Genomic DNA, 56,491 nt, shown 5'->3' with positions numbered 1-56,491 from the left:
GCCGGTGTGAGGCGGGTCTGTGGGCTGCGTTCAGCCAGGCTGGCACGCTGTTCAGGGTGAATGCTGCAGCCGTAGTCGTCCAGCACACCTGCGCGGCCAAGGAACCAAGCGCCGTTCCACAAACCGCCCAACGCCACGCCATGGGCCGCGCAGTCGCCCAGCATGCGGTCGAGTTCAGGGTATTTGAGTGGCGTGCGCAAGCCGCCGCAGATCACCAGCAGGTCCAGCTCCTTCAGGCTGGCTGCATCGAGTTCGCTGGCCACCAGCTCCAGGCCCAGGTCGCTGAGCACCCGGTCGCCCTTGGGTGAGAGCGGGTTGAAGCGGAAGCTGTCGGCACGCAGCAGGTTGGCGGTGACCAGCACGTCCATCGCCACGGTAAAACTGGCCATGGAGAAGTGTTCGAGAAGGACGAAGTCGACTCGATAGGGCACCTGGCCGTTAGCGGAGGCGGATTTTAGCCGCAGCATGTTGCTGGTGCTGGTCTTCTGGCTGAACTGACGTGGCGTGGACACTGCTGACTCCGACTCCTGGCTGGCCCGATGAGTTTGCTGGGAGCGTGAGGGAAAGACAACTGGATCGCACACGCGGGCAGGATCGGACTGAACCCTGGCGGCTGGCTGGCACCCAAAGCACTACATGCCTATTGGGAGAGCGCTCATGGAAATCGGAACGATCTGGATCATTCTCGCAGCCATTCTGATCCTCTTGGAGATCTTCGCCATCTGGCACATCATCGGCAGCGACCGGCGCGCTGAACGGAAGATGCTATGGATCGTCTTCGTGGTCTACGTACCCTTGCCCGGCTTGATCGTCTGGGCCTGGATGGGACCTCGGGCCGTGAAGGGGCGGGCGGTGCTCGAGGAAAAATAGTGCACCAGGGGCTGATGCCTGTCAGTCAAGGACACGGAACGCTGCACGCCCTATCGCCGGCAAGCCGGCTACCACAGGTATAGCGCCGGCCTCCAAACTGACGTTCTACGTGTGTGCCGGTGCTTGCAGTCGATAAGGCTTGGTTGCCTGGCATTACAGGTTTCGCATCCTGGCACATCTCTTCTAGAATCCGCACAGTAAACCCGCCGACCGACCGGCCGTGCGGTTCCCGGCGCGAGTGTGCGCCACCGCCGAGAACGCCATGAGTGCCAGTACCCCGCTGTCCGGAGTCAACCAACCGCTGCGCGGCATCGCCCTGGTGGTGGTGGCGACTTTCCTGTTCGCCAGCCACGACGCCCTTTCCAAGTTCCTGGGCGGCCTGTACCCGATCATCATGGTGGTCTGGGCACGCTACCTGGTACATACCCTACTGATGGCCGGGATCTTCCTTCCCAAGGCCGGCATGGCCGTATTGCGCACTCGCCGCCCGGTCTTGCAGACGTTGCGTGCGCTGAGCCTGTTGAGCACGAGTTTGCTGTTCACCACAGGCCTGCAGTACCTGCCTTTGGCCGAAGCGACATCCGTCAACTTCCTCGCCCCGGTGCTGGTCACCGCGCTTTCGGTGCCGCTGCTCAAGGAGCGCGTCAGCGTCGGCCAGTGGGTAGCGGTGGTGATGGGCTTTATCGGCGTGCTGGTCGTGGTGCACCCTGGGGGGGCGATGTTCACCCCGGCGATCCTGTTCCCCTTTGGGTCGGCCCTGGGCTTTTGCTTCTACCAATTGCTGACCCGAAAGCTGGCCGTCTACGACAGCCCAACCACCAGCAACTTCTTCGCCGGGCTGTGCAATACCTTGATCCTGAGCGTGCTGGTGCCGTTCTTCTGGCACGCACCGCAATGGAACCACGTCGTCTTGATGCTGGCCCTCGGCGGTTGCGGCATGACCGCGCACCTGTTGCTGACCCAGGCCTTCCGCCTGGCTGCCCCGGCATTGCTGGCGCCGTTCAGCTATTGCCAGATCGTCTTCGCCGGTTTGCTGGGGCTGCTGATCTTCGGCCAGGTGCCGGACATCGCCAGCCTGGTGGGCATCGCCATCATCTGCCTGAGTGGTTTGGGGGCGGCCTGGATGCAACGCGGCAAGTGACAATGCTGCTGACAGTTTTGGCCTATCGACCCTAGTCAATTGCCCTATTAGAAACCTGGCTGCGCTCGGCTAGGCTTCACTCTGCCCCAAGAAAACGGCATGCAGGCATGGGCAGGGACACCCCTGATGCCTGTTCCACTTCCGTGCGAAAGGTACACGCAGATGTCGAACGAATCGAAATGCCCGTTTCATCAGACCGCCGGTGGCGGCACGAACAACCGTGACTGGTGGCCTGACCAGTTGAACCTGCGGATCCTCCATCAACATTCGTCCAAGTCCGACCCGATGGACCCGGACTTCGACTACGCCAAGGCGTTCAAACAACTCGATTTTCAGGCCCTCAAGCAAGACCTGCGAGCCTTGATGACCGACTCCCAGGACTGGTGGCCCGCGGACTTCGGCCACTATGGCCCGCTGTTCATCCGCATGGCCTGGCACAGTGCTGGCACCTACCGTATCGGCGACGGCCGGGGTGGCGCAGGCTCCGGCCAGCAGCGTTTCGCCCCGCTCAACAGCTGGCCGGACAACGTCAGCCTGGACAAGGCCCGGCGCTTGCTGTGGCCGATCAAACAGAAGTACGGGCGCAACATTTCCTGGGCCGATCTGATCGTGTTGACGGGCAACGTGGCCCTGGAATCCATGGGTTTCAAGACCTTCGGCTTCTCCGGTGGGCGCGCCGATGTGTGGGAGCCGGATGAAGATGTGTATTGGGGCTCGGAAAAGGTCTGGCTGGGCGGTGACACCCGTTACGGCAAGGCGCAACCCCCGGGCAAGGGCGACCTGGTGGCCGAACCGCAGAAGCATGAAGAAGAACAAGGGCGCGCCCTGGGCGGCGAGCGAAACCTGGAAAACCCCTTGGCTGCCGTGCAGATGGGGCTGATCTACGTCAACCCGGAAGGCCCCGAGGGTAACCCCGACCCGGTGGCTTCCGGCAAGGACATCCGTGAGACCTTCGGCCGCATGGCCATGAATGACGAGGAAACCGTGGCCCTGATCGCCGGCGGCCATGCATTCGGCAAGACCCACGGTGCAGGCCCTGCCGACAACGTCGGACCCGAGCCGGAAGCGGCAGGCCTGGAATTGCAGGGGCTGGGTTGGCAAAACAGCTACGGCACCGGCAAGGGCGGCGACACCATCACCAGCGGCCTGGAAGTGACCTGGACCTCGACCCCGACGAAGTGGAGCAACGAGTACCTGGAGAACCTGTTCAACTACGACTGGGAACTGACCAAAAGCCCCGCCGGCGCCCACCAGTGGCGGCCGAAGAACGGTGCCGGAGCAGGGCGGATTCCCGACGCCCATGACCCTGGCAAACGCCATGCGCCATCGATGCTCACCTCTGACCTGGCCCTGCGTTTCGACCCTATCTACGAGCCCATCGCCCGTCGCTTCAAGGAACACCCCGAGCAGCTGGCCGATGCCTTCGCCCGTGCCTGGTACAAGCTCATCCACCGGGACATGGGCCCTTTGGCGCGTTATCTGGGGCCGGAGATGCCCGAAGAAGAGCTGCTCTGGCAGGATCCGATCCCGAAAGTCGACCACCCGCTGGTGAACGAGCAGGACATCGCCACCCTCAAGGGCAAGGTCCTGGCATCGGGGCTCAGCGTGGCGGAGCTGGTGTCCACCGCCTGGGCCGCAGCTTCGACCTTCCGTGGCTCGGACAAGCGCGGCGGCGCCAACGGCGGGCGACTGCGCCTGGCACCGCAGAAGTTCTGGGCCGCCAACCAGCCCGAGCAATTGAACACGGTGTTGCAGGTACTGGAGAGGATCCAGGGCGAATTCAATGCCTCGGGCAAGCGGGTTTCCCTGGCCGATCTGATCGTGCTCGCAGGTAGCGCCGCAGTTGAAAAAGCCGCCAGGGACGCCGGGCATGACGTCAACGTGCCGTTCAGGCCCGGGCGCATGGATGCCTCCCAGGCGCAGACCGACGTTGAATCCTTCGGCGTACTCGAGCCGTTGGCCGATGGTTTTCGCAATTTCTCCAAGGCGCGCTACAGCGTCAAGGCCGAGAAGCTGTTGTTGGACAAGGCCCAGTTGCTGACCCTCACCGCCCCTGAAATGACCGTGCTGGTTGGCGGCCTGCGGGTGCTGGGGGCCAATACCGGTGGCAGCGCGCATGGCGTGTTCACCGACAGGCCTGGCACGCTGAGCAATGACTTCTTCTGCAACCTGCTGGACATGGGGGTGGAGTGGAAACCCACCTCGGCGGACAACGAGACCTTCGAGGGCCGTGACCGCAAGACCGGCCAACTGAAATGGACGGGCACCCGGGTCGACCTGGTGTTCGGTTCCCATGCCCAGCTGCGCGCCCTGGCCGAGGTGTACGGCAGCAGCGATGGAGGGGGCAAGTTCGTCAAGGACTTCGTCGCGGCATGGGTCAAGGTCATGGAGCTCGATCGCTTCGACCTGAGGTGATCGCGGCAAGTGCGCCAACGAGCGACGCGATCGCGGGGTTGCCCTGCGATCGCGCTGCGCGCAGAACAGCTCTAGCCCACCGTCGCGGTACGGCCCGCCAGGCGCAGCCGACGCCACAGCCAGTGGTCCAGGCTCAGGCGGCCTGCGCCCTTGAGCAGCAGTGGCAGCAAGGCCACGAGGTAGATCAGCGGCAGCTTGAAGTTGCCGTAGCCCTGATCGGTGATCACATAGCCCCGGGCCAGCTCGGCGAGGGTCGACCAATGCTCCGGCCAATGCACGGCGGCTATCGCCACCACGGTGACCACCATCAGCACCGCCGAGGCCAGGCGAGTGCCCAGGCCAAGCAATAGCAACAGCGGGCAGATCAGCTCCGCCCACAGCGAGAGCTGCCAGTTCAAGCCCGCAGGCAGCTCGTTGAATGGAAACGGAAAGCTCGACTGCAGGTCGGTGAACCAGTTGGCGCCATTGAATTTCTCAAGGCCCGACTCGAAGAACTCCCAGGCCAGGAACAGGCGCAGGGGCAGGTCAGCGCCCCAGCTGGCGACGCGATCGAGCAGGGTGAGTGGTTTCCAGCCTGAGGGGTGGGCGAGGGTGTTCATCAGCAGGTCTCCCGAATATGCAGTGTGTGTACGCAAGTGTGCTGGAGCGGCGTATCTGCAATGTGTCGGGCGGGCAGTGCTTATGTATCTTCGTGTAGATCGGCGCCGCTCAGGGCGCCTCACGTCAACTCGATTTGCGCGCACAACCCACCTGCCGGGCGATTGGTCAAGGTCAGGCGCCCACCCATGGCCTGGGTCAGCTGATGGGCGATGGCCAACCCCAGGCCGGTCCCGCCAGTGCTGCGGTTGCGCGAGCCCTCGACGCGGTAGAAGGGCTTGAGTACCTCATCGAGCTCTGCAGCCGGAATGCCGGGGCCTTCGTCCAGAACGCGAATGAAGGTACGGGTGCCGGCGTGCTCGACCTCAAGCTGTGCCGCCCCAGCGAACTTCAGGGCGTTGTCCACCAGGTTCACCAATACCCGGCGCAGGGCATGGGGGCGGGTCTGCAGGGTGACGTTGGTGGCACCGAGGCATTCGACCTTCGCGCCGCTGTCTTGGTAGTCGAACACCAGGCTGTCGAGAAAGGCGTCGAGCTTGACCCGGCAGGGCGCCTCGGTGCTGCTGTCCATGCTGCGGGCATAGGCGACGCCTTCGCGCACCAGGTGCTCCATGGCCGTCAGGTCGCTCCACAGCTTGTCCTTCTCCGTGCCATCGTCCATGACCTCGACGCGCAATTTCATGCGCGTGATCGGGGTTTGCAGGTCATGGGAAATGGCCGCCAGCAACTGCATGCGCTCCTTGAGGTAGGCGGCGATGCGAGCCTGTAGCGCATTGAACGCCACGGCGGCATAGCGCACCTCCCGCGGGCCGCTTTCGTCCAGTTGCGGGCCTGGCTTGTCCGGGTCCAGGTCGTCCACTGCCCGGGCCAGGCGGGTCAGAGGGCGGATGGCCAGGCGCACCGCGAGCCAGGTGCAGACCAACAACACCGCCAGCTGGATCAACAGCACCACAGGCAACCACTTGGCCACCGGCACGCCGGAAGGCGTGACGTCGAGGGTCAGGGGGGCGCCGTCGGCCAGGCGCAGGTGTACCTGGAAATGTGGAGTAGGGCCTGGGATCTCGAGGAAGGTCAGGCGGTAGTCCCGGCCGATCGCTTTGACGATGGACTCGGCGGCCATGGGTGGGTCTTCGCTGGGCATGGCCTGGCCGCCGAGGCCTTGGCCCAACTGGTAGCGATAGCTGTGGCGCTGCAGGCGGGGCAGCCAGGCGGCACGTTCCTCAGCCGGTAGGCGGTCGAGGATGGCCACCGACGTGGCGACGTCCTGCTCCAGGTTGCTCAGCATCATCGAGCGGCTGCTGACATAGCGCTCGTAGAACTGCAGGCTGAACGACAGGCCATAGGCCAGCACCAGGCCGGTGAGGAAGATCAGGGCCAGGCGCGACGCCAGGGTATGCGGCCACCTCATGTGGGTGACTCGAGCAATTGCACGGGCAGGGAGAACACATAGCCTTCGCTGCGCACGGTCTTGATGCAGTTGGGCTCGCGGGCGTCGTCGCCCAGGCGCTGGCGCAGGCGGCTGACCAGCAGGTCGATGGAGCGGTCGAAGATGTCCGCTTCACGGCCCTGGGTGAGGTTGAGCAATTGCTCGCGGCTGAGCACCCGCTGCGGGTGGTCGAGGAATACCCGCAGCAGGCGGTATTCGGCGCCGCTCAGGGCCACCAGCGTGCCATCGCTGTCGAGCAGGTGGCGGGCTGTGGTGTCCAGCCGCCATTGACCGAAGCCGATCAGCCGGCTGCTTTCGCTGATGGTCAGATTCGGCGGCAGCATGCGGGTACGGCGCAGCACGGCGTTGATCCGGGCCAGCAGCTCACGGGCCGAGAAGGGTTTGGTCAGGTAGTCGTCGGCGCCCATCTCGAGGCCGATGATGCGGTCGGTCTCGTCGTTGCGGGCGGTCAACATCAGCACCGGGGTGTTGCGGTGCTTGCCGGCGCGCAGTTCGCGGCACAGCAGCAGGCCGTCGTCGCCCGGCATCATGATGTCGAGCACCACCAGGTCGACGGTATTGTTCTCCAGGAAGGCACGCATTTGTCGGCCATCGGCAACGATGCTGGTACGCAGGCCGTTCTTCTTCAGGTAGTTGCCGACCAGTTCGCGGATCTCGCGGTCGTCGTCGACGATCAGGATGTGATCGACGTGTTCCATCGCAGGGTTCCTTACGAGTAAAGATGCAGGCAAGTGTACCGAGCGTCGCAGTGCTTGCCTGCCGGGGTTTGTATTGCAGTGTATCTGCCTATGACAGAGATACAGGAAAATGCACACCTGGCCCTGTGCAGACACATCCGCGATACCCAGCAGGCTTGTAATGGCTCTCGACCGGGGAACCAACTCCCCATTTGCACAGGAGAGATGCCATGACCTTCAAGACTTTTGCCAATGCAGCCCTGTTCGCGTTGTTCGGCGTTGCCGCCATTTCCGCCCAGGCCAGCAGCGAACCGATGAGCGACAGCGTGATGCAGTATCGCTATGGCGACCGGCTGGACGTGCAGAAAGTGCTGTCGATCAAGGATGACCAGAGCAATGCCTGCGGCGTGGTGAATACGCGCATGGACTACCTCGATTCCCATGGCCGTAGACAAAGCCTGGAGTATCGTACTTACGCCACCGGTGGCTGCCATGACAACTGACCGACGCCGGTGGCTGAAGGTTGCTGGGTGGGTGCTGGGCCTGCTGGGGCTTGGCCTGGCGGGCTACCTGGCGGCCCAGGGCAGGGAGAAGCCCATGCCCTCGCTGGCCGGCGCCAGCCAATGGCTCAATTCGCCGCCGCTGGACGATGCCGCCCTCAAGGGCAAGGTGGTGCTGGTGGATTTCTGGACCTGGGATTGCGTGAACTGCCAGCGCAGCCTGCCTCACGTCAATGACTGGGCCCGGCGCTACGCCGACCAGGGCTTGGTGGTGGTAGGGGTGCACACCCCGGAGTACGACTATGAGCATGACCTGGGCACCCTGCGCGAGAAGGTGGCCAGGCTCGGCATCGGCTACCCGGTCGCGGTGGACAACGACTACCGGGTCTGGAACGCCTGGGGCAACCAGTTCTGGCCTGCGCACTATTTCGTCGATCGCCAGGGGCAGGTGCGCCATGTGCATTTCGGTGAGGGTGACTATGCCGGACAGGAGCGCGTGATCCAGGCACTGCTGGCGGAATGACCTCGTCGGGTAGGCGGTGGCCTTTCGACTGCAATCGCGGGGCAAGCCCCACACAGCGTAAGCCCGGAGTTACGCGATCCTGTGTGGGGCTTGTCCTGCGATTGGGCCGGAGCAGCCAACCGATCAGCCTGGCGCTTTCTTTCAAAATTGTAATGTTCATGCCACCGCGACGATAAGCGCCCCGCCCTAGAGTCCCTCGCCAAGCTTTCCGACGCTTGTCGACGAGGACCTCACCGTGCCGTGCAACCGTGCCACACCCCGCAATGCTGCCTTGTTTGGCCTGCTACTGGCTGTGCTTGCCATGCCGCAGCTACAGGCAGCGCAAGGCTTGAGCCTGTCCCAGGCGCTCGACGCCGCCTTCGCCCAGAACCCCGAACTGGCCGCCGCTGGCCGTGAAATCGGTATCGCCGAGGGCGAGCGGCGCCAGGCCGGGCTGATCCCCAACCCTGAACTGTCCTGGGAGGTCGAAGACACCCGCCGCGACACCAGCACCACCACCGTGACCCTCAGTCAGGCCCTGGAGCTCGGCGGCAAGCGTGGTGCACGGATCGAGCTGGCCAGCGCCGGCCAGAGCGTGGCGCAGCTCGAACTCGAGCGCCAGCGCAACGGCCTGCGCGCCGATGTGGTCCAGGCCTTCCATGCCGCGCTGCGGGCGCAGACCGCGCTGGAGCTGGCACAGCAGTCCCAGGCCTTGACCGAGCGCGGCCTGCAGGTAGTGCAGGGGCGGGTCAAGGCCGGCCAGTCCTCACCGGTCGAGGTCACCCGCGCCCAGGTGCAGTTGGCTCAGGCACGTGCCCAGGTGCGCCGTGCCGAGTCCCAGCGTACGGTCGCCTACCAGGCCTTGGCGCGCCTGACTGGAAACCCGTTGGCCTCCTTCGACCGCCTCGATGCCAGCCACCTGTCGCCAGGGCCTGCGCCCCGTGCCGAGGCCTTGCTCGACAAGATTGCGCGAACCGCCGAATGGCGCCTGGCGCAGGCGCAGATCCAGCGGGGCGAGGCGGCTCTGGGCTCGGAGAAGGCCCGGCGCATACCCGACCTCACTGTGAGCCTGGGCAGCCAGTACAGCCGCGAAGATCGCGAACGGGTGAATGTGGTTGGCCTGTCGATGCCGCTGCCTTTGTTCGATCGCAACCAGGGCAACGTGCTGGCTGCTGCCCGGCGTGCCGACCAGGCCCGCGACCTGCGCAACGCCGTCGAACTGCGCCTGCGCAGCGACACCCGTAGCGCCGTCAGCCAGTGGGCCGCCGCCATGGCGGAGGTGCAGGCCTACGACCGCACCATCCTGCCGTCGGCCCAGCAGGCGGTCGACACCGCCACGCGAGGGTTCGAAATGGGCAAGTTCGGCTTCCTCGACGTGCTCGACGCCCAGCGCACGCTGATCGAGGCGCGCGGGCTGTACCTGGACGCCCTGGCCTCGGCCACCGATGCCAGGGCGCAGGTGGAACGTATCTATGGCGATCTGGGTGAGGGGTTCTGATTGGAGCTGCGTTGCAGCCCCAGGTCCCCAGAACGGCCCATCTTTTCAGGAGTAACGATGAATAACACCCGCAAGATAGCCCTCCTGGCCGCCGCCATCGCCGTGTTCGGCCTTGGCGGCCTGGCCTGGACCAACACCGCTGGCAAGGTCCGCGATGACCGTGGCGAACACACCCACGCCCATGATGGCAAGCAGGATGAGGGCCATGGCGAGGAGGGTGGCGAGGCACACGCCGAGCAGACCGGTAGCCTGCACCTCAGCGCCGCCCAGATCGAAGCCGCCGGCGTGCAGTTGGTCGTTGCCGGGCCAATGACATTGGGCACGGCCATCAGCTTCCCAGGCGAAATCCGCTTTGACGAAGACCACACCGCCCATGTGGTGCCAAGGGTGCCTGGGGTGGTCGAGGCGGTACAAGCCGAACTGGGCCAGGCGGTCAAGCGCGGCCAGGTGCTGGCGGTAGTCGCCAGCCAGCAGATCTCCGAGTTGCGCAGCGAACAACAGGCCGCCCAACGGCGCCTGGAGTTGGCGCGGTTGACCTTCAAGCGCGAACAACAGTTGTGGCAGGAGCGCATCAGCGCCGAGCAGGACTATCTGCAAGCTCGCCAGGCATTGCAGGAAGCCGAGATCGCCCTGGCCAACGCCCGGCAGAAAGTCGCTGCCGTGGCGCCGGCAGGGGCCGGCAACCGCTATGAACTGCGCGCACCGTTCGATGCAGTGGTGGTGGAAAAGCACCTGACCGTAGGTGAGGTGGTCGATGAAACCAGCAACGCCTTCACGCTCTCGGACCTCAGCCGGGTATGGGCGACCTTCGCCGTCACGCCTGGCGACCTGGGCCGGGTGACCACCGGGCGGAACGTGACCGTCAGTGCACCGGACCTGGGCGCCGAAGTGCAAGGCAAGGTCAACTATGTTGGCAACCTGCTCGGCGAGCAGAACCGCGCCGCCACCGCCCGAGCCACTCTGGCCAACCCTGACGGCGCCTGGCGCCCAGGGCTGTTCGTGACGATCGCGGTGAACATCGAGCGCTTCGACGCCGCCGTGGTGGTGCCGGAAGCGGCCCTGCAGACCTGGGAGGAGCAGACGGTGGTCTTCGCCCGTACCGAGGAGGGCTTCGAGGCCCGCCCGGTCAAGACCGGCCGGCGCGATGCCGGCCAGGTGGAAATCACCGAAGGGCTGGCCGCCGGCACCCAGGTGGCGGCCGCCGGCAGCTTCGTCCTCAAGTCCGAGCTCGGCAAGGGCTCGGCCGAGCACAGCCACTGACCCAGGAACGTATCCATGTTCGAACGCCTGATCCAATTCGCCATCGAGCAGCGCCTGGTGGTCATGCTCGCGGTGGTGCTGATGGCCGCCGTGGGCATCAACAGCTATCAGAAACTGCCTATCGACGCGGTACCGGACATCACCAACGTCCAGGTACAGATCAACACCGCCGCGCCCGGCTATTCGCCGCTGGAAACCGAGCAGCGCATCACCTTCGCCATCGAGACGGCCATGGCCGGCCTGCCTGGGCTCAAGCAGACCCGCTCGTTGTCGCGCTCGGGCTTGTCCCAGGTGACGGTCATCTTCGATGACGGCACCGATATCTTTTTCGCCCGGCAACTGGTGAACGAGCGCCTGCAAGTGGCTCGCGAGCAACTGCCTGAGGGCATCGAGGCGGCCATGGGGCCGATTTCCACGGGCCTGGGCGAGATCTTCCTATGGACCGTCGAGGCCGAGCCGGGAGCACGCAAGGAGGACGGTACGCCCTACACCGCCACTGACTTGCGGGTGATCCAGGACTGGATCATCAAGCCGCAATTGCGCAACGTGCCCGGTGTGGCGGAGGTCAACACCATCGGTGGACATGCCAAGCAGTACCTGATTGCGCCGGACCCCAAGCGCCTGGCGGCCTACAAGCTCACGCTCAATGACCTGATCGGCGCCCTGGAAAGCAACAACGCCAACGTGGGGGCCGGCTACATCGAGCGCAACGGCGAGCAGCTGCTGATTCGCGCTCCGGGCCAGGTGGCGTCGGCCCAGGATATCGCCAATATCGTCATCTCCAGTACCGATGGCGCGCCCATCCGGGTCAGCCATGTCGCCCGGGTCGGGTTGGGCCAGGAGCTGCGTTCGGGCGCGGCCACCGAAAATGGCCGCGAGGTGGTGCTGGGCACGGTGTTCATGCTGATCGGCGAAAACAGCCGCACGGTGTCCCAGGCCGTGGCCGCCAAGCTCGCCGAGGTCAACCGCAGCCTGCCCGAGGGGGTGGTAGCCGTGACGGTGTACGACCGCACCAACCTGGTTGAAAAGGCCATCGCCACGGTGAAGAAGAACCTGGTGGAGGGCGCGATCCTGGTGATTGCCGTGCTGTTCCTGTTCCTGGGCAATATCCGTGCGGCATTGATCACGGCCATGGTCATCCCGCTGTCGATGCTGTTCACCTTCACCGGCATGTTCAGCAACAAAGTCAGCGCCAACTTGATGAGCCTGGGAGCCCTGGACTTCGGCATCATCGTCGATGGCGCAGTGGTGATCGTCGAGAACGCCATCCGCCGGTTGGCCCATGCGCAGCAGCGCCATGGGCGCATGCTGACCCGCAGCGAGCGCTTCCACGAAGTGTTCGCCGCTGCTCGCGAGGCGCGCAGGCCCTTGGTCTACGGCCAGTTGATCATCATGGTCGTGTACCTGCCGATCTTTGCCCTGACCGGTGTCGAAGGCAAGATGTTCCACCCCATGGCCTTCACCGTGGTGATGGCCCTGCTGGGCGCGATGATCCTGTCGGTTACCTTCGTCCCGGCAGCCATCGCGCTGTTCGTCACCGGCAAGGTGAAGGAAGAAGAGGGCGTGGTGATGCGTACCGCACGCCAGCGCTACGCGCCGGTACTGGGCTGGGTGCTGAGCCATCGCAACCTGGCGTTCGCCGGGGCTGCAGCCCTGGTGCTGTTGTCGGGTGTGCTGGCCAACCGTATGGGCAGCGAGTTCATTCCCAGCCTCAGCGAAGGCGACTTCGCCCTGCAGGCCCTGCGCGTGCCGGGTACCAGCCTGAGCCAGTCGGTGCAGATGCAGCAACAGCTGGAAACGGCCATCATCGCCCAGGTGCCCGAGGTGGAGCGGGTATTCGCCCGCACGGGTACCGCTGAGATCGCTTCCGACCCGATGCCGCCGAACATCTCCGATGCCTATGTGATGCTCAAACCGCGCGAACAATGGGCCGACCCGGACAAGCCGCGCGAAGCGCTGATCGCCGAGGTGCAGCGCGCCGCGGCCAGCGTACCGGGCAGCAACTACGAGTTGTCCCAGCCGATCCAGCTGCGTTTCAACGAGCTGATTTCCGGCGTGCGCAGCGATGTGGCGGTGAAGGTGTTCGGCGACGACATGGCAACACTCAACCGCACCGCCGCGCAGATCGCCGCCACCTTGCAACAGGTGCCGGGAGCTTCGGAGGTGAAGGTCGAACAGACTACCGGGCTGCCGGTGCTGACCATCGATATCGACCGCGATAAGGCCGCCCGCCATGGCTTGAACGTCGGTGATGTGCAAGATGCCATCGCCATTGCCGTCGGCGGGCGAACGGCCGGTACCCTGTACGAAGGCGACCGGCGTTTCGACATGGTGGTGCGCCTGCCCGAGGCCCTGCGTACCGATGTCGACGGGCTTTCGAACCTGCTCATCCCGGTGCCGGCCAGCGCAGCGGCAGGGACAACGCAGATCGGTTTCATCCCGCTGTCCCAGGTGGCCACGCTCAACCTGCAACTGGGCCCGAACCAGGTCAGCCGTGAGGATGGCAAGCGGGTGGTGGTGGTCAGTGCCAACGTGCGTGGGCGCGACCTGGGTTCGTTCGTCGAAGAGGCCGAGCAGACCCTGATCGACCAGGTGCAGGTGCCGCCGGGCTATTGGACACGTTGGGGCGGCCAGTTCGAGCAACTGCAGTCGGCCGCCGAGCGTTTGCAGGTGGTGGTGCCGGTGGCGCTGCTGCTGGTGATGGCATTGCTGCTGATGATGTTCAACAACCTCAAGGATGGCCTGCTGGTGTTCACCGGCATTCCGTTCGCCCTGACCGGCGGGGTGCTGGCGCTGTGGCTGCGGGATATCCCGCTGTCGATCTCCGCCGGGGTCGGTTTCATCGCGTTGTCTGGGGTGGCGGTGCTCAATGGCTTGGTGATGATCGCCTTCATCCGCAACCTGCGCGAGGAGGGTCGGTCGCTGGGCACGGCCATCGAGGAAGGGGCGCTGACCCGGTTGCGGCCGGTGTTGATGACCGCGTTGGTGGCGTCGTTGGGGTTCATTCCGATGGCGCTGGCCACCGGTACCGGGGCGGAGGTGCAGCGGCCGCTGGCGACCGTGGTGATCGGGGGCATCCTTTCATCCACCGCGTTGACCTTGTTGGTACTGCCGGCGCTGTACCAGTGGGCGCACCGGCGGGAGGAGGGGGAGCCTGGTTGAGGGCTTGGGGCGCTGCACGTCCATCGCCGGCAAGCCGGCTCCTACAGGTAACGCGTCAGTCGTGACGATAGCACTGTTGCTGTGGGAGCCGGCTTGCCGGCGATAAGGCCCTTGAGTCTACGTCGCTTCAGCCTGACGCCCACCGATTTCATCATGCAACGAAATCCGCGAAGTTTCCGGCAGTGCCAAGCCACCGACCAACGCCACCAGAGCGATCGCCACCAGATAGAACGCTGGCGCCAGGCTGCTGCCGGTCTGGCTGATCAGCCAGGTCGCCACCAGCGGTGCGGTGCCTCCGAACAGGGTGTAGGCCACGTTGTAGGTGATCGCCGAGGCGGTATAGCGGGTGCGGGTCGGGAAGCTTTCCGAGAGCAGCGCGGCGGTGACTACGCCGCTGAGCAAGGCGCCGATCGCCAGCAGGATCACCCCCAGCAAGGCGCCTGACATCGACCCCGAGCTGGCCAGCCAGTAGGCCGGAAACACCGCCACCATCACCCACAGGCAGGTAAAGCCAATGGTCTTGCGCCGCCCGACGCGGTCGGAGAACGCACCGGCCAGGGGGCAGCCGACGGCAGCCACCAGCAGCGCCACGGTAGACACCAGCAGCGATTGGGCACGGGTCAGGTTGCCGACCATCTGCAGGTAGGTGGAGAAATAGGTGGTGAACATGTAAAACGACAGCGCGGTCAGGGAAATGAATGCCCCGAGGTTGCGGATTGCCCGGCCGTGATGGCGCAGGGTGTCCTTGAGCGGCGAATGGCTGTGTTCCTTGCCCTCTGCCATGGCCTCGCGGAAGGCTGGGGTTTCCTCCATGCGCCAGCGCAGGTATAGGCCCACCAGCCCCAGCGGTGCCGCGATCAGGAAGGGAACCCGCCAACCCCAGCTGCTCATCGCCTCGGGCGTCAGGCTGGCTTCCAGGGCATAGGCGATCACCGCTGCGCAGGCGAAGGCCGAAAAGGTCGACACCGGCACGAAGCTGCCGTAGAAGGCACGTTTGTCCTGGGGCGCATGCTCCATCAGGTAGGCGCAGGCGCCGGCATATTCGCCACCGGCCGAAAAGCCCTGCAGGCACCGGGCCAGGGTCAGCAGCAAGGGCGCTGCCAGGCCGATGCTGGCGTAGGTCGGCAGCAGGCCGATCAGGGTCGTGGAGCCGGCCATGAGCAGGATCGTCAGCGACAGGATGCGCTTGCGTCCCAGGCGATCGCCCAGGGCGCCGAACACGATGCCGCCCAACGGGCGCAGGGCGAACGCCACGGCGAACACGGCGAAGGTCTTGAGCAGGGCGATGCTCGAATCCTCGCCGGTGAAGAACAGGCTGGCGATCAGCGTGGCGAGGAAACCATAGACGGCGAAGTCGAACCATTCGACGAAGTTGCCAATGGCCGAGGCGGCGATCACCCGGCGCAGGGTGGCGGGGGATACCTCATGGGGTATGGGCATGGGGGTGTTCTCCGGTCTTCATGGGCAGCTTGGACGAAAGTGCCGCGGTCGGGCCGCGGCATCGTTGTTATGTGGCCCAGTAGAGCGGCAGGTGGGGCGAGGCGCTTTTTCATGGACGACATCGGGATACCTGATCTGGCCCTGTCGCGGGGCAAGCCCGCCCCCATCTGTTCTGCGCTGTTTTCAGAAGCATCGCCGTACCGGTGGTTGCTGGCTTGCCAGCGAGAGGGCCGGGGCAGTCCGCTGGCCAGGGCCGATTTTCGTACAGGCCCTAGAACCGCAGGTCCATCGCCACCTCGAACGTGCGCGGTGCGCCCATGTAGTACTGCGTGCCATACGCCTGCTTGGCATACAGCTCATCGGTCAGGTTACGCACCCGTGCGGTGATCGCGGTGTGTTCGTCCAGGCGATAGCGGGTGAACACACCGAACAGGGTATAGGCAGGAGCTTGGAGCGTATTGGCGTTGTCGGCGTACACCGAGTCGACATAGCGCATGTCCATCCCTGCGGTCCAGGCCGGGGTGAAGGCATAGGTGAGCCACAGGTTGGCGACGTTGGCCGGGACGTTGACCGGGGTGTTGCCCTTGCGCGATACCGACTTGCCGCCGACCGCTTCGTTGAATTCGTCATACCTGGCATCGACATAGGCATAGTTGGCCTCGGCCAACAGCCTAGGCGTGACCTGCAGCCGGCCGGACAGCTCGATGCCGCGCGAGGTCTGCTGGCCCGCCTGGACGGTCACGTTGGGGTCGTTGGCGTCGCGTACCGCGAAGTCCTTGCGCACGATCTGGTACACCGCCAGTGTCGCTGCGCCACGCCCGTCGAGGAAGTCGAACTTGCTGCCAGCTTCCCACTGCTCGCCCTTGGACAGGTCGAACAAACCCACGTTGGAGTAGGTGGCAGACGCCAAGGAACCGGCCGGCAGGTCGGCGGCGGTACTGTATTGCAGGTATACGCTGGCCGACGGCGTCAAGGCGTAGGTCAGGCCGACACGCCCACTCAGGGGCTCCCAGCGGCGTTCGAAGTAGGCCGGGCTGGTGGCCGAGACCGGGCCATAGTTGTGCACCTGCATGTCCAGGTAGTCGTAGCGCAAGCCGCTCAGCAGGGCCAGGCGCTCGGTGAGCTGCAGGCGGTTTTCGGCGAACAAGGCGCGGTTGGTCACTTCGTGGTGGCGTTGCTTGGTCAGACCATTATTCACGCCAGGGATGTCCCCGAAGCTACCGGGGTCGAAGTGGTCCGGGTCCACCATATCGCTCCAGTTGTTGGACGTAGGGTAGAGCGTCTGGCGCATGCGCGAATAGTCCAGGCCCAGCGCCCATTGGCTGACCAGGCCGAACAGCGCGTTGTCGTGGCGCAGTTCGATACGGTCGCCCAGCACCCGCTGTTCGTGGCGCTGCAGGTAGGGCCCGGAGCGCACGACGTTGCCGGCGTCGTTGTAGGCGTAGCGCTCCAGGTTGCGGTAGTCGCGCTGGGCTCGGTAGTGATACAGGGTGTTCTGCACGCTGGTGCTGTCGCTGAGCTGGTAATCCAGGATCGAGCGCAGCCAGCGTACGCGCTGCTCGTAACGGCCATCGGCGATGTTGTAGTTCTCGAAGCGCCGGTGCCGGTCGATCTTCATGGTGCTGCGTCCCGGCAGGATCGGCGCGCCCCAGTAGGGGCTGTCTTCCTTGTCCTGTTGGTATTCCAGGGCCAGGGTATGGGTCAGGTTGGGTGACAGGTCGCTGAGCAGCGAGAATGCAAGGCTGTCGGTCCAGCGCTCGTTACGATCGACATAGCCATTGCCGTGGCTACGGCTGAAGTCCAGGCGGGCGAAATGCCGGGCCTCGGCCGGGTTGCCGGCCAGGGCCTGGTTGATGCCGAAGGCGACTTCCGCGTCGTCGTAGCTGCCATAGCGCACCCGTGCATCGACGGTCTGCTCGTCGCGGCTGGCCAGCTTGGTGATGTAGTTGATCGACCCGCCCACGGCACCGGCGCCATGCAGGAACGACGAGGGCCCGCCAAGCAGCTCGACCCGGTCGATGGCCCAGGCGTCCACAGGGCGGGTGGCGCTGCTGTAGCCCAGGTTGATGCCGTTGTAGAGCTGGGTGATCTGGTTCTGGGTAAAGCCGCGGTAGGACACGTAGCCGCCATAGCCGGGGTTGGCCGAGGCATTGACGCCGGCCATGGCGTTGATCACATCCTGGGTGTCCTTGGCGCCGCGCTCCTCGATCACGCGGCGGTCCGAGACACTCACCGAGGCCGGGGTTTCCCGGGCGCTGAGGCCGAGCCGGGAGCCGGTGCGAATCGGCTCGTCCAGCTGAACCCCGGTGGGCGCCTGGCGTTCGCCATCGACGGTGGTGGCGGTCAGTTCGATAGGGGCGGTACCCGCCCAGGCGTAGCTGCAGGTGCCCATCAGGAGCACCAGGGAGGTCTTGCGAATCATGTTGTCAGGGCTTCCACGCAAAGGTCATGGCTGACCACCAGCGCGCACGGCTGGCGTCAGGCGAAGGTCGCTGCTGCGGGGAAGGCGATGGGAGAGGCGCGGGGGTTGAGGGCGGGGCGCAGGTAGCGTGGCGGCGGCTGTGCCCAACTGCGTGCGACGATGGGTGAGGGTGTGTTGCCCCTGGCCCGGAAAAGGGCCCAGCCGTGGCTGGCCAGCGGTACGGCCAGGGCGAAGGATGAGCACACCGGGCACTCGAGCTGGGCCATGTGTTGGTCGCTGCTGCTGTCGCCCAGGTCGATCGCTGGGCTGTGGTCGCTGGAGAGCGAACAGAAACCGCCTTCCAGCCCGGCCAGGCGCAGGCCGCTCATCTGGCCATGGTGCAAGCCGCACAACAATAGGCTGAACAGGACGCTGGCATAGAGCGCCCAGGCAGTCAGCGAACGTGTCTGGCGGGAGGTGTTCATGGTTGGCGAATCTACCATTCGAGTGGATGAACGGTATAACGCGCAGGTGTGGTGGAATGTCGCAGCAGTGCCGGTGGGCCTAATCGCGGGACAAGCCCAAATTGCCTTCGGTTGGTTTAATACTTCTCAGCCGTGCCAATACGGCCCAGGCTCCGCTTGCTTCATGGGAGCTGGCGGAGCCTGCGATGGGCTGTGAAGCAGCCCCAAATGCAGCCGATAACGCTTAACTGACTGGCATTAGGCTTGGGGCCGCTTTGCAGCCATCGCAGGCTGCCGCCACCCACCGAGATTGCGCCGCTCTAAAGACTTGCGAAATCACGGTGTGAGGCCTTGTGCCGGGCTCGAGGCAAAAGCCCTTCGATGCAGGCCGCCTAGAGCGAATCGTCGTTGCGCGGGGCCCCGCCACCTGGGCTGCCGGAATCATCCAGGTCGCCATTGTTGCCGGTGCCGGGCCCTGCCTCTCCGGGCTTGCCCTGGGCGGTGCCGTCGCCGCCGGTGTTGTCGGTGTCGTTGGCATCGGTACCTATACCCAGGCCATCGCCCGGTGTGCCGGAGCCCATTGGCCCCCCGTCACGGTCGATGGTGCCGGTGCCGGGTACCTGTTCGGTCGGGGTGCGCTGGGTGTTCGGCTCGTTCGCTGCCAGCGCCAGGGAGGCGCCGACGCCCAGGCTGAAGGCCAGGCCCAGGGAAAGGACACATGCGTGTTTCATCGGAAATCTCCCATCCAGGTGTCTTCTGCGTTCGAGTGTGCCTGGGTTTGCACGGTGCCGACGCCCTGACGGACGGAACAGGCCGCCCTTCAGCGGGCGAGCTGGGCAACCACTCGGTTGCGCCCGGCCTGCTTGGCCGTATACAGCACCTGGTCGGCACGGTTGAGCGCATCGGCCGGGGTTTCATCCCCTTGCGCGTCCCAGCGGGCGACCCCAAGCGAGAGGGTAATGGCACCCACCGGCTCGATCGGCGTGTCCTGCACGCCCTTGCGCAGGCGTTCGGCCACGGCTGTCGCCACTTCCAGGCTGGCCTTGGGCAACAGGATGAGGAACTCTTCGCCACCGGTTCGGCACAGCACATCGCCCTCACGGCAGCAGCGGCGCATCAATTCGGCCAGGCGCTTGAGCACCTGGTCGCCGATATCATGGCCGTGGCTGTCGTTGATCCGCTTGAAGTGGTCGATATCCAGGGCAACCACGCAAAAGCCGTGCGCCTCGGCCTCCATCAGCGCGAGGCTGAACTCCAAGCGCCGGCGGTTGCCCAGCCCCGTGAGCGGGTCGGTCTGGGCGTCGCGGTTGAGTCGGCCGATGCGTTCCTGCAGCAGGTTCAGGCCGAACAGCAGCGCTCGCTTGAGTTCGGCGGCCTCGAAGTACCAGGCTCGAACCTGGTGCAGGCGTTCCGCCGTGCCGGCCCTGTCCAGTGTGCGTGCGGCGGCTGCTAGCTGGCGCAGCGGGCGGGTGATGGCCAGGGCCAGCAACCAGAGCACCAGCGAGCCCACCAGGGCCAAGGGCACGGAGATCCCGACCACATCGAGAATCAGCCGCCGCAGTGGTATCACGGTCTGGGCCAGTGGCTGCTGGGCGACGATGCCCCAGCCGGTGCTGGGCACCGTGGCGAAGCCTGCAAGCATCTCCACGCCATGGCTATTGGTCACTTGCTGCGTGCCGTTGCCCAGGGTGGCGATCCGATCGACCAGGGCGTTGCCGCTGACCACTGTGCCCACCCGCTGGGTGTCAGGGTGGTAGAGCAGGCGGCGGTTACGGTCGACCACGTAGAGATAGGCGCCATTCGTGTAGAAGTGCTTGTCGAGTAGGCTGTTGAGGATGTTGTGCTCGCGCAGGTACAAGCTGCCGCCGACATAGCCCAGGTACTGACCGTCGGCGCTGAAGATCGGCTGCGACAGCATCACCACCAGATTGTTGGCGGTTGAAAGGAAGGGCGTCGAGATCAGCGTCTTGCGCGCTTGCAGTGCCTGCACCGCGCCCGGAGTGTGCAGGCGGGTGCCCAGCACCTTGCGCAGGGGCGCAGGGGAAATGGCCCGGAGCACGCCTTGGGCGTCGACCAGGTACACCGAGTTGAAGGCATGGCTCTGACGCAGCACACGTTCGGTCTCGGCTTGCGTCAGTTGCGCATCGCCCAGTTGCCGGGCCTGGACCGTAGCGCTGAAAGCCAGCTGCTGCAGGGCATTGCCAACGAACGTCTCGGTGATGGCCGCAAGCTTGGCGGCATACACTCTGTTGGCCTCCAGCGCATGATCGATCAGCAACTGGCGCTGCACACGATAGCTGGCGAAATAGCTGGTCAACAGCATCACCGTGGCGGTGAGCGCCGACAGGATGAGGATCAACGTGCGCAGATCCAGGCGCAGGCCTTTCTTGGCGTGTGGCAATCCTGACCTCAACAGCGGGAAAGAGTGACAACCTTACCTGTTCTGCACAGTGGTGGCCATGGGGCATCAGAAGCGGCAGCGCAGGGCGTTCACCGCTTGGTCTGTTCCAGTTCGAGCAGGTCCTGCTCGACCTGCTGCATGCGCTGTTCGGCCAGCGCCTGGGCTTTCTCATCGTTGGCACTTTCACGCATCAGGGCGGTGAGCTTTTCGCTCAACTGCCTGCCCTGTTCGGTTTCCTCCAGCGCCCTGGCCTTGGCGGGATCCTGGGTGGCGGTGACAATCAGGTCGAACTCGGCATCGTTGAAGTGCGTCTCGCTGTAGAGCTTGAACAGGTCCTGGCGTTGATCTTCGACGGTCAGGTGCTTGCGCACCACGGCCTGGATCTGTTCCTCGGACAGGCCGGGGTGCTTGGGTGCGAGCAGCGCGGCGATCTTGTCGATGTTGTGCTCGTAGGCCTCCTGCAGGGGCAGGTTGGCCAGGATCTTTTCTTCGCGGCTGGGCGCCTGGTCGCAAGCGGCAAGGGCTGCGAGCAGGAGCATCGGGAACAGGCGTCTGGGAGGGCGGGGCATCGATCGGGCCTTGGGTTGGTCTGGCGGTCAGTTTACTGAAGATCTCAGCGCCCGCCACCCAACGGGTATTCCACGGCCAGGCGTATCTGATCGGCATCCAGCTCCGCCTGGGCAGTATTGCCACGGTGGACGTCGTACCGTACCGAGAACGCCATGCCCTTGGCTGCGCCGTCCTGCACCACGTACCGCGCTTCCAGGTCTCGCTCCCAATGCCTGCCGCCCTTGCCGTAGCCCAGGTAGGCGTAGCCGCCGGCCGGGTCGGTGTGGCTGCCATCGATATCGAACCCGCGCACATACAAGGCCGCCAGGTTCAAGCCGGGGATGCCGAAGGTTGCCATGTTCAGGTCATAGCGCGCTTGCCACGACTTCTCGTTGGGTGCGTTGAAATCGGACAGCTGCACGGCATTGCCCAGGTAGATCGCGCCGCGGGTGACATAGTCGAACGGTGTATCGCCATCGACCTGCTGCCAGCCGAGGCTGAACGTGTGCGGGCCGTGGGTATAGCGTGAGAGCAGGTTCCAGGTGGTGTTGTCGATACGCCCGGACAAGGTCTTGCCGGTATCGGTGGTACGGTACAGGTTCAGTTCCAGGCTCAGGCTGCTGTGTTCATCCAGGGCATGGCTGAGGGTACTGCCCAGGTAATGTTGACGCCAGGTATCCGCGTAACGCGAGGTATAGAGGCTGGCGTTAACGGCGCTGTTCGGGGTCCACACCATGCCTGCCAGGTCGAAGCTGTCGCCCTGGCGTGCGTTCGAGTAGTTCACCGCGAAACCCTGGTCATGGCTCGAGGCATTGCGGTCGGTGTTTTCGTTGAAATGGCCGGCCACCAGCTTGAGCGTGTCGATCTCGCTGCTGGTGAAGAACAGGCCCGTGGCAGTCTCGGGCAGCAGGCGGCTATCGGAGGAACTGAACACCGGTGTCTTCACCCGTTGCTCACCGTAGGACAGCACGGTGTCGGCCAGCCGCAGCTTGAGCGCCGCGCCGCCACGGCTGTAGTTGCCCTTGGGGTGGCCGTCGTTGTCCAAGGCCAGCAGGCGCGCCTTGCCGGCACGGCCGCCACCGCTGTCCAGTTGTACGCCGAGGTAGGCGTGGGCATCGACACCGACGCCCAGCACCCCTTGGGTGAACCCGGACTGGAAGGTCCCCATCAGGCCATAGGCCCATTCCTCGGCTTTGCCGCTGCGCTCGCTGCGTGGCTTGTAGGCATTGCGGGCTGCACCGTTACGGCCGCCATGGCGATAGTCGCGCTGGTCGAACACGGTGCGGTTGAGCAAGCTCCAGGTGCTGTCTTCGATAAAGCCGTCGGACTGCGCCTGGGCCGATTCCGACAAGGCCACGGGCGAGGCGCCGAGCAGCGGCAGCAGCAGGGCGACGCGCAGCGACTGCCGAGGCCCGGAATTGATGCAGGCATGCATGGGGCTGGGCTCCTGCCGCCTTAGAAGTACTTGAGCCAGGCGATGTCGCGGCGGCGGGCCTTGAGCCGGGCGAATGCGCGCACCGGCAGGAACAATGCGATGGCGAGCACAAGCGCGCCAAGCCAGACCGCCCCGATGCCCTCGAAGCCGAAATAGTCCCCCTGGTTCAGGCCCCACAGCGCGACGCTGGCCAGGTACAACAGCTTCAGCACGTAAAGGTGCAACAGGTAGAAGAACATGGGCGCTGCGCCGAACACTGCCAGCACCCCGATCCAGCGTGCCTGCCCGGCCCGTTCGAAGGCTCGCAGCAACAGCAGGCCCAGGCCCAGGGTCAGGGCCAGGAACAACAGCGACGGTGGGTACTTGGTGATGTTGAAGAAGCTCATCAGGGTCTGGGTCGCGGTCGGGTAGCCGCTCCATGGTGCCTCGCCATAGCCGTTGAACAGGCGCAGGGCGAAGAACCCCAGCAGCACGCCGATACCGAGCAGCAGCAGGCGATGCTGGCGAGCCCCGGCATCGCTGCCCCGGGCGAACCAGGGGCCCAGGGCATAGCCCAGCACGATCACGCCGATCCATGGCAATACCGGATAGGAGGTGCGCAGGCGCAGATGTTCGTTGAGCTCCAGCCAGCCTCGGTCATGCAGGATCGCCCAAGGAACATGCAGGGCCGAACCGGGTTCGAAGTGCAACCCATCGAGCAGGTTGTGCCCGGCGACAAGGGTGATACCGACAGCCAGCAGCGCCGGGCGGGGGAGCCAGACCAGCAGCGACAGGGCGATCATGCTGACACCGATGGCCCAGATCACCTGTAGGTAGATCACGGTCGGCGGCAGTTGGAAGGTCCAGGCGAAATTCACAAGAGTAAATTCCAGCGCCACCAGGAACAGGCCGCGCTTGAACAGGAAGGCCGATACATCGCCGCGGCCCTGGTGCTTTTCGCCATAGAGCCACGCCGAGAGGCCGGTCAGCAGAACGAAGACCGGTGCGCACAGGTGGGCCAGGGTACGGCTGATGAACAGGGTGGGTTCGGTGGCATCGATGCTCATCGGGTCGCTGACCTGGCGATGCAGGAAGAAGGTTTCACGGACGTGGTCCAGGAGCATGAACAGGATCACCAGGCCGCGCAGGGCATCGATGCTCTGCAGGCGCTGGGTGAGTTGGGTGGGGGTGGGGCAGGCGCTTGTCATGATTGGAGGCGGGCGGGTCTGTCGTTGAATTGAAATGTTATCTTATAACTTTTTAGGCGCGGCAGCACAGTGCTTTTTTCTTGGCTTGCGTGTGTAGAGGGGTGTAAGCAGGAAGGTAGAGGAGCCTGTGAGATCGAGCGCCGCCCGCGCGGCGTCTCACAGGCTCCGAAGGTATCGCGTCGAACCTCAGGGCGCCCCGAGTATTCCCACGACCTTGTCCCGAAGCTGGTCGATCCCGAACGGCTTGCCGATCATGTGCATCCCCTCTGGCACATTCAGCGTTTCGGCATAACCGCTGGCAAACAGCACCGGCAGCGTTGGACGCAGTTCACGGGCCTTGGCAGCCAGGTCCTCGCCGCGCATGTCCGGCAGGCCCACGTCGGTCATCAGCAATGCCAGGTCCCGGCTCCGATCCTCGAGCACTGCCAAGGCGGCAGCGGCACTGTCGGCCTCGATCGCGGTATAGCCCAAGTCGCCGAGCACTTCGACTATCAGCATGCGTACGATGTCGTCGTCTTCGACTACCAGTAGCTGCATTGTGTGGATCCTGTTCATGGGGTGGTCTTTATTGGGTGCCCCGGCGGGCAGCAGAAGTTCCCCAGCATAACGGGCCCTGCACATCGATGGAACGATTGGTGCAAGTAGCCTTCAAATACTGGCTAAGTGCCCTGCCAGAGCCGGTAAAGCTGGTTAGACTCGCTATGAACCGGTGGCGCAGCGGCCACCCACCCAATGGATACTTTTCGCGCGGGCGTTTTCAAATGATTCAAGCAGCCTCTATGGACCAGCAGAGCTTTCGCAAGCTCTTGCGCCGCAATGTCGGCTTGCCCCTTGGCGTAGGCCTGCTGGGGGCCGTGGCGTTTGTCGCGGTGATCAACTATTTGCTCTCGGCCATGCAATGGGTCGAGCACACCGATCGGGTGATCGGCAATGCCAACGAGACAGCCAAGCTTGCGATCGACATGGAAACAGGTATGCGCGGCTTCCTGATTTCCGGGGAGGAACGTTTCCTCGATCCCTACGAGGTGGCCAAGCCGCGGATCTTCAACAGCCTCCAGGCGCTGCGCTCGATGGTGATGGACAACCCGCAACAGGTTGAGCGCATCGACCGTTTGATCGCCTTGCAACGGGCCTGGAACGACTTCGGTGCCGAGATGATTGCCTTGCGCCGTAACCAGGGCGATTACCAGATCGCCATCGCCGATGGCCGCGGCAAACGCCTGAGCGACGGGATCCGCAAGGAATACGACGACCTGATCGCAGCCGAACAGCAGCTGCGCATGGCCCGCAACGAAACCGTGAGTACCGTGACGGTGCTGCTCAGCAGCGCGTTCGTGCTGTTCATCGTGGCCCTGACAGCCCTGTTGGCCTATCTCGGCCGCCGCGACCTGCTCGCGCTGTCGGAGAGCTACGTGGCGAACCTGCAGGCCCAGCGACAGGCCACTGAACGCCTGGAACACCAAGCCTGGTTGCGCAACGGTCAGACCCAACTGGCGGAGCAGGTGCTTGGGCAACTGACCCTGCCCATGCTCGGCGACAACATCCTGCGCTTCTTCGCCGGGTACCTGGGCAGTGTGGTCGGCGCCTTCTATGTGCGCGACGAACAAGGGCAGCTGGTGCGTGTGGCCAGCTACGGCCTGGGCGCCGAGCAGCAAGCCCGCGGCGAGCGAGTGGCCAGCCATGACGGGTTGCTGGCGGAAGTGGTCCGCCAGGTCCGCCCGCTGCGCCTGGATGACCTGCCCGCCGATTACCTGCGCTTGAGTTCGGGCCTGGGCGATGGCCTGCCGCGCAGCGCGTTGCTGATGCCGACCAGTGATGACGGGCAGGTCAATGGTGTGCTCGAGCTGGGCTTTCTCAGACCCCTGCAGGAGCGTGATGCGGAGCTGTTGCAGCAGGTCGGCGGTAACCTGGGGATCTCCATCGAAAGCGCACGCAACCGCCAACGCCTTCAGGAAGTGCTGGCCGAGACCCAGCAGCTCAACGAAGAACTGCAGGTACAGCAGGAGGAGCTCAAGACCGCCAATGAGGAGCTTGAGGAGCAATCGCGTATCCTCAAGGAGTCCCAGGCGCATCTGGAGACCCAACAAGCGGAGCTGGAACAGACCAACGAGCAGTTGGCCGAGCGCACCGACGCCCTGGACCGCAAGAACGGCGAACTGAACTTGGCGCAGCTGGAACTGCAGGCTCGCGCAGAAGACCTGCAGCGCACCAACCGCTACAAATCCGAGTTCCTGGCCAACATGTCCCATGAACTGCGTACGCCGCTCAACAGCTCGCTGATCCTGGCCAAGCTTTTGGCGGAAAACGGCGAGGGCAACCTCAGCGATGAACAGGTGAAGTTCGCCGAGTCCATCTATTCGGCCGGCAACGACCTGCTCAACCTGATCAACGACATCCTCGATATCGCCAAGGTAGAGGCCGGCAAGCTCGATGTGCGCGCCCAGGTCACCCAGGTCGAGGGGCTGGTGGAGGGGGTGCGAGCCATGTTCGAGCCCTTGGCCCGGGACAAGGGCCTGGACTTTGCGGTGCAGGTCGAGCCGCAGGTGCCGGCGACCCTGTTCACCGACCGCCAACGCCTGGAGCAGATCCTCAAGAACCTGTTGTCCAATGCGATCAAGTTCACCGAGCATGGCCAGGTCAGCCTGACCATCGGCCACGAGGCCGGCCGGGGCGTGTGCTTCAGCGTGCGCGACAGCGGCATCGGCATTGCGGCCGACCAGCAACAGGCGATCTTCGAGGCGTTCCACCAGGTCGATGGCACCAGCAATCGACGCTACGGTGGTACCGGTCTGGGCTTGTCGATTTCCCGAGACCTGGCGCGCCTGCTGGGCGGGCAGATCACGGTGCAGAGCACGCCAGGGCAGGGCAGTACATTCAACCTGACCCTGCCTGAACAGTACGAAGGCGCACCGGCCGAGGCCCAGGTGCCGCAAGTTGCCAAACCGGTGGCCCAGGTTGCTGCGCCGGTGCCGCCGGCACCCCGGGGGCCAGCCTTCGCCGACGACCGCGAGCACGCGCCCTTTGCCAGCCGCTCCATCCTGGTGGTGGAGGACGAGCCGAACTTCGCCCGCATCCTCTTCGATCTGGCCCACGAGCTGGGCTACAGCTGCCTGGTGGCGCAAAGTGCGGACGAGGGCTACGAATTGGCCGCCCAGTACACGCCGGATGCCATCCTGCTGGACATGCGTCTGCCGGACCATTCGGGCCTGACGGTGCTGCAGCGGCTCAAGGAGCAGGCCGCTACCCGGCACATCCCGGTGCATGTCATCTCGGTGGAGGACCGCGTGGAGGCCGCCATGCACCTGGGTGCCGTGGGGTATGCAGTCAAGCCCACCAGCCGTGAGGAGCTCAAGGCGGTGTTCAGCCGGCTGGAGGCCAAGCTGACCCAGAAGCTCAAGCACATCCTGTTGGTGGAAGACGACGACCTGCAGCGAGAAAGCATCGCCCGGCTGATCGGCGACGACGACATCGAGATCACTGCCGTGGCCTTGGCCCAGGACGCCCTGACGCTGTTGCGCGAGAACATCTACGACTGCATGATCATCGACCTGAAGCTGCCGGACATGCTTGGCGACGAGCTGCTCAAGCGCATGACCTGCGAACAGATCCGTGCTTTCCCGCCGGTGATCGTCTACACCGGGCGCAACCTCACACGCGAGGAAGAGGCCGAGCTTCGCAAGTACTCCCACTCGATCATCATCAAGGGGGCTCGCTCGCCGGAGCGCCTGCTCGACGAAGTCACGCTGTTCCTGCACAAAGTCGAAGCGCAGCTGTCCCATGAACGCCAGCGCATGCTCAAGACCGCACGTAGCCGCGACAAGGTATTCGAAGGGCGCAAGATCCTCCTGGTCGACGACGATGTGCGCAACATCTTCGCCTTGACCAGTGCCCTCGAGCATAAAGGTGCCATTGTCGAGATCGGCCGTAACGGGCGCGAGGCCATCGAACGGCTGGAACAGCACGAGGATATCGACCTGGTGTTGATGGACGTGATGATGCCAGAGATGGATGGCTACGAGGCGACACGGCTGATTCGCCAGCAACCCCGCTGGCGCAAAGTGCCGATCATCGCCGTGACCGCCAAGGCCATGAAGGACGACCAGCAGCGCTGCCTGCAGGCCGGTGCCAACGATTACCTGGCCAAGCCGATCGAGCTGGAACGGCTGTTCTCGCTGATCCGTGTCTGGCTGCCACAACTGGAGCGAATTTGACTAGCGAACGTAGTACCGACATCGAGATCCGGCTGCTGATCGAGGCGATCTACCTCAAGTACAGCTACGATTTCCGCGACTATTCCGGCGCTTCGATCAAGCGCCGGATCCTGCATGCCGTGCGGCAATTCGACTGCCCCACGATCTCGGCGTTGCAGGAGCGGGTGTTGCACGACCCGAGCATGTTCATGCAACTGCTGCAGTACCTGACTATCCCGGTCAGCGAGATGTTCCGCGACCCTGGGCACTTCCTCGCCTTGCGTAATGAAGTGGTGCCGCTGTTGCGCACCTGGCCGTCGCTCAAGGTGTGGATCGCAGGCTGCAGTACGGGCGAGGAGGTGTATTCGATGGCCATTCTGCTACGCGAGGAAGGGTTGCTCGAGCGCACCATCCTCTATGCCACCGACATCAACCCGTACTCGCTGGAAAAGGCCAAGCAAGGCATCTATGCGATGCACGACATGCAGGCCTATGCCGAAAACTACCGCCAGGCCGGTGGCCGCCGGGATTTCGCCGAGTACTACACCGCAGCCTACGGCAACGCCATCATGGACAGCAGCCTGCGCGACAACGTGACCTTCGCCGACCATAGCCTGGCCACCGACAGCGTGTTCTCCGAGACGCAACTGGTGTCCTGCCGCAACGTGCTGATCTATTTCAACAAGCAGTTGCAGGATCGCGCCCTGGGTCTGTTCCATGAATCGTTGTGTCACCGTGGCTTTCTGGTCCTGGGCAGCAAGGAATCGGTGGATTTTTCCGTCTACAGCGACCGATTCGAGGCACTGATGCGGCCCGAACGGATCTACCGTAAGTCATGAACGGTGTACAGGCGGTGGTCATCGGCGCCTCGGCGGGTGGCGTCGCGGCGTTGTTCGCGGTGCTTGGCGCACTGCCGGAGCGCTTTGCCATCCCGGTGTTATGTGTCCTGCACCTGCCTGACGACCGCCACAGCCAACTGGCCGAGGTGCTGCAGCGGCGGCTGCGTCGGCCGGTATGCGAGGCCTGCGACAAAGCGCGTATCGAGCCTGGGTGGATCTATGTGGCCGGGCCGGGCTACCACCTGTCGGTGGAGCGCGACCGCAGCCTGTCGTTGAGCCAGGAGGAGGCAGTGCATTTCTCTCGTCCGGCGATCGATTTCCTGTTCCAGTCGGCGGCCGATGCCTACGGCCCTGGCCTGCTCGGCGTGCTGCTCACCGGGGCCAACGAAGATGGCGCCCAGGGGCTGCTTCATATCAAGAACAGCGGAGGCCGGACCGTGGTCCAGGACCCCCGCGACGCACAGGTCGCACTGATGCCGGAGGCCGCACTGGCCCTGCACCGGCCCGACCATATCCTTTCCCTGAGTGGTATCGGGCAACTGCTCGCGACCCTGGAACCCAGCGCATGCTAAGCAATATCATCGCCAAACTGCTGATCGTCGACGACCTGCCGGAAAACCTGCTGGCCCTCCGTGCCCTGATCCAGGGTGAGGACCGTGAAGTGCACCAGGCCCAGTCTGCCGAACAGGCGCTGTCGCTGTTGCTCGAGCATGAATTCGCCCTGGCCATCCTCGATGTGCAGATGCCGGGCATGAACGGTTTCGAGCTGGCCGAACTGATGCGTGGCACCGAGAAGACCAAGAACATCCCGATTGTGTTCGTCAGCGCCGCAGCCCGTGAAATGAACTATGCCTTCAAAGGGTATGAGAGCGGTGCGGTGGATTTTCTGCACAAGCCGCTCGATACCCTGGCGGTCAAGAGCAAGGTCTCGGTGTTCGTCGACTTGTTCCGCCAGCGCAAGGCCTTGGGACGTCAATTGGAGGCCCTTGAGCACAGCCGCCAGGAGCAGGCGCAATTGCTGGCCGAGCTCGAGGTGGCGCGGGGTGAGCTCGAGCGCGCGGTACGCATGCGTGACGACTTCATGTCGATCGTCTCACACGAGGTGCGCACGCCACTCAATGGCCTGATCCTCGAGACCCAGCTGCGCAAGATGCACCTGGCCAAGGGCAACCTCGACGCCTTTACCCCGGATCGCCTGCAGGCCATGGTCGAGCGTGACGAGCGCCAGATCAACAGCCTGATCCGCCTGATCGAGGACATGCTCGATGTTTCGCGCATCCGCACCGGCAAGTTGTCGATACGGCCCAAGGCTTTCGACCTCGGTCAGTTGGTGCGGGGGCTGGTGGAGAACTTCACCGCTCAGGCCGCAGCCTTCGACACCCATATCGAACTGGAGCGCTGTGAGGCGTTACCGGGAGAGTGGGATGAATTTCGTATCGAGCAGGTGGTGGCGAATCTGCTGTCCAATGCGCTGCGCTATGGTGAACGGCGACCGGTGCGAGTTCGTGTGTTCGAGCAGGGTGGTAGGGCTTGGGTACAGGTCCAGGACCAGGGGATCGGCATCAGTGCCGCCAATCAGCAGCGGATCTTCCAACAGTTCGAACGGGTCGCGGCGCAGCAGGCCAGTGGGGGGCTGGGGTTGGGGCTGTATATTTCCGAGCAGATCGTCCAGGCCCATGGTGGGCATATCCGGGTCGACAGTGAGGAAGGCAAGGGTGCAACCTTCAGCCTGTGCCTGCCGTTGGCGGCTGCACGACTGCAAAGCGACCAGGCGCAGGCAACCTCTGCCTGAGCCTGGGGTCTGATGGCCAACCTATTGAATTCCAAGGCGAAGTCATGAGTGAAGATGCACAAGATGTGGTACTGGTCGTCGAGGATGAACCGGCGATTCGCATGATCCTGCGCGATTACCTCGCCGGGGAGGGCTACCACGTACTGGTGGCCGAGGACGGCGAGCAGGCGTTCGCCATCCTGGCGAGCAAGCCGCACCTGGACTTGATGGTCACGGACTTTCGCCTGCCAGGCGGGATCTCGGGGGTGGACATCGCCGAGCCGGCCGTCAAGTTGCGGCCTGACCTGAAGGTGATCTTCATCAGCGGGTATCCAGCTGAGATCCTTGAAAGCCAAAGCCCGATTGCGCGCACGGCACCCATTTTGGCCAAGCCGTTCGACCTGGACAGCCTGCGCGAACAGATCCAGAGGCTTTTACAGTAAAGCCTGCTTGTTCGCTTAAGCCGCTGCGGCGGACATCGTCTACAGGCTCAAGCGAGCTCCAGCCAGATCGGCGCGTGATCGGAAGGCTTCTCCATCGCGCGCAGTTCATAATCGACACCCGCCGCCTTGAGCCGTGGTACCAGCCCTTGGGAAGCCATGATCAGGTCGATCCGCAGCCCCCGCTTGGGCTCATCCTCGAACCCACGGCTGCGATAGTCGAACCAGCTGAAGCGGTCGGCCACTTCAGGATGCAGGTGTCGGAAGCTGTCGACCAACCCCCAACCCTTGAGCCGCTCCAGCCATTCGCGCTCCTCCGGCAGGAAGCTGCATTTGCCGGTACGCAGCCAACGTTTGGCGTTGTCCGCGCCGATGCCGATGTCGCAGTCCTGGGGCGAGATGTTCATGTCGCCCATCACCAGCAGCGGCTGATCGCTGCGGAACTGGGCTTCCAGCAGACCTTGCAAGTCGCTGTAGAAGCGCTGCTTGGCCGGGAACTTGGTGGGATGGTCGCGGCTTTCGCCCTGCGGGAAGTAGCCATTCATGACGGTGATGGGCGTGCCGTGCGCGTCGGCGAAGGTGCCCCAGATGAAACGCCTCTGGGCATCTTCTTCGTCGTTGGCGAAGCCCTTGAACAGGTCCAGCGGTTCGCGCCGCGACAACAGGGCCACGCCGTAGTGGCCCTTCTGGCCATGGTAGTGCACGTGATAACCCAGGGCCTGGACATCAGCCAACGGGAACTGATCGTCGCTGACCTTGGTTTCCTGCAGGCCAATCACGTCCGGCTGGTGCTTTTCGATCAGCGCCGCCAGTTGGTGCGGGCGCGCGCGCAGGCCGTTGATGTTGAACGAGACGATCTTCATGAAAAGACAATCCTGACAAAAATTGGGATGCTATCCGACATCCGCCCCCGCTGCCAGCATGGCACCTTCCGGCCTGCGCTGCTAATGTACCGAAGACACGATGTATGGCACGGCGCTTGCTCCGCTACATCACGGTAATTTCAAAAGGATCTCGCAATGCCCGACGTCAACGCCGAGCCAGTTCGCATCTGCCAGCTGGATGACGGTTATCGTGGCGAGGTCCGCTCAGTGCTCTACCATGCCTACCGCCATGACCCTACTTTCGCCTATGTGCTCGAAGCCCAGCGGCCGGGCTACGAGCGACGCCTGCGGGCAATGTTGCGGGCCTGGGTAGGCCAGCATTTCCACTTGCAGCTGCCTGCCATTGGCTTGCTGATCGATGACCGCTTGGTCGGGGTGGCGCTGATCGTGCCGCCGACCCGGCGCCTGGGTGTGGTCGACAGTTGGGCATGGCGTCTGCGTATGGTCCTGGGTACGGGCGTAGGCTGTACCCGCCGTTATCTGGATTTTCAGGCTGCCTTGGCGACCTGCCTGCCCCAGGGCAAGGTGCATGTACTGTCGTTGCTCGGGGTGCAGCCGCAATTCCAGGGGCAGCGCTACGGCGAACAATTGTTACAAGCTGTGCATCAATGGTGCGCCGAAGCACCTGGTTGCGCAGGCGTGGTACTCAACACCGGAAATGCGCATTCCCTGGCGTTCTACCAGCGCCAGGGCTATCAGCAAGCGGGAGAAATCGCCGTCGGCCCTATTCGCGAACGGGTGTTTTTCCGCCCGCAGCCGGTCTCGCCAGGGCCGGACATTGCATGATCCGCTCGCCGAGCGGCACCCTGGAGGGCCGGCCTCTGGTAGCATGTGCCGCATGACGTATTCAGGAAGATTAAGCTGGGGCCTGATTCTTTGGGTCGCCAGTACCACCGTATGGGCGCAGAGCGAATTGCTGGTGCGGGTGAAACCGGCCAACAAGGCGCTCAAGAGCAATGTCGAAGGCTATATCGGCAGCCTCGGGAACCGTGACGAGGAGGCCTTGTTGCGGTTCAGCCGTGGGGCCCAGGAACAGGCGCGCAAGGCCGCCCAGGCCCTGGGCTTCTACCAGGCGCAGATCGATACCGAGGTCAAGCCGCCGAGTGCGCAGGGCAAGCCACCGCAACTGATCATCCACATCGAGCCGGGCGAGCCTGTGCACCTGCGCAATGTGACCGTGCGCATCGAGGGGCCGGCCAGCGAGCTCGCGGCGTTTCGCGTACCCGACAGCAAGGCCTTGCGCCCAGGCGAGCAGCTCAACCATGGCAGCTACGAGGATGCCAAGCGGCTGATCCAGAACCAGGCCTCGCGCTATGGGTTTTTCAGTGGCCACTTCACCCGCCAGCGTCTGGCAATCGACCCCCAGGCCGGTATCGCCGACATCGAACTCATCTACCAGAGCGGCCCGCGTTATCGCATGGGCGCAGTGACCTTCGGTGGCGATACGCCGCTGGACAACGACCTGTTGCAGCGCATGGTCTCTTTCAAACCCGGCACCCCCTACGATTCCGAGCTGATCGCCGAGCTCAACAACGACCTGCAATCGAGCGGCTACTTCGAAGGCGTGCGGGTCGATGCGGCGCCGACCGCCGCTGTCAACGAAGAGATCCCGGTGGATGTCCACCTGCAAACCCGCAAGCCACGCACCATGGGCCTTGGCCTGGGTTTTTCGACGGACGTCGGCCCGCGCGGCAAGGCCAACTGGACCCGCCACTGGGTCAACCCCCAGGGGCACAGCTATGGCTGGGAGACCGAACTGTCGGCTCCTCGGCAGAACGTCGGCCTGTGGTACGACATTCCCCTGGACCCGCCGCTGACCGACAAGCTGCGCTTTGCAGGCGGCTACCAGAACGAAGAGATCGCCGGCACCGATACCTTGAGCAAGCTGCTGACGGTCGGCCCGGAGTGGCACAGCAAGTTGCCCAGTGGCTGGCAGCGGGTGATTTCGCTCAAATACCAGCGCGAGGAGTACCGGCTGGGCGACGATTCGGGGCTGAGCAATCTGTTGATGCCGGGCGTAAGTTTCTCCTACCTGCGCAGCGATAATCGCATCGACCCGCACAATGGCTATCGCTTGCAGTTCGACTTGCAGGGGGCCAAGGACGGGTTGGTGTCGGACACCAACCTGTTGCATGGCAATGTGCTGCTCAAGGGCCTGACCACCCTGGGGCAGAACCATCGTGTGCTCGGGCGCGTACAGTTCGGCGGCAGTGCCACCAACGGCTACAAGCAGAATGTTCCGCCATCGTTGCGCTTCTTTGCCGGCGGCGACCAGAGCGTGCGCGGCTACGACTACCAGAGCCTGTCACCGAAGAACAGCGATGGCGACCGCATCGGCGGCCGCTACCTGATGGCCGGGAGTGTCGAATACCAATATTCGGTGGCGGACAAGTGGCGGGTGGCGACATTCGTCGACCAGGGCAACTCGTTCAACTCGCTGGAACTGCCCAGCCTCAAGACCGGTGTCGGCATCGGCGTGCGTTGGGTTTCACCAGTCGGGCCACTGCGCCTGGACCTGGCCCATGCGTTGGACGACGACGGTGGTATCCGCTTGCACTTCTCCATGGGGCCTGAGCTGTGACGCGTGTGTTCAAACCCATTCTCCTGGCGTTGCTGGGTCTGTTGTTGCTGGCGGCCCTGGTGCTGGGCCTGCTCCTGGGGAGCGAGGCAGGCGGCCGTTGGGCCCTGGGGCGCGTCCCCGGGCTTGAGGTCACCCACTTCCAGGGTCGCCTGGGTGGTAGCTGGCAGGCCGAGCGACTGGTATGGGCCGACGGCGCAAGCCAAGTCCAGGTACAGGCTGTGCAGCTGGCGTGGTCGCCGCTGTGTCTGCTGCGCGCCACCTTGTGCCTGGAGCGGGTGCAGGCCGAGCAGGTCGACATGGTGTTCGCCCAGGACGAGGCACAGGCGGACGGCGGGCCGCTGCAACTGCCCAGCTTGAGGCTGCCCATCGCCATCGAACTGGGTGAGGTCAAGCTCGGGCGGTTGCGCCTGGATGGCAACGACCTGTTGGGCGATATGCAATTGGCGGCTCATTGGGCGGCCAACGGCCTGCGCATCGACACCCTGCGGCTGCAGCGCGACGACCTGCGCCTGGACCTGCAAGGTGATCTCAAGCCCGAAGCCGATTGGCCCCTGCAGGTGACCGGCACGCTGCAGCTGCCCGAGATGCAAGGCAAGCCCTGGCAACTGGCGTTGGCCATCGAGGGTGAGCTGCAGAAGTCGCTCGTCATCGATGCCACCAGCAGCGGTTACCTCGACGCCCGCCTGGAGGGCCGTCTGCAGGCCTTGGCCGAACATTTGCCGGCCACCCTGAGCATTCGCGCGGACGCCTTCAAGCCTGCGGCATCGTTGCCGGATACCGTGCAACTGAACCAGCTGCGGCTGGAGGCCAAGGGCGACCTGCTCAGCGGCTATCAACTGGCGGGTTCGGCCAGCCTGCCAGCCGAGCAAGGTCCCATCGGCCTGGCGCTGGGCGGCAGGGTTGATGCCAAGGGCGCTCGCCTCGATGCCCTGGACCTCAATGCCAGCGACACCCAGCGGGTCAAGCTGCAAGCCAGCGCTGACTGGCAGCAGGGGCTGACGGCCGATGCCCAGGTCGACTGGCTGGACTTCCCCTGGTTGCGCCTGTACCCCATGGAGGTGGCACCGCAGGTCACCCTCAAGCGTTTCAACGCCCAGGTGCACTACCGCGATGACAGCTACACGGGCGCCTTCAAGGGTGACCTCGATGGACCGGCAGGTGCCTTCAGCGTAGCCAGCCCGTTCGACGGTGACCTGACTCAGGTACGTTTGCCTGCGCTGGCGGTGAGCGCCGGGCAGGGCAGGGCTGCCGGCAGTGTGGCGATCCGCTTCGCCGATACCCTGGCCTGGGATGTCGACCTTCAATTGTCGGCGCTCGACCCGGCCTATTGGCTGGCGGAATTGCCAGGTACCCTGGCCGGGCCGTTGCGCAGCAAGGGCGAGCTGAAGAACGAGCGTCTGCAGCTGCAGGCGCAGCTCGACCTCAAGGGGCGCCTGCGCGGTCAACCGGCTGTGCTCAAGGTCGAGACCGAAGGGGCAGGGGAGAACTGGACCCTCGGCAGCCTGGCGGTGCAGCTGGGTGACAACCGTATCAACGGCAGCGCCAGCCTGCAGCAGCGCCTGGCCGGGCGAATCGACCTCGACCTGCCGCGTTTGGGGCAGCTCTGGCCCAGGTTACAAGGGCAGGCCAAGGGGCGCCTGGACCTGGCCGGTACCCTGGCTGCTCCGCAAGGCACGCTGACGCTGCAAGGCCAACAGCTGGGCCAGGCCGAAAACCGTATCCAGCGCCTGGGCCTGGACGCGCGCCTGGACAGTGCTCAACGCGGGCGGGTCACGCTCAAGGCCGGCAATATCCGCCTAGGCGAAACCGCATTGGGCAACCTGGACATCGACGGCAAGGGCGATATCCGCCAGCAAGCCGCCACCCTGGCCCTCGATGGGCCGCAGCTCAAGCTCGACCTGGCCGTGGACGGCCAGCTGACCAAGGGCGATTGGCGGGGGCGCCTGGCCTCCGGGCGTATCCAGGCAGGCGGCCAGGACTGGCGCTTGCAGGCCCCGGCCAAGCTGCAGCGCTTGGCCAGCGGGCAACTGGACTTCGGCGCCCATTGCTGGCGCTCCGGTCAGGCGAGCCTGTGCGGCGAAGACCAACGTCTGGCGCCGGAGCCACGCCTGCGTTATCACCTCAAGCAGTTCCCGCTGGACAGCCTGGCGCAATGGTTGCCCAAGGACTTTGCCTGGCAGGGCCTGCTCAATGCCGACATCAACCTGGATATCCCCGCCGGTGGGCCCAAGGGCACCTTGCGGGTGGACGCGGGCGATGGGACGTTGCGTATTCGCGACAATGGCCGTTGGGTCGATTTCCCGTACCAGGTCCTGCGCCTGGACAGCACCCTTGCCCCGCGCCGTGTCGACACCCGCTTGGATTTTCGTGGCCAGCGCCTGGGCGAGCTGTCCCTGGTTACCCGGCTCGACCCGTTGGGCAAGGACAAACCGCTGAGCGGCGACTTCCGCCTGGCCGGCCTGGACCTGTCGATCGCCCGGCCATTCGTGCCGATGGTCGAGCGCCTGGCCGGCCAGCTCAATGGCAGCGGACGGTTGTCTGGCACGCTGCTGAGTCCTCAGGTCACAGGCAACCTGGCGTTGAGCGGCGGCGAAGTGAGTGGGGCCGAGCTGCCGGTCAGTCTCGAAGACCTCTCGTTGCAGGCGCTGATCGCCGGCGAGCAGGTACAGTTGCAGGGGAACTGGCAGAGTGGGCCGGCCGGCCGTGGTCGGCTCGAGGGCAACCTGACCTGGGGGCAGGCACTGGCAATGGACCTACGCTTGAGTGGCCAGCAATTGCCGGTGCATGTCGAACCTTACGCAGACCTGGAGGTTGCCCCTGACCTGAACATCCGCCTGGCCGATGAGCGACTGTCGATCGCCGGCAAGGTGCAGGTGCCCAAGGGCAAGATCACCGTGCGCGAACTGCCGCCCTCGACCGTCAAGGTCTCCGATGACACGGTGATCGTCGGCGAGCAGACCGAAGAAGGCAAGCCGCCGCTGGCCATGGACATGGACATCGATGTCGAGGTAGGGCGTGACAAGCTGTCGTTCAAAGGCTTTGGCTTGACTGCCAACCTGCTCGGCCATGTGCATATCGGCAACAACATGGACACCCGCGGTGAGCTCAGCCTTGCCGAAGGACGTTATCGCAAATATGGCCAGAACCTGATCATCCGGCGGGCGCGCTTGTTGTTTGCCGGGCCCATCGACCAGCCGTACCTGGATATCGAGGCGATCCGTCGGGTCGATGACGTGATCGCGGGTATTCGCCTGAGCGGCAGCGCCGAGCAGCCGACCACCAAGGTGTTTTCCGAACCTGCCATGGGCCAGGAGCAGGCGTTGTCCTACCTGGTGTTGGGCAGGCCTTTGGCGACAAGCGGCGAGGACAACAATATGTTGGCCCAGGCAGCCCTGGGGCTGGGGTTGCTGGGCGGCGAGGAGCTGACCGGTGGGCTGGCCTCGAGCCTTGGCATCGAGGACTTCCAGTTGGGTTCCGAAGGGACGGGCAACAGCACCAGTGTGGTCGCCAGCGGCAACATCACCGAGCGGCTGAGCTTGCGCTATGGTGTCGGCGTGTTCGAGCCCGCCAACACCATCGCCTTGCGTTACAAACTGAGCAAGAAGGTCTACCTGGAGGCGGCCAGCGGCTTGGCCAGTTCGCTGGATATCTTCTACAGGCGGGACTTCTAGCGCTCAGCGAACGGTCGCTGCCTCAATGAACTCATTGGACGCCTCATCCCTCGTGGATGGGGCGTTTTGGCGCTGGGGCACGATGAGGTTGGTGTATTCCTCGATCAAGCGGTTGATCGCCTCGGGCGGTTCGCACGCCTGGAACTGCATGCGGATCTGTACTTCGTCCGGGTCGCGCTGGTCCCCGCGACGGCCATTGGCCCCGACGGTGACCTGGAAGCGGGCCGTGCCATTGTCATGGGTATCCTTGTGCGGGTCGCCCGCATCTATCCCGTTGACCCTGACCGAGAGGTCGACCTGCATGCGCTCCAGGGCCAGGCCTCGCGGCGACACCAGGGCGATCAATGGAATCTGCAAGGTATGCTGGCCGTCCATGGCGATCTCCACCATCTTGGCTTTCATAGGGGCCCCCAGTTGCTCGGGGTCGTAGTCGAAGAATTGGTCGAACAGCTTGATGTATTGCTGGGCGATCAACGTATTGGTGGCGGCTGCAGCTTCCTGCAAGCCGCGCGTGATGTCGGACAGATCGCTCGATGTCATGGGGGCTTGGCTGGTGGGGCGGGTATCCACGCAAAGTATTCCTCGATAGGTGCACGGACCCCCGCTCGGCGGCGGGGGCTGGGTGGTCGGGCAAGGCGTCGGAATCAGTTACCCGAGTTCGGTAGCTCCGGGGTTTCCTGTGGCAGGTCCGGTTTCTCGGGTGTGATGTCCTTGATCACGGTCGGTTTGGTGGCAGCATCGGTCAGGTAGTCCATGACCCGTTGCAGTGCTTCGGGTGGGTCCTGACGGCGCACCGTGGTATTGAAGGCATAGCGTGCACGGGTATCGCTTTTGCGGGTTTGTTCCGATTTATGGCTGGCACTGGCCTTCACGTTCAGCTTGAACGGACCCCAACCCAGCGAGGCTTCCGCTTCGCCATTGAATTCGGAGTTCGAGCGGGTTTCGGCCATCTGGCTGATGGTCAGCTCGAATTCGACACGGCCCTCTTCGATACAGATGTTGGGGTGCGTGATCGCCGCCATCAACGGGATCTGCATGGCTCGGCTGACCGTCCCCTGGTGCAGGCCTTGCTCGTCTACGAGGGTTTCGTCGTAGTTGAATTCGATGGCAACGGCCTTGCCATCCTTGATACAGACCTGCATGAGAAAGTCGGCATAGGATTGGCTGGCCGTGACTTGAGCGTCGATCATCGCCTGTAAAGGCGCTGCAATCATGCGATCCATGGGCAGTGCATTGATGACCGAGCCGATCAGGTTGTTATCGATGGACATTGGGTTTGTTCCTTATAGGGGCAGTGGGCGGTTGGGTTTCAACGGACATGGTTGTCCTGGCGGCGAATGTTGCCTATCTGGCGCAGGCTCAAACCGTATTTGTCCGCCAGGAGACTACGAGACAGGCCGTCGGCGCTTTCCTGCTGAATCTGCAGGTTGCGCAACTGGCGCAGGAAGTGATCCGGCTTGGGAATTTCCAGCGCAACCCCGGCAAAGCGCTTGATCAATGCTTGCAGCGCTTCGGCGGGGAGCACGTCGGCGAGTTTGGTGCGTTCGAGATGCTTGGGAATGTATTTCGGCCGCCCGCCATAGGCGCAGGTCAGGCGGTAGGCGTTTTCGATGCCGATGCATTCGATCAGTGATTGCAAAGAGTGGGGCAATTGGGAAATGTCGATGCGATTGAGGTCTGGCAATTCCATATGGGGTTCCCTCGAAAATGAGCAGGCGCCAGGTGTGATGTCTCTGGTGGCGCAGGCTGTCGGCAGTGTGCCGTCAGGGCGACCTGTCCGATCACCTGCGTCGATTCTCAGGCAGCACCTAGTCGACCTGCTAGGCGCCAAGCGGATCGCAGGATGTAGCCTCAGGCCCCGAGTATTTGCAGGCAGCGGTGGTTGCGCATGTAGGAGATGCCTTCAGTCCCGACCCGCAAGCCTTGAGTGCCCGTTTCTTGCTGCGTCGCGAACTTCAAAGGGTGGTAGTACCCTCATAGGCAGGGGTACCCCTGTAGCAAGCCGACCATGCCCAAATAGGCCTTCGGTGCATGGGCCAGGGACTGCGGAACCGCACGCCAGTCGACTTCCAGGCATAGGGCACTGAAACGCTCGGCATCGCGCCGCCCGATGACCCGGGGGCTGAAGTCCTTGCGATAACGAACCCGAGCCGTGTCCAAAGGGGCTGCCTGGTCGGCCTCGGTCAGTGTCTGTCGGGCCAGGGCGGGCAGCTGGGCTTGCGGTATGGCCAGGTGCAGCTGGCCGGGGCGAGAATTGAAATAGCCGGCTCGGCGCATGTTCTGCCAGAGTTGCTGCCATTGGCTGGAGCCGGCGCGAGGTTCCAGCTCACGGGCGAGCCGGTGCAGTTGGTCGTTGGAAAGCGTCGTGGCGTCCAATGCCATGGCGGCAGGGGACGTCAGCAGGAGCAGGCAGTAGATCACGTGGACAGTACGCATCGGGTGGTCTCCGATCAGGGTGTGGGGGAGACTGGATGCTTTCAGGTGGGGAAAGGGGCAGGCAGCAGGAAACGCGACCGGTGACGTTGTATCATGGCCCCGGCTCGACGCGAGCTCTCTGTCCCTGATGCTGCAAGGAACCTTCGATGACACATGTGCAACGCCTGAAATATTCCATCCTGATCATACTGGTGGTGCTGGGCCTCATGCTGGGCCTGTCCTACCTGCAGAAACAGGGGACCATCAGCGAGCAGACCTTCCAATACATCGCCATTGCCATCGCGGTGGTCGTGGTGGTGATCAACGGTATCCTGCGCCGCAAGGTCGGGCCGAAGCCCTGAACCTGCCAGGCCGGCCAACCCTGGCCGGCCATGCCTTCAGCTCGACATGGGCTGCTCCAATACAGCTCGTGCTTCGGGGTTGAGGCTGTAGCATTTGTCGCTGCCCAGGCGGATCACGCCCTCGGCGCACAATCGCTTGAGCACCTCGCGCACGCTGAGGAACGACAACGGAATATCCAACTGCTCGAGTTGTGCATGAACGCCGCGCACGCCAATGCTGCGGCCGTCCCGGTCAGCCGCATGCAAGGCATCGATGACCTTCAGGCGGATCAGGCTGGTGCGCAGCCCAAAGGCCCGCAGCAATTCGCGAATCTGTTCGTTGCCGGCGCGTGCGGGGGTGCCGGGGATTGGCCCGGCACTGCTGGGGCCCGGGTTGCGGGCGCTCTGCAATGCAGGTTGTGGGTTGTACATGTGAATGCTCCTTTTCGTGGACTGTCCCGAAAACAAGGGTGCCTCATTGGGTATGACGAATGAGACGGACAAAACTGCAGCCCACGATGAAAAAATAATGTTCAGGTCCTGTTCATGACGATGCAGGGCCTTGGCCTGCGTAAAATTTCCAGTGTGCTGTTCGTCTGTACGGGATATCCCCAACTCCAGGAGTGTCCGTGCGTACATTTTCGCGTCCTATGACCCGTCTTGGCCTGGCAGCCGTATTGATTGCATCTGGCCTGGCAGCCCAGGCGCGGGAAGCCGCTGGCGAGGCCTCGGCACAGATCCGCCGTACCAGTTTCGGTGTTCCGCACATCCTGGCCGAAAACGAACGAGGTCTGGGCTATGGCATCGGCTATGCCTACGCCCAGGACAACCTGTGCCTGTTGGCCAATGAGGTCGTGACCGTCAACGGCGAGCGTTCCCGTTACTTCGGCGCCCAGGGCAGAACTGTGGAGCAGCGTGCGAACCTGGACAGTGACTTCTTCTTCGCCTGGCTCAATGCAGACTCTGCGGTCAAGGGTTTCCTTGAAGCCCAGCCAGCGCCGGTGCGCGACTTGCTGGAGGGCTATGTCCAGGGCTACAACCGCGCGCTGGTCGAGCGTCGGGCACAGGGCTTGCCTGCTGAGTGCGGCCAGGGGGACTGGTTGCGGCCGATCAGCAGCCTCGATCTGGCCAAGCTGACCCGTCGGCTCCTGGTTGAAGGCGGAGTTGGCCAATTCGCCGAGGCGCTGGTGGCGGCTGCTCCGCCTGAGCGGGCTGCGCGCCTGGGCAAGGAAGATTTCAGCCTGGCCCTGGGCCGTCAGGCGCAGTTCGCCATGGCCCGTGGCAGCAACGCGGTGGCGGTAGGGGCGCGACGGTCGGCCAACGGTGGTGGCTTGTTGCTGGCCAATCCGCATTTCCCCTGGGTGGGCGGCCTGCGGTTCTACCAGATGCAACTGACCATCCCAGGCCAGCTGGATGTCATGGGCGCCGCCTTGCCAGGCTTGCCGGTGGTCAATATCGGCTTCAACCGCCACCTGGCCTGGACCCATACGGTCGATACCTCGAAGCATTTCACGCTGTACAGGTTGCAGCTCGACCCGAAGGACCCGACACGCTACTTGCTCGATGGAAAATTCTTGCCACTGAGTCGCCAGACCTTGAGCGTCGCGGTCAAAGGTGAGGACGGCCAATTGCAGCAGGTCGAGCGACAGGTCTACGCCTCGACGTTCGGCCCTGTGGTGCGCTGGCCGGGCCGGCTGGATTGGGACAACCGGTTCGCCTACAGCCTGCGCGATGCCAACCTGGACAATACCCGGGTGCTGCAGCAGTGGTACGCCATCAACCATGCCGACAGCCTGGATGGCCTGAAGCGTACGGTGGCGCAGTTGCAGGGCATCCCTTGGGTCAATACCCTGGCGGTCGATGCAGGTGGCCAGGCGGCCTACCTGAACCAGTCCGTAGTGCCGCATGTGGACCAGGAGCTGCTCGCTCGCTGTAGCGACCCGTCGGCCGCCGGCCCGCTGGTGGTACTTGATGGCTCGCGCAGCGCATGTCAATGGAAGACCGACGCCCAGGCAGCCCAGCCGGGTATTTTCCCGGCGCGGCTACTGCCGAGCCTTGTGCGCGAAGACTTCGTGCAGAACTCCAACGACCCGGCCTGGATGGCCAACCCTGCGCAACCGCTGACCGGCTTTTCCCCGTTGGTCAGCCTCGAGGGCCAACCGCTGGGCCTGCGCAGCCGTTTTGCGCTGCAGCGGCTTCAGGGCAATGGCAAGCTGACGCTGGAAGACCTGCAGCGCATGGTGCTGGACGATGAGGTGTACGCAGCCAGCCTGGTGCTGCCGGACCTGCTGGCCTGGTGCAAGACCGCGCCCGCCGACGTCCAGGCGGTGTGTGCAAGCCTGGCAGCCTGGGACGGCAAGGCTGACCTGGCCAGTGGCATCGGCCTGTTGCATTTCGCCAATATCTTCGACGCGCTGGTGGCCCAATCAAACATATGGCGGGTGGCCTTCGACCCAGTCGATCCCCAGCACACCCCGCGCGGGCTTGCGGTGGAGCAGGCGGCGGTGCGCCAACGCGTACACGAGGCCGTATTGGCTTCCCTGGAGCGGGTAGGCAAGGCCGGGATTGCGAGCGACAGCCGCTGGGGGCAGGTGCAGCAGTCGGCCGATGGCACTCCGGTGCCAGGTGGCCCCCAGGAATTGGGCGTGTACAACGCCATGTACAGCGTGCCCGATGGGGCAGGCAAGCGTCTGGTGGTCAGCGGTACCAGCTACTTACAGTTGGTCAGTTTTAACGAGCAGGGGCCGCAAGCGTTCGGATTGCTAGCGTTCTCCCAGTCCAGCGAGGCGGAATCGGCCCATGCAAACGATCAGACCCGGGCGTTCGCGGCCAAGCAATTGGCTCCGATTCCCTTCACCGAGGCGCAGATCAAGGCTGACCCACAGTACCGTCGGTATGTGATCAGTGAGGCTGACAAGGGCACGGCAGTGGGCACCACCCGCTGATATAGGCTACGCCCCATCGCGGGACAAGCCCGCTCCCACACGATCCTGCAAAGCCTGGACCTTGTGATCGGCTTGGCACCTGTGGGGCGGGCTTGCTCGGGATGAAAGGTTCAGCAGCCTTGCCAGGGCGCCGAATCAGCGCAAGCCGAACGGCGCCAGCTGGAAGCCTTGCTCGTCGACCTGCAACGCCCAGCCTTGGCGATCCCAGTCCCCCAACACGATGCGCCGGGCAGGCTGGCCATCGACCGTCAGCTTGTGGATCGCTGGCCGGTGGGTATGGCCATGGATCAGAGTGCGAACACCATGGGCCGCCATCACCTTGGGCACTTCTTCAGGCGTGACATCCACGATCTCTGTCGATTTCATGCGTGTTTGCGAGCGGCTTTCGCTACGCAGCTTGCGCGCCAGCTTCTGCCGGGTGGACAGCGGCAGGTGCCGCAGGATCCACAGGCTCAGCGGGTTGCGCAGGTAGCGGCGTAGTTTCATGTAGGCCAGGTCGCGGGTGCACAGGGTATCGCCATGCATCAGCAACACCGCCTCGCCACCGAGCTGTACCACGCAGGGGTCGTCCAGCAACGTGCAGCCCGCGGCTTCACAGAAGGCCTGGCCGATCAGGAAGTCGCGGTTGCCGTGCATCAAGTAGACCGCCGTACCGCTGTCGCTCAGCCGTCGCAGGGCCTGGCAGATCGACTGCTGGAAGGGCGTCATGGCGTCGTCGCCGATCCAGGCCTCGAAGAAGTCGCCGAGGATGTACAGCGCCTTGGCATGGCGGGCGCGGCCATCGAGCAGATCAAGAAACGCCCGGGTGATGTCCGGGCGTTCTTCTTGCAGGTGCAGATCGGAGATCAGCAGGATCACTCAATGATCTCGGCTTTCTCGATGATCACGTCGTCCTTCGGCACGTCCTGGTGGCCGGCCTTGGAACCGGTGGACACGCCTTTGATGGCATCGACCACTTCACGGCCTTCGATCACTTCGCCGAACACCGCGTAGCCCCAGCCCTGGACGTTCTTGCCGCTGTGGTTGAGGAAGTCGTTGTCGGCTACGTTGATGAAGAACTGCGCCGAAGCGGAGTGCGGCTCCATGGTGCGGGCCATGGCGATGCTGTATTTGGCATTCTTCAGGCCGTTGTCGGCTTCGTTCTGGATCGGCGCGCGGGTCGGTTTCTGCTTCATGCCGGCTTCGAAGCCACCGCCCTGGATCATGAAGTTGTTGATCACGCGGTGGAAGACGGTGCCGTCGTAGTGGCCGTCCTTGACGTATTGAATGAAGTTCTCGGTGGTTTTCGGTGCCTTTTCGGCGTCCAGTTGCAGGACGATGTCGCCGTGGTTGGTGCTCAGTTTGACTTTGGACATGCTGGAATTCGCTCTTTCAAGGCATTCGGGAATTAGGGTGCGCAGGGCGCGTACTTGTCACCTGACGCAGGATCGGGCGACCACGACACAAGGCACGCGGCGGCCATTTTGCCAGCTTGCGACAAATAGCTGCGATAAATCGCGCCTGTTTGTCCGAGCCCGGCTGTCAGCAGCTTGACTGCTTCGGCTATGATAGGCCCTTTGATTCAATCGGCCTACCCAGGCCGAACACCAGCATTCAAGGATCCTATGAGCAAGCCCACTGCCGACAACGCGCCCAACGCCGCTGCCAAAGGCGCTCCCGCCGTCCCTGCGAACTTCCTGCGGCCGATCGTCCAGGCCGACCTGGACTCGGGCAAGCACAGCAGCATCGTCACCCGCTTCCCGCCGGAGCCCAACGGCTACCTGCACATCGGCCATGCCAAGTCGATCTGCGTGAACTTCGGTCTGGCCAAGGAGTTCGGTGGTGTCTGCCACCTGCGTTTCGATGACACCAACCCGGCCAAGGAAGACCAGGAGTACATCGATGCCATCCAGCGTGACGTCAAGTGGCTGGGCTTCGAGTGGGCCGGCCCGGTGCGCTTCGCCTCGGACTACTTCGACCAGCTCCACGACTGGGCTGTCGAGCTGATCAAGTCGGGCAATGCCTATGTCTGCGACCTGACTCCCGAGCAGGCCAAGGAATACCGCGGCAGCCTGACCGAGCCAGGCAAGAACAGCCCGTTCCGCGAGCGCAGTGTCGAGGAGAACCTGGACCTGTTCGCACGTATGAAGGGCGGCGAGTTCAAGGATGGCGAGCGCGTGCTGCGCGCCAAGATCGACATGGCCTCGCCGAACATGAACCTGCGCGACCCGATCCTGTACCGCATCCGCCATGCCCACCACCACCAGACCGGTGACAAGTGGTGCATCTACCCGAACTACGACTTCACCCATGGCCAGTCGGACGCCATCGAGGGCATCACCCACTCGATCTGCACCCTGGAGTTCGAAAGCCATCGTCCGTTGTACGACTGGTTCCTCGACAGGCTGCCGGTGCCGGCGCGCCCGCGCCAGTACGAGTTCAGCCGCCTGAACCTGAACTACACCATCACCTCCAAGCGCAAGCTCAAGCAACTGGTGGACGAGAAGCACGTCGATGCCTGGGACGACCCGCGCATGTCGACCCTGTCGGGCTTCCGTCGCCGCGGCTACACGCCGGCCTCGATCCGCAACTTCTGCGAAATGATCGGCACCAACCGTTCCGACGGCGTGGTCGACATGTCGATGCTCGAGTTCAGCATCCGTGACGACCTCGACCGCACCGCGCCGCGTGCCATGTGCGTGCTGCGCCCGCTGAAGGTGGTCATCACCAACTACCCAGAGGGCCAGGTGGAGCAGCTCGAGCTGCCGCGTCATCCCAAGGAAGACATGGGCGTGCGCGTGCTGCCGTTTTCCCGCGAGCTGTACATCGACCGCGACGACTTCATGGAAGAGCCGCCGAAGGGCTACAAGCGCCTGGAGCCGGCCGGTGAGGTGCGCCTGCGTGGCAGCTATGTGATCCGTGCCGACGAAGCCATCAAGGACGCCGAAGGCAACATCGTCGAGCTGCGCTGCTCGTACGACCCCGACACCCTGGGCAAGAATCCCGAGGGCCGCAAGGTCAAGGGCGTGATCCACTGGGTGCCGGCCGAAGGCAGCGTCGAATGCGAAGTGCGCCTGTACGACCGCCTGTTCCGCTCGCCGAACCCGGAGAAGACCGAGGAGGGCGGCAGCTTCCTGGACAACATCAACCCGAATTCGCTGCAAGTGCTGACCGGCTGCCGCGCCGAGCCGTCGCTGGCCCAGGCCGCGCCTGAGGACCGCTTCCAGTTCGAGCGCGAAGGCTACTTCTGCGCCGACCTCAAGGACAGCCAACCGGGCCGTCCGGTGTTCAACCGCACCGTCACCCTGCGTGACTCCTGGGGCAGCTAAGGAATCGCCGTGCTTACCATCTACAACACCCTGAGCAAGACCAAGGAAGCCTTCAAGCCCCTGGACGGCAACAAGGTGCGCATGTACGTGTGCGGCATGACCGTATACGACTACTGCCACCTGGGCCATGGCCGCAGCATGGTGGCCTTCGACCTGATCACCCGTTGGCTGCGCAAGAGCGGCTACGAGCTGACCTATGTGCGCAACATCACCGACATCGACGACAAGATCATCAACCGCGCCAATGAAAACGGCGAGCGTTTCGATGAGCTGACCGCGCGCATGATCGATGCCATGCACGAGGACGAGCGCCGCCTGAACATCCTGCCGCCAGACCAGGAGCCGCGTGCCACCGACCACATCCCCGGCATGCACGCGATGATCCAGACCCTGATCGACAAGGGCTACGCCTACGCGCCGGGTAATGGCGACGTGTACTACCGGGTCGGTAAGTTCGTCGGCTACGGCAAGCTGTCGCGGCGCAAGATCGAAGACCTGCGCATCGGTGCGCGGATCGAAGTCGGTGAGGCCAAGCAGGACCCGCTGGACTTCGTCCTGTGGAAGGCCGCCAAGCCGGGCGAGCCGAGCTGGGAGTCGCCATGGGGGCCAGGCCGTCCGGGCTGGCACATCGAGTGCTCGGTGATGTCCACTTGCTGCCTGGGCGAGAGCTTCGACATCCATGGCGGCGGCAGCGACCTGGAGTTTCCGCACCATGAGAACGAGATCGCCCAGAGCGAGGCGGCTACCGGCAAACCGTACGCCAATGCCTGGATGCACTGCGGCATGATCCGGATCAACGGCGAGAAGATGTCCAAATCGTTGAACAACTTCTTCACCATCCGCGACGTACTCGATAAGTACCACCCGGAGGTGGTGCGCTACCTGCTGGTGGCCAGCCACTACCGTAGCGCCATCAACTATTCCGAAGACAGCCTGCGCGAGTCCAAGGGGGCCCTGGAGCGCTTCTACCATGCGCTTCGTGGGCTGCCGCGGGTGGCCGCCAAGGGTGGCGAGGAATTCGTCGAGCGCTTCAGCGTTGCCATGAACGATGACTTCGGTACGCCCGAAGCCTGTGCGGTGCTGTTCGACCTGGTGCGCGAGATCAACCGCCTGCGCGATGTCGACCCACAGGCCGCCGCAGGCCTGGCAGGCCGCCTGCGCGAACTGGGCGATGTGCTGGGTGTGCTGCAGCTGGAGGCCGATGACTTCCTGCGTGCCGGTGCCGAAGGCAAGGTCGATGCGGCCGAAGTAGAAGCACTGATCCAGGCGCGCCTGCAGGCGCGTGCGGACAAGAACTGGGCCGAGTCCGATCGTATCCGCGACCAGCTGACCGCCATGGGCGTGGTGCTCGAAGACGGCAAGGGCGGGACCACCTGGCGCTTGGCTGACTGATCCATCGAGTGGGGCTGCTTTGCAGCCCAATCGCGGGGCAAGCCCGCTCCTACAGGTTGTTTACCGATCCCAAGGGTCATGGAGAATCTGTGGGAGCGGGCTTGTCCCGCGATTGGACCGCAATGCGGCCCCATTCGTTACTTGGGTAGACCACCTGTAGGGCAATGCAGCACCAGCTTCGCCCCACCCAGCTCGCTGGCCCCCACCTCCAGCCGGAACCCATGCAGGTCGACGATCGCCGCGACGATCGACAAGCCCAACCCGAACCCTGGGTGACGATGACCTTCCTCGCTGCGATAGAAGCGCTTCAAAACTGCTGCGCGCTCATCCTCGGGAATGCCCGGCCCGCTGTCCTCGATGGCGATATGCACGCCGGTGGCATCATGGCTGGCGTGGATGCGTACCTGCCCGCCGTCGGGGGTGAATTTGATGCCATTGCCTACCAGGTTCGCCAGTGCCTCGAACAACAGTTCCCGATCGCCATGCAGGGGCGGTAGCTGCTCCGGTTGCACGAGCGCCAGACGAATGCCGCCATCCTCGGCCAGGGGTAGGTAGAAGTCGTGCAGCTCCACCAGCAAGGCGTGTGGGTCCAGTTCGACGAAGCCCGCGCGTCGCTGGCGATCTTCCAGCTCGCTGATGCGCAGCAGGCCACGGAAGCGCGCCATCAGTGTATCGGTTTCGCCGATTGCCTGGTCCAGGGCCTGTGCCTCGGGAGCGTGGTCGCCGCTTTGCTGGCGGATCCGATACAACTGGGCCCGTAGGCGGGTCAGCGGTGTGCGCAGATCGTGGGCGATGTTGTCGCAGACGCCCTTGACCTCGTGCATCAACCGTTCGATGCGATCGAGCATGGCATTGACGATGGCTGCCAGCATGTCCAGCTCGTCACGCCGGGCCGACAGGGGTAGGCGATGGGTGAGATCGCCGGCGACGATCAGCTCGGCCTGGGCCTGGATCGCGCGGATGCGCTTGAGTGGCCTGCGGCGTAGCAGGTACCAGCCGGCGAAGCCGGGGATCAGGGTCAGGGAAATGCCCCAGAGCAGGGCATGGAGGATGATCCGGGTGACCACGAACAAGGAGCCGTTGTCACGCACCAGCACCAGCCAGCGTCCGTCCTTGACCTGGATCGCCACCGCATCGCAGCTGTCGCGGGGTACGTGTGGGTCGTCGGCGTCCAGGCAGCGCTTGAGCTCATGGACTTGGCCGTCCAGGCCGAGCTCTGGCGGAATGGCGCGGATCCGGCCGCTGATCGGGTTGAGCTGGGCATCGAACAGGCCGTAGGCATCGAAGCTGCGCTCCTCGAAGGCCTGGCTTGCGATCAAGGCATCGTCCAGCTGCTTACCGGTCATATGGGCGAATAGATGCTGGCGCTGCAGCATGGAATGGCGGGTGAGCTTGTTCAGGTAGCTGGACACTTCGAAGTACAGCACCCCCATGAGGATGCTGCTCCAGGCCACGAACAGAAAGCTGTACAGTGCCAGCAGGCGGCTGGTCGAAGAACTCCAGCCCTTAGACGGGTTCGGCAATGGCATAGCCGGAGCCCCGCACGGTACGGATGAGCGGGCTCTGGCCGGGCGGGTCGATCTTCTTGCGCAGGCGGCCGATGTGCACATCGATCAGGTTGGTGCCCGGGTCGAAGTGATAGCCCCAGACTTCCTCGAAGATCATCATCCGGGTGATCACCTGGCCGGCATGGCGCATCAGGTACTCCAGCAACTTGTACTCGGTGGGCAGCAGGTTGAGGGTCTGCTCGCCACGGCGGGCCTCGTGGCTGATCAGGTCCAGCTCCAGGTCGGCTACCTGCAGCCGGGTCTGGGTCATGGGCACGCTGTTGCGACGCAGCAGCACCTCGACCCGGGCGGCCATCTCGTCGGAGGCGAAGGGCTTGGTCAGGTAGTCGTCACCCCCGGCACGCAGGCCCCGCACCCGCTCGTCGACATCGGACAGCGCGCTGATCATCAGGATCGGGGTGGCGATCTTCAGGTTGCGCAAGGTGGTGACGATGGTCAGGCCATCGACCTCCGGCAGCATACGGTCCAGGGTGATCAGGTCATAGCCACCGCCGATGGCCTTGGACAGGCCCTCGCGGCCATTGTCGGCCCAGTCCACCTCCAGGCCATGGCTGGACAGTTCGGCGACGATCTCCTGGGCGGTAACGGCGTCGTCTTCGATGGTCAGTACGCGGGGCATGCTAGTACCTGGGCAGCGATTGGAGACTCGATTGTGCCAAAGAATAGACAACGGCGGATTTAAGAAAAATTCATCTGGCGCCCAGAACTCGATCGCCAAACGAAAACGGGGCATGCCATGGCTGGCATGCCCCGCGTTTCAGAGCAGGCCGAAGCCTCAGGCGACCTTGACGATCCAGCCTGCTGGCGCTTCGACGTCACCGCTCTGGATACCGGTCAGCTCGTTGTAGAGCTTCTGGGTAACCGGGCCGACTTTTTCCAGGTCGTGGAACACGTGCAGCTTGCCGTTGTACTCGATACCACCGATCGGCGTGATCACCGCGGCAGTACCGCAGGCACCGGCTTCGATGAAGCGGTCGAGCTTGTTGATCTCGACGTCGCCCTCGACCACTTTCAAGCCCAGGCGCGAGGCAGCCAGTTCCATCAGCGACAGGCGGGTGATACCTGGCAGCACGGAGGCCGACTTCGGCGTGACGAACTCGTTGTCTTTGGTGATGCCGAAGAAGTTGGCCGAGCCGACTTCCTCGATCTTGCTGTGGGTCAGCGGGTCCAGGTAGATGGCGTCGGCGAAGTTGTTCTTCTTGGCCTCGGCGCCTGGCATCAGGCTGGCTGCGTAGTTGCCACCGACCTTGGCTGCGCCGGTGCCTTGCGGGGCCGCGCGGTCGTAGCTGGAGATCACGAAGTTGTGCGGCTTCATGCCACCTTTGAAGTACGAGCCGACCGGGATGGCGAAGATCGAGAAGATGAACTCGGGGGCGGTGCGCACGCCGATGTTGTCGCCGGTGCCGATCACGAACGGGCGCAGGTACAGGGCACCCTTGCCGTGCGGCGGCACGAAGCGCTCGTTGGCCTTGACCACTTGCTTGCAGGCCTCGATGAACACGTCGGTCGGCACCTGCGGCATCAGCAGGCGGGCGCAGCTGCGCTGCATGCGGGCGGCGTTCTGGTCGGGGCGGAACAGGTTGATCGAACCGTCCTTGCAACGATAGGCCTTCAGGCCTTCGAAGCATTGCTGGCCATAGTGCAGGGCGGTGGAGCCTTCACTGATGTGCAGCACATTGTCTTCGGTCAGGGTGCCTTTGTCCCACTCGCCGTTGCGCCATACGGACAGGTAGCGCTTGTCGGTCTTGATATAGTCGAAGCCCAGCTTGTCCCAGTTAATGCTCTCGTTACTCATGACACCCTCTTGTATTGCCTAGGGCCTGATCGCTCAGGCTGCTTTTATATGCGCACCTCGCCACGATAATACATCCGCCGCGGATCGGAAACGTCCAGTCATGAATTGACGCCAGGTTGTATCGGCTTGGATCTGCAACGCGTTACGCAAAGGGCATGAAAGGTTTCATCAAGGTTCACCTGCAAAGTTGGCCCACTCCCTGCTATATCCCAGCCAGCGAATATTGATCGAATGGTCAGGCCAACGTCGCTGCATGGCGTTGTGCGCGACCTTTCCGATGGCCGTGAGGCCCGGTACAGCAAGGGCTACAGGATGTCGTTGGCAGAGCAGGTCGAACAGAACGGGCAGGAGACAGGCTGGCGTGCGCAGTTGCAATTGCGCTTCATCCAGCGTCAGGGCATGACCTGCCTTGGTGCGCGGCGGCACGTCGGTCCTCTTTTGGTGCAGCGCCCGTTTCACCCCGAAGGCGCGCCGTGCCATGTCTATGTGTTGCATCCGCCTGGCGGCATCGTCGCCGGTGACCGGCTAGCACTGGATGTTCACCTCGAACCGGGCAGCCACGCGCTGTTGACCATGCCGGGGGCGAGCAAGTTCTACCGCAGCATCGGCCCGACCGCGCAGCTCGTGCAGCGTTTCCACCTGGCCGCCGGCAGCACCCTGGAATGGCTGCCTCAGGACAGCATCTTCTTCGACGGGGCCCGGGCCCGCCTCGACAGCCGCTTCACCCTCGAACCCGGCGCCCGGTTGCTGGCCTGGGAGACCCTGTGCCTGGGCCGACCGGTGATGGGCGAGCGCTTCGCGCAGGGGGCCCTGGACAATCGCCTGCATATCGAAATGCCTGACGACATCGGCCTGCACGAGCGGTTGCGTATCGAAGACGGTCGGCTGGAGAAGCTGGGCGGTCATCCCTTGGTCGCCACTTTCTGCGCCGCGCCTGCAACTAGCGCTGTGCTGGAGAAGGCCAGGCGAGTGCTCGAAGGCCTGGGCAATCCGGCGGGCGCAACCTTGCTTGGGCAGCTACTGGTGATTCGCTTGCTCGACCACGACAACCAAAACCTGCAACACACCCTGCAGCGCCTCTGGCACATGCTGCGTCCGGCCGTCCTTGGCCTGGCGCCGTGCCCGCCGCGCATCTGGGCCACCTGAGAGAGACGCCATGGAGCTGACCCCGAGAGAGAAAGACAAACTGCTGCTGTTCACCGCCGCGCTGTTGGCCGAGCGGCGCCTGGCACGTGGTTTGAGGCTCAACTACCCCGAGGCGGTGGCGCTGATCAGCGCCGCAGTGCTGGAGGGTGCGCGCGATGGGCGCAGTGTGGCCGAGCTGATGAGCCTGGGCCGTGAGGTGCTGCAGCGAGAACAGGTCATGGAGGGCGTGCCTGAGATGCTGCATGACGTGCAGGTCGAGGCGACCTTTCCCGACGGCACCAAGCTGGTGACCGTGCATGACCCCATCGTCTAAGGAGCCGAGCATGATTCCCGGAGAAGTCCAGGTCGTAGAGGGTGACATCGAGCTCAATGTCGGCCGCGAAACCCTCAGCCTCAGCGTGGCCAACCATGGCGACCGGCCGGTGCAGGTCGGCTCGCATTACCACTTTCATGAAGTCAACCCGTGCCTGGTCTTCGAGCGTGCGGCGGCACTCGGGTTTCGCCTCGACATCCCCGCTGGCACCGCGGTGCGCTTCGAGCCAGGGCAGGCGCGGACCGTGCAACTGGTGGCCTATGCCGGCAAGCGCGAGGTCTTCGGCTTCCAAGGCAAGGTGATGGGCGCATTGGAGGGCAGGGCATGAGCCGTATTTCCCGGCAAGCCTATGCCGACATGTTCGGCCCTACCGTGGGCGATCGCGTGCGCCTGGCCGATACCGCCTTGTGGGTCGAAGTGGAAAAGGACTTCACGATCTACGGCGAGGAGGTCAAGTTCGGCGGCGGCAAGGTCATCCGCGACGGCATGGGGCAAGGCCAGATGCTCGCCGCCGAAGCCATGGACCTGGTGCTCACTAATGCCCTGATCATCGACCACTGGGGCATCGTCAAGGCCGACATCGGCGTCCGGAGCGGGCGTATTGCCGCCATCGGCAAAGCGGGCAACCCCGACGTGCAGCCCGGTGTCACCGTGCCGATTGGCCCGGGCACGGAAGTGATCGCCGCCGAGGGCAAGATCGTCACCGCAGGCGGCATCGACTCGCATATCCATTTCATCTGCCCGCAGCAGGTGGAGGAAGCATTGACCAGCGGCGTCACCACCTTCATCGGCGGCGGTACCGGGCCGGCCACGGGCACCAATGCCACCACCTGCACCCCCGGGCCCTGGTACCTGGCGCGCATGCTCCAGGCCGCCGACAGCCTGCCGATCAACATCGGCCTGCTGGGCAAGGGCAACGCTTCACGCCCCGAAGCGCTGCGCGAACAGATCGCCGCCGGCGCGGTGGGCCTGAAGCTGCATGAGGACTGGGGCTCCACGCCCGCCGCCATCGATTGCTGCCTGGGCGTGGCCGAGGAGCTGGACATCCAGGTGGCGATCCATACCGACACCCTCAACGAGTCCGGCTGCATCGAAGACACCCTGGCGGCCATCGGCGATCGCACCATTCATACCTTCCACACCGAAGGCGCCGGCGGTGGCCATGCGCCGGACATCATCCGCGCGGCGGGGCAGGCCAACGTGCTGCCGTCGTCCACCAACCCGACCTTGCCCTATACGGTCAACACCGTGGACGAGCACCTGGACATGCTGATGGTCTGCCATCACCTGGACCCGAGCATCGCCGAAGACGTGGCCTTCGCCGAATCGCGCATTCGCCGCGAAACCATCGCCGCAGAGGACATCCTCCACGACCTGGGCGCCTTCGCCATGACCTCGTCCGACTCCCAGGCCATGGGCCGGGTCGGCGAGGTGGTGCTGCGCACCTGGCAGGTGGCCCACCAGATGAAGCTACGCCGCGGGCCCCTGGCACCGGACAGCGGCTACAGCGACAACTTCAGGGTCAAGCGCTACATCGCCAAGTACACCATCAACCCGGCTCGGACCCACGGCATCGCCCATGAAGTGGGCTCGGTGGAAGTGGGCAAGCTGGCGGACCTTGTGCTGTGGTCGCCAGCGTTCTTCGCGGTCAAGCCGGCCCTGGTCATCAAGGGCGGGATGATCGCCACGGCGCCGATGGGGGACATCAACGGTTCGATCCCGACCCCGCAGCCGGTGCATTACCGGCCCATGTTCGGTGCCCTGGGCGCAGCGCGGCATGCCACGCGCATGACCTTCCTGCCACAGCTGGCGATGGACCGTGGGCTGGCCGACGAGCTGGGCCTGTGCAGCCTGATCGGCGTGGCCCACGGCTGCCGGCGGGTGCGCAAGGCCGACATGGTCCACAACAGCCTGCAACCGCACATCGAAGTCGATGCCCAGACCTATCAGGTACGGGCCGATGGTGAACTGCTGGTATGTGAGCCGGCCCGCGAGCTGCCACTGGCCCAACGTTATTTCCTGTTCTGAAGGAGTGCCCATGATTGTCCTGACCCGCCGGATCGCCGAAGCCGACACGGTGACCGGCACCGTAACCCTGGATGTGGACCGGCGCATCAAGAGCCGTTTGCGCGTAACCCTGGACGATGGGCGCGAAGCCGGGCTGATGCTCGAGCGCGGCCACCTGCTGCGTGGCGGCGAACTGCTCGCCGATGCTCAAGGTTCGCAGGTGGTGAGGGTCGTGGCGGCCCCCGAGCAGGTATCCACGGTGCGTTGCGTCGACCCGTTGCTGCTGGCCCGTGCTGCGTATCACCTGGGCAATCGCCACGTGCCGCTGCAGATCGAGCCGGGCCTGTTGCGCTACCAGCACGACCCGGTGCTGGACGACATGCTGTACGGCCTGGGCCTGGCCGTGATCACTGAAGAGGCGCCGTTCGAACCTGAAGCGGGCGCCTACCAAAGTACTCCCCATACCCACGGGCATCGTTTCGTGCGCTTGCCTGCCCATTCCTGACCTCAAGGCGTTTTCAATGAAAAAGATTTTCACCCTGGTTCTTCTGCTGGTGGCGCTACCGGCGGTCGCCCACCCAGGCCATGACGGCAATCCCCTGCAAGATGGCCTGCTGCATCCGCTGACCGGTCTCGATCACCTGCTCATGCTACTGGGCACCGGCGTACTGGCGGCCTTGACCCGGCGCAGCCTGAGCTTGCCGCTGGCCACCCTGGCGGCGATGTTCACGGGCGCTGTGTGCGGGCATTTCTTCGGTGATCTGGTGGGCATGGAGACGATGATCGCTGTGTCCCTGCTGGTGGCCGCCAGCGCCATGTTGCTGCCCAGCCGCCAGTTGATGTTGGCGCTCGCCATGCCGTTGTTCGCCCTGTTCCATGGCTGGGCCCATGGCGTGGAAGCGACGCCAAGCGCTTTCTGGCTGTTCAGTGCCGGCTTCG

50 protein-coding genes (2 of these 50 running past the window's edge) are annotated in these 56,491 nt (G+C 64.2%); 26 read left to right on the top strand and 24 right to left on the bottom strand.

The window, feature by feature from the left end; all coding sequences use genetic code 11:
- Positions 1-512, bottom strand: the 5' portion of a protein-coding gene (locus AC1MHZ_RS21785) for a GlxA family transcriptional regulator (RefSeq protein ID WP_084859054.1). 496 nt of this gene lie to the left of the window's left edge; only the first 512 of its 1,008 coding nucleotides appear in the window; its start codon is at positions 510-512; its stop codon lies beyond the left edge, outside the window.
- Positions 513-657: 145 nt separating this feature from the next.
- Between AC1MHZ_RS21785 and AC1MHZ_RS21780 the strand changes: the two genes are divergently transcribed.
- The 3 genes from AC1MHZ_RS21780 to katG all read left to right on the top strand — a co-directional run bounded on the left by AC1MHZ_RS21780 (position 658) and on the right by katG (position 4,426).
- Positions 658-870: a PLD nuclease N-terminal domain-containing protein gene (locus tag AC1MHZ_RS21780; protein ID WP_084859055.1), complete on the top strand. Its 213-nt coding sequence runs from the start codon at positions 658-660 to the stop codon at positions 868-870.
- Between the two features lie 262 nt (positions 871-1,132).
- Entirely contained in the window at positions 1,133-2,011 is an 879-nt protein-coding gene (locus AC1MHZ_RS21775) for a DMT family transporter (RefSeq protein ID WP_084859056.1), read from the top strand.
- A gap of 162 nt (positions 2,012-2,173) precedes the next feature.
- Complete coding sequence (gene katG / locus AC1MHZ_RS21770) at positions 2,174-4,426, top strand: catalase/peroxidase HPI (RefSeq protein ID WP_084859057.1); 2,253 nt, start codon at positions 2,174-2,176, stop codon at positions 4,424-4,426.
- 71 nt (positions 4,427-4,497) lie between these two features.
- Here the strand turns inward: katG and AC1MHZ_RS21765 are convergent, their stop codons facing one another.
- The 3 genes from AC1MHZ_RS21765 to AC1MHZ_RS21755 all read right to left on the bottom strand — a co-directional run bounded on the left by AC1MHZ_RS21765 (position 4,498) and on the right by AC1MHZ_RS21755 (position 7,168).
- Positions 4,498-5,025 carry an HvfX family Cu-binding RiPP maturation protein gene (locus AC1MHZ_RS21765; protein ID WP_368829565.1) on the bottom strand — a complete coding sequence of 176 codons (528 nt, stop codon included), beginning with the start codon at positions 5,023-5,025 and terminating at the stop codon, positions 4,498-4,500.
- A gap of 119 nt (positions 5,026-5,144) precedes the next feature.
- Entirely contained in the window at positions 5,145-6,431 is a 1,287-nt protein-coding gene (locus tag AC1MHZ_RS21760; protein WP_084859059.1) for an ATP-binding protein, read from the bottom strand.
- On the bottom strand, positions 6,428-7,168 hold the full coding sequence (locus tag AC1MHZ_RS21755; RefSeq protein ID WP_084859060.1) for a response regulator: 741 nt from the start codon (positions 7,166-7,168) through the stop codon (positions 6,428-6,430). The genes AC1MHZ_RS21760 and AC1MHZ_RS21755 overlap by 4 nt, the downstream gene beginning before the upstream one ends.
- Positions 7,169-7,377: 209 nt before the next feature.
- Between AC1MHZ_RS21755 and AC1MHZ_RS21750 the strand changes: the two genes are divergently transcribed.
- From AC1MHZ_RS21750 to AC1MHZ_RS21730, 5 genes are all read left to right on the top strand, one after another.
- Positions 7,378-7,650 carry a DUF2790 domain-containing protein gene (locus tag AC1MHZ_RS21750; protein ID WP_084859061.1) on the top strand — a complete coding sequence of 91 codons (273 nt, stop codon included), beginning with the start codon at positions 7,378-7,380 and terminating at the stop codon, positions 7,648-7,650.
- Positions 7,640-8,170 (top strand): thioredoxin family protein, encoded by a 531-nt coding sequence (locus AC1MHZ_RS21745; protein ID WP_084859062.1) that lies wholly within the window; start codon positions 7,640-7,642, stop codon positions 8,168-8,170. The genes AC1MHZ_RS21750 and AC1MHZ_RS21745 overlap by 11 nt, the downstream gene beginning before the upstream one ends.
- A gap of 301 nt (positions 8,171-8,471) precedes the next feature.
- Complete coding sequence (locus AC1MHZ_RS21740) at positions 8,472-9,647, top strand: TolC family protein (protein ID WP_084859066.1); 1,176 nt, start codon at positions 8,472-8,474, stop codon at positions 9,645-9,647.
- A gap of 57 nt (positions 9,648-9,704) precedes the next feature.
- Entirely contained in the window at positions 9,705-10,907 is a 1,203-nt protein-coding gene (locus AC1MHZ_RS21735) for an efflux RND transporter periplasmic adaptor subunit (RefSeq protein WP_084859063.1), read from the top strand.
- A 15-nt stretch (positions 10,908-10,922) separates the two neighbouring features.
- Entirely contained in the window at positions 10,923-14,069 is a 3,147-nt protein-coding gene (locus AC1MHZ_RS21730) for a CusA/CzcA family heavy metal efflux RND transporter (protein ID WP_482966908.1), read from the top strand.
- 117 nt (positions 14,070-14,186) lie between these two features.
- Here the strand turns inward: AC1MHZ_RS21730 and AC1MHZ_RS21725 are convergent, their stop codons facing one another.
- The 9 genes from AC1MHZ_RS21725 to AC1MHZ_RS21685 all read right to left on the bottom strand — a co-directional run bounded on the left by AC1MHZ_RS21725 (position 14,187) and on the right by AC1MHZ_RS21685 (position 24,483).
- The gene (locus AC1MHZ_RS21725) at positions 14,187-15,509 is read right to left on the bottom strand and encodes an MFS transporter (RefSeq protein WP_482966907.1); all 1,323 of its coding nucleotides are present in this window, start codon (positions 15,507-15,509) and stop codon (positions 14,187-14,189) included.
- Positions 15,510-15,780: 271 nt separating this feature from the next.
- Positions 15,781-17,931, bottom strand: coding sequence for a TonB-dependent receptor (locus tag AC1MHZ_RS21720; RefSeq protein WP_482966906.1), 2,151 nt, complete (start codon positions 17,929-17,931; stop codon positions 15,781-15,783).
- 56 nt (positions 17,932-17,987) lie between these two features.
- A complete protein-coding gene (locus tag AC1MHZ_RS21715) occupies positions 17,988-18,395 on the bottom strand; it encodes a DUF2946 family protein (RefSeq protein ID WP_084856852.1) in 408 nt (135 codons plus the stop codon).
- Between the two features lie 371 nt (positions 18,396-18,766).
- Positions 18,767-19,105 carry a hypothetical protein gene (locus AC1MHZ_RS21710; RefSeq protein ID WP_482966905.1) on the bottom strand — a complete coding sequence of 113 codons (339 nt, stop codon included), beginning with the start codon at positions 19,103-19,105 and terminating at the stop codon, positions 18,767-18,769.
- Between the two features lie 89 nt (positions 19,106-19,194).
- Positions 19,195-20,775, bottom strand: a complete 1,581-nt coding sequence (locus AC1MHZ_RS21705; RefSeq protein WP_084856855.1) for a sensor domain-containing diguanylate cyclase — start codon at positions 20,773-20,775, stop codon at positions 19,195-19,197.
- An 89-nt stretch (positions 20,776-20,864) separates the two neighbouring features.
- Positions 20,865-21,344: a hypothetical protein gene (locus AC1MHZ_RS21700; protein WP_084856857.1), complete on the bottom strand. Its 480-nt coding sequence runs from the start codon at positions 21,342-21,344 to the stop codon at positions 20,865-20,867.
- 44 nt (positions 21,345-21,388) lie between these two features.
- On the bottom strand, positions 21,389-22,759 hold the full coding sequence (locus tag AC1MHZ_RS21695) for an OprD family porin (protein WP_084856858.1): 1,371 nt from the start codon (positions 22,757-22,759) through the stop codon (positions 21,389-21,391).
- Positions 22,760-22,779: 20 nt separating this feature from the next.
- Entirely contained in the window at positions 22,780-23,946 is a 1,167-nt protein-coding gene (locus tag AC1MHZ_RS21690) for an acetyltransferase domain-containing protein (protein WP_084856860.1), read from the bottom strand.
- Positions 23,947-24,132: 186 nt separating this feature from the next.
- Entirely contained in the window at positions 24,133-24,483 is a 351-nt protein-coding gene (locus AC1MHZ_RS21685; protein ID WP_084856862.1) for a response regulator, read from the bottom strand.
- Between the two features lie 224 nt (positions 24,484-24,707).
- On the opposite strand from AC1MHZ_RS21685, the gene AC1MHZ_RS21680 reads away from it, so the two are divergent.
- The 5 genes from AC1MHZ_RS21680 to AC1MHZ_RS21660 are packed head-to-tail and all read left to right on the top strand — an operon-like array spanning position 24,708 to position 31,189.
- Positions 24,708-28,157, top strand: coding sequence for a response regulator (locus AC1MHZ_RS21680; RefSeq protein WP_482966904.1), 3,450 nt, complete (start codon positions 24,708-24,710; stop codon positions 28,155-28,157).
- A complete protein-coding gene (locus AC1MHZ_RS21675; protein ID WP_084856865.1) occupies positions 28,154-28,975 on the top strand; it encodes a CheR family methyltransferase in 822 nt (273 codons plus the stop codon). Before AC1MHZ_RS21680 ends, AC1MHZ_RS21675 begins: the two co-directional genes overlap by 4 nt.
- Entirely contained in the window at positions 28,972-29,547 is a 576-nt protein-coding gene (locus tag AC1MHZ_RS21670) for a chemotaxis protein CheB (RefSeq protein WP_084856867.1), read from the top strand. The genes AC1MHZ_RS21675 and AC1MHZ_RS21670 overlap by 4 nt, the downstream gene beginning before the upstream one ends.
- On the top strand, positions 29,541-30,767 hold the full coding sequence (locus AC1MHZ_RS21665; protein WP_084856869.1) for a hybrid sensor histidine kinase/response regulator: 1,227 nt from the start codon (positions 29,541-29,543) through the stop codon (positions 30,765-30,767). Before AC1MHZ_RS21670 ends, AC1MHZ_RS21665 begins: the two co-directional genes overlap by 7 nt.
- Before the next feature lie 44 nt (positions 30,768-30,811).
- On the top strand, positions 30,812-31,189 hold the full coding sequence (locus AC1MHZ_RS21660) for a response regulator (protein ID WP_084856871.1): 378 nt from the start codon (positions 30,812-30,814) through the stop codon (positions 31,187-31,189).
- Between the two features lie 47 nt (positions 31,190-31,236).
- Here AC1MHZ_RS21660 and xthA read toward each other — a convergent pair whose 3' ends face one another.
- Positions 31,237-32,049, bottom strand: a complete 813-nt coding sequence (xthA, locus tag AC1MHZ_RS21655; RefSeq protein WP_084856873.1) for an exodeoxyribonuclease III — start codon at positions 32,047-32,049, stop codon at positions 31,237-31,239.
- Positions 32,050-32,205: 156 nt separating this feature from the next.
- Between xthA and AC1MHZ_RS21650 the strand changes: the two genes are divergently transcribed.
- The 3 genes from AC1MHZ_RS21650 to AC1MHZ_RS21640 are packed head-to-tail and all read left to right on the top strand — an operon-like array spanning position 32,206 to position 38,322.
- Positions 32,206-32,856: a GNAT family N-acetyltransferase gene (locus AC1MHZ_RS21650; protein WP_084856874.1), complete on the top strand. Its 651-nt coding sequence runs from the start codon at positions 32,206-32,208 to the stop codon at positions 32,854-32,856.
- Between the two features lie 52 nt (positions 32,857-32,908).
- On the top strand, positions 32,909-34,651 hold the full coding sequence (locus tag AC1MHZ_RS21645) for an autotransporter assembly complex protein TamA (RefSeq protein ID WP_482966903.1): 1,743 nt from the start codon (positions 32,909-32,911) through the stop codon (positions 34,649-34,651).
- Complete coding sequence (locus AC1MHZ_RS21640; RefSeq protein ID WP_482966902.1) at positions 34,648-38,322, top strand: translocation/assembly module TamB domain-containing protein; 3,675 nt, start codon at positions 34,648-34,650, stop codon at positions 38,320-38,322. Before AC1MHZ_RS21645 ends, AC1MHZ_RS21640 begins: the two co-directional genes overlap by 4 nt.
- 3 nt (positions 38,323-38,325) lie before the next feature.
- Here AC1MHZ_RS21640 and AC1MHZ_RS21635 read toward each other — a convergent pair whose 3' ends face one another.
- From AC1MHZ_RS21635 to AC1MHZ_RS21620, 4 genes are all read right to left on the bottom strand, one after another.
- Positions 38,326-38,862, bottom strand: a complete 537-nt coding sequence (locus AC1MHZ_RS21635) for a DUF2589 domain-containing protein (RefSeq protein ID WP_084856995.1) — start codon at positions 38,860-38,862, stop codon at positions 38,326-38,328.
- A 104-nt stretch (positions 38,863-38,966) separates the two neighbouring features.
- Positions 38,967-39,593 (bottom strand): DUF2589 domain-containing protein, encoded by a 627-nt coding sequence (locus tag AC1MHZ_RS21630; RefSeq protein WP_084856878.1) that lies wholly within the window; start codon positions 39,591-39,593, stop codon positions 38,967-38,969.
- A gap of 38 nt (positions 39,594-39,631) precedes the next feature.
- A complete protein-coding gene (locus tag AC1MHZ_RS21625) occupies positions 39,632-40,012 on the bottom strand; it encodes a Mor transcription activator family protein (RefSeq protein ID WP_084856880.1) in 381 nt (126 codons plus the stop codon).
- Between the two features lie 284 nt (positions 40,013-40,296).
- The gene (locus tag AC1MHZ_RS21620; RefSeq protein WP_084856882.1) at positions 40,297-40,758 is read right to left on the bottom strand and encodes a hypothetical protein; all 462 of its coding nucleotides are present in this window, start codon (positions 40,756-40,758) and stop codon (positions 40,297-40,299) included.
- A 146-nt stretch (positions 40,759-40,904) separates the two neighbouring features.
- On the opposite strand from AC1MHZ_RS21620, the gene AC1MHZ_RS21615 reads away from it, so the two are divergent.
- Positions 40,905-41,099 (top strand): hypothetical protein, encoded by a 195-nt coding sequence (locus AC1MHZ_RS21615; RefSeq protein ID WP_084856884.1) that lies wholly within the window; start codon positions 40,905-40,907, stop codon positions 41,097-41,099.
- Between the two features lie 36 nt (positions 41,100-41,135).
- On the opposite strand, the gene AC1MHZ_RS21610 is transcribed toward AC1MHZ_RS21615, so the two are convergent.
- Positions 41,136-41,510: a fe2+ zn2+ uptake regulation protein gene (locus AC1MHZ_RS21610; protein WP_084856886.1), complete on the bottom strand. Its 375-nt coding sequence runs from the start codon at positions 41,508-41,510 to the stop codon at positions 41,136-41,138.
- Positions 41,511-41,728: 218 nt separating this feature from the next.
- Here AC1MHZ_RS21610 and pvdQ point away from each other — a divergent pair, with 218 nt between their 5' ends.
- Positions 41,729-44,023, top strand: coding sequence for a bifunctional acylase PvdQ (gene pvdQ / locus AC1MHZ_RS21605; RefSeq protein WP_482966910.1), 2,295 nt, complete (start codon positions 41,729-41,731; stop codon positions 44,021-44,023).
- 135 nt (positions 44,024-44,158) lie between these two features.
- Here the strand turns inward: pvdQ and AC1MHZ_RS21600 are convergent, their stop codons facing one another.
- The gene (locus AC1MHZ_RS21600; protein WP_084856889.1) at positions 44,159-44,881 is read right to left on the bottom strand and encodes a UDP-2,3-diacylglucosamine diphosphatase; all 723 of its coding nucleotides are present in this window, start codon (positions 44,879-44,881) and stop codon (positions 44,159-44,161) included.
- Positions 44,878-45,378 carry a peptidylprolyl isomerase gene (locus tag AC1MHZ_RS21595; protein ID WP_084856891.1) on the bottom strand — a complete coding sequence of 167 codons (501 nt, stop codon included), beginning with the start codon at positions 45,376-45,378 and terminating at the stop codon, positions 44,878-44,880. Before AC1MHZ_RS21595 ends, AC1MHZ_RS21600 begins: the two co-directional genes overlap by 4 nt.
- Positions 45,379-45,627: 249 nt before the next feature.
- Between AC1MHZ_RS21595 and AC1MHZ_RS21590 the strand changes: the two genes are divergently transcribed.
- Positions 45,628-47,331 carry a glutamine--tRNA ligase/YqeY domain fusion protein gene (locus AC1MHZ_RS21590; protein ID WP_084856893.1) on the top strand — a complete coding sequence of 568 codons (1,704 nt, stop codon included), beginning with the start codon at positions 45,628-45,630 and terminating at the stop codon, positions 47,329-47,331.
- Positions 47,332-47,340: 9 nt separating this feature from the next.
- Entirely contained in the window at positions 47,341-48,723 is a 1,383-nt protein-coding gene (gene cysS / locus AC1MHZ_RS21585; protein WP_084856894.1) for a cysteine--tRNA ligase, read from the top strand.
- A 137-nt stretch (positions 48,724-48,860) separates the two neighbouring features.
- Here the strand turns inward: cysS and AC1MHZ_RS21580 are convergent, their stop codons facing one another.
- The 3 genes from AC1MHZ_RS21580 to AC1MHZ_RS21570 all read right to left on the bottom strand — a co-directional run bounded on the left by AC1MHZ_RS21580 (position 48,861) and on the right by AC1MHZ_RS21570 (position 52,086).
- Positions 48,861-50,252, bottom strand: coding sequence for a sensor histidine kinase (locus tag AC1MHZ_RS21580; protein WP_084856896.1), 1,392 nt, complete (start codon positions 50,250-50,252; stop codon positions 48,861-48,863).
- Positions 50,230-50,910, bottom strand: coding sequence for a response regulator transcription factor (locus AC1MHZ_RS21575; RefSeq protein WP_084856898.1), 681 nt, complete (start codon positions 50,908-50,910; stop codon positions 50,230-50,232). The genes AC1MHZ_RS21580 and AC1MHZ_RS21575 overlap by 23 nt, the downstream gene beginning before the upstream one ends.
- A 156-nt stretch (positions 50,911-51,066) precedes the next feature.
- The gene (locus AC1MHZ_RS21570) at positions 51,067-52,086 is read right to left on the bottom strand and encodes a branched-chain amino acid aminotransferase (RefSeq protein WP_084856899.1); all 1,020 of its coding nucleotides are present in this window, start codon (positions 52,084-52,086) and stop codon (positions 51,067-51,069) included.
- Between the two features lie 312 nt (positions 52,087-52,398).
- Here AC1MHZ_RS21570 and AC1MHZ_RS21565 point away from each other — a divergent pair, with 312 nt between their 5' ends.
- The 6 genes in view from AC1MHZ_RS21565 to AC1MHZ_RS21540 are tightly spaced (at most 16 nt apart) and all read left to right on the top strand, a layout consistent with a single transcriptional unit that may run on beyond the window.
- Positions 52,399-53,232 (top strand): urease accessory protein UreD, encoded by an 834-nt coding sequence (locus AC1MHZ_RS21565; RefSeq protein ID WP_084856997.1) that lies wholly within the window; start codon positions 52,399-52,401, stop codon positions 53,230-53,232.
- Between the two features lie 10 nt (positions 53,233-53,242).
- On the top strand, positions 53,243-53,545 hold the full coding sequence (locus tag AC1MHZ_RS21560) for an urease subunit gamma (protein WP_084856901.1): 303 nt from the start codon (positions 53,243-53,245) through the stop codon (positions 53,543-53,545).
- A 10-nt stretch (positions 53,546-53,555) separates the two neighbouring features.
- Positions 53,556-53,873, top strand: coding sequence for an urease subunit beta (locus AC1MHZ_RS21555; RefSeq protein WP_324812113.1), 318 nt, complete (start codon positions 53,556-53,558; stop codon positions 53,871-53,873).
- Positions 53,870-55,573, top strand: coding sequence for an urease subunit alpha (gene ureC / locus AC1MHZ_RS21550; protein WP_324812109.1), 1,704 nt, complete (start codon positions 53,870-53,872; stop codon positions 55,571-55,573). Before AC1MHZ_RS21555 ends, ureC begins: the two co-directional genes overlap by 4 nt.
- A 10-nt stretch (positions 55,574-55,583) precedes the next feature.
- On the top strand, positions 55,584-56,057 hold the full coding sequence (gene ureE / locus AC1MHZ_RS21545) for an urease accessory protein UreE (protein WP_084856907.1): 474 nt from the start codon (positions 55,584-55,586) through the stop codon (positions 56,055-56,057).
- Between the two features lie 16 nt (positions 56,058-56,073).
- Positions 56,074-56,491: the 5' portion of a HupE/UreJ family protein gene (locus AC1MHZ_RS21540; protein ID WP_482966901.1), read on the top strand. Its footprint extends 128 nt past the window's final position; 418 of the gene's 546 nt are visible here — the first part of the coding sequence; it begins with the start codon at positions 56,074-56,076; its stop codon lies beyond the right edge, outside the window.

The sequence above is a fragment of the Pseudomonas sp. FA-1 genome, from assembly GCF_056856075.1.
This window is presented reverse-complemented; position numbering and strand designations above follow the sequence as displayed.

Coding starts and splice junctions, on each gene's coding strand:
- AC1MHZ_RS21780 (WP_084859055.1), top strand. CDS start 658: ATGGAAATCGGAACGATCTGGATCATTCTCGCAGCCATTCTGATCCTC.
- AC1MHZ_RS21775 (WP_084859056.1), top strand. CDS start 1,133: ATGAGTGCCAGTACCCCGCTGTCCGGAGTCAACCAACCGCTGCGCGGC.
- katG (WP_084859057.1), top strand. CDS start 2,174: ATGTCGAACGAATCGAAATGCCCGTTTCATCAGACCGCCGGTGGCGGC.
- AC1MHZ_RS21765 (WP_368829565.1), bottom strand. CDS start 5,025: ATGAACACCCTCGCCCACCCCTCAGGCTGGAAACCACTCACCCTGCTC.
- AC1MHZ_RS21760 (WP_084859059.1), bottom strand. CDS start 6,431: ATGAGGTGGCCGCATACCCTGGCGTCGCGCCTGGCCCTGATCTTCCTC.
- AC1MHZ_RS21755 (WP_084859060.1), bottom strand. CDS start 7,168: ATGGAACACGTCGATCACATCCTGATCGTCGACGACGACCGCGAGATC.
- AC1MHZ_RS21750 (WP_084859061.1), top strand. CDS start 7,378: ATGACCTTCAAGACTTTTGCCAATGCAGCCCTGTTCGCGTTGTTCGGC.
- AC1MHZ_RS21745 (WP_084859062.1), top strand. CDS start 7,640: ATGACAACTGACCGACGCCGGTGGCTGAAGGTTGCTGGGTGGGTGCTG.
- AC1MHZ_RS21740 (WP_084859066.1), top strand. CDS start 8,472: ATGCCGCAGCTACAGGCAGCGCAAGGCTTGAGCCTGTCCCAGGCGCTC.
- AC1MHZ_RS21735 (WP_084859063.1), top strand. CDS start 9,705: ATGAATAACACCCGCAAGATAGCCCTCCTGGCCGCCGCCATCGCCGTG.
- AC1MHZ_RS21730 (WP_482966908.1), top strand. CDS start 10,923: ATGTTCGAACGCCTGATCCAATTCGCCATCGAGCAGCGCCTGGTGGTC.
- AC1MHZ_RS21725 (WP_482966907.1), bottom strand. CDS start 15,509: ATGCCCATACCCCATGAGGTATCCCCCGCCACCCTGCGCCGGGTGATC.
- AC1MHZ_RS21720 (WP_482966906.1), bottom strand. CDS start 17,931: ATGATTCGCAAGACCTCCCTGGTGCTCCTGATGGGCACCTGCAGCTAC.
- AC1MHZ_RS21715 (WP_084856852.1), bottom strand. CDS start 18,395: ATGAACACCTCCCGCCAGACACGTTCGCTGACTGCCTGGGCGCTCTAT.
- AC1MHZ_RS21710 (WP_482966905.1), bottom strand. CDS start 19,105: ATGAAACACGCATGTGTCCTTTCCCTGGGCCTGGCCTTCAGCCTGGGC.
- AC1MHZ_RS21700 (WP_084856857.1), bottom strand. CDS start 21,344: ATGCCCCGCCCTCCCAGACGCCTGTTCCCGATGCTCCTGCTCGCAGCC.
- AC1MHZ_RS21695 (WP_084856858.1), bottom strand. CDS start 22,759: ATGCATGCCTGCATCAATTCCGGGCCTCGGCAGTCGCTGCGCGTCGCC.
- AC1MHZ_RS21690 (WP_084856860.1), bottom strand. CDS start 23,946: ATGACAAGCGCCTGCCCCACCCCCACCCAACTCACCCAGCGCCTGCAG.
- AC1MHZ_RS21685 (WP_084856862.1), bottom strand. CDS start 24,483: ATGCAGCTACTGGTAGTCGAAGACGACGACATCGTACGCATGCTGATA.
- AC1MHZ_RS21680 (WP_482966904.1), top strand. CDS start 24,708: ATGATTCAAGCAGCCTCTATGGACCAGCAGAGCTTTCGCAAGCTCTTG.
- AC1MHZ_RS21670 (WP_084856867.1), top strand. CDS start 28,972: ATGAACGGTGTACAGGCGGTGGTCATCGGCGCCTCGGCGGGTGGCGTC.
- AC1MHZ_RS21665 (WP_084856869.1), top strand. CDS start 29,541: ATGCTAAGCAATATCATCGCCAAACTGCTGATCGTCGACGACCTGCCG.
- AC1MHZ_RS21660 (WP_084856871.1), top strand. CDS start 30,812: ATGAGTGAAGATGCACAAGATGTGGTACTGGTCGTCGAGGATGAACCG.
- xthA (WP_084856873.1), bottom strand. CDS start 32,049: ATGAAGATCGTCTCGTTCAACATCAACGGCCTGCGCGCGCGCCCGCAC.
- AC1MHZ_RS21650 (WP_084856874.1), top strand. CDS start 32,206: ATGCCCGACGTCAACGCCGAGCCAGTTCGCATCTGCCAGCTGGATGAC.
- AC1MHZ_RS21645 (WP_482966903.1), top strand. CDS start 32,909: ATGACGTATTCAGGAAGATTAAGCTGGGGCCTGATTCTTTGGGTCGCC.
- AC1MHZ_RS21635 (WP_084856995.1), bottom strand. CDS start 38,862: ATGACATCGAGCGATCTGTCCGACATCACGCGCGGCTTGCAGGAAGCT.
- AC1MHZ_RS21630 (WP_084856878.1), bottom strand. CDS start 39,593: ATGTCCATCGATAACAACCTGATCGGCTCGGTCATCAATGCACTGCCC.
- AC1MHZ_RS21625 (WP_084856880.1), bottom strand. CDS start 40,012: ATGGAATTGCCAGACCTCAATCGCATCGACATTTCCCAATTGCCCCAC.
- AC1MHZ_RS21620 (WP_084856882.1), bottom strand. CDS start 40,758: ATGCGTACTGTCCACGTGATCTACTGCCTGCTCCTGCTGACGTCCCCT.
- AC1MHZ_RS21615 (WP_084856884.1), top strand. CDS start 40,905: ATGACACATGTGCAACGCCTGAAATATTCCATCCTGATCATACTGGTG.
- AC1MHZ_RS21610 (WP_084856886.1), bottom strand. CDS start 41,510: ATGTACAACCCACAACCTGCATTGCAGAGCGCCCGCAACCCGGGCCCC.
- pvdQ (WP_482966910.1), top strand. CDS start 41,729: ATGACCCGTCTTGGCCTGGCAGCCGTATTGATTGCATCTGGCCTGGCA.
- AC1MHZ_RS21595 (WP_084856891.1), bottom strand. CDS start 45,378: ATGTCCAAAGTCAAACTGAGCACCAACCACGGCGACATCGTCCTGCAA.
- AC1MHZ_RS21590 (WP_084856893.1), top strand. CDS start 45,628: ATGAGCAAGCCCACTGCCGACAACGCGCCCAACGCCGCTGCCAAAGGC.
- AC1MHZ_RS21580 (WP_084856896.1), bottom strand. CDS start 50,252: ATGCCATTGCCGAACCCGTCTAAGGGCTGGAGTTCTTCGACCAGCCGC.
- AC1MHZ_RS21575 (WP_084856898.1), bottom strand. CDS start 50,910: ATGCCCCGCGTACTGACCATCGAAGACGACGCCGTTACCGCCCAGGAG.
- AC1MHZ_RS21570 (WP_084856899.1), bottom strand. CDS start 52,086: ATGAGTAACGAGAGCATTAACTGGGACAAGCTGGGCTTCGACTATATC.
- AC1MHZ_RS21565 (WP_084856997.1), top strand. CDS start 52,399: ATGTCGTTGGCAGAGCAGGTCGAACAGAACGGGCAGGAGACAGGCTGG.
- AC1MHZ_RS21560 (WP_084856901.1), top strand. CDS start 53,243: ATGGAGCTGACCCCGAGAGAGAAAGACAAACTGCTGCTGTTCACCGCC.
- AC1MHZ_RS21555 (WP_324812113.1), top strand. CDS start 53,556: ATGATTCCCGGAGAAGTCCAGGTCGTAGAGGGTGACATCGAGCTCAAT.
- ureC (WP_324812109.1), top strand. CDS start 53,870: ATGAGCCGTATTTCCCGGCAAGCCTATGCCGACATGTTCGGCCCTACC.
- ureE (WP_084856907.1), top strand. CDS start 55,584: ATGATTGTCCTGACCCGCCGGATCGCCGAAGCCGACACGGTGACCGGC.